Source organism: Arthrobacter sp. SLBN-122, from assembly GCF_006715165.1.
Taxonomy (GTDB): domain Bacteria; phylum Actinomycetota; class Actinomycetes; order Actinomycetales; family Micrococcaceae; genus Arthrobacter.
In genome coordinates, this window is sequence record NZ_VFMS01000001.1 from 3533947 (window position 1) to 3589769 (window position 55823).

Here is a 55823-nt window from a genome sequence, read left to right on the forward strand (position 1 = left end):
CCACCGTCACCGATGACGCGGAAGGGGAGGTCACTGCCACCACCGGCACGTCCGGCGTCAGCGAGCAGGCAATTTTCGACGGCGTCGCGGCCCTCACGGGCGACATCCAGCAGGTGCCCAGCAGCGTCAGCGCCATCAAAGTGAACGGCGAACGCGCCTATGCGCGCGTGCGGTCGGGTGAGGATGTGAAGCTGGCCTCACGCCCCGTCACCATCCACCGGTTCGAGGTGCACGCCATTTCGCGAAACCCCGAGGCGGATGTGGTTGACCTCGACGTCACGGTCGAATGCTCCTCCGGTACGTACATCCGCGCCCTGGCCAGGGACCTTGGCAATGCCCTCGGCGTGGGAGGCCACCTCACCGTCCTCCGCAGGACCCACGTGGGCCCCTATTCCCTCGATCAGGCGCGCACTCTTGAACAGCTGGCCGAAGAGTTCAACGTCCTTGAAATGTCGCAGGCTGCGCGCGCGCTGATGCCCAACCGCGAACTCAGCGCCGAGGAAGCCACTGAGATCTCCTTCGGGCGGCGCATTGCTGCCGGGGCCGCCGCCGGCGCTCCCGGTGCTGCCACCGCCGAACATCCCGCCGCTGCCTTCGCCCCCGACGGAAGCCTGGTGGCCCTTCTTGCCGACGCCGGCAGCTACGCCAAGCCGGTGCTCGTCTTCGCCCCCGCCTCCGGCGCTGCCGCAACCGCAGCGGAGGCCTAAAGCGTGGACGCGTATTTTTGGATCATCCTCGTCGTCGGCCTGGTGTCCACGCTGCTATGCCTGGGTGCGGGGGTCCTGAAGAAGGCGCCCAACGATGCCACCATCCTCTCCGTCGTTGCAGTGGAAGTGGCCTTGGTGGTGTACCTGGTGGGTTCCATCGTCAGGGTTATTGCCGGCGAACCCATTGCCGGCGAGGCATGGGAGTTCTGGGGATATATGGCCACCGCCATGCTCCTGCCGCCGGCAGCGATCTACTGGTCCATCCTGGAGCGCACACGGTGGAGCAATTTTGTCCTCGCCGCAGTCGGCGTCACGGCACTCGTCATGGCTGCCCGAATGAACCAGATCTGGTACTGAAGTGGAAGAAGCAGCAGGAATGAAAGACAAGCAGGCCCAGGCGGCCACCGGTGAGGCAGCCGTCCGCAATACCCGCAACACCGGCCCCGGCCGCCTCCTGATCGCCGTGTACGGGGTCTTCGCCATCTCGGCCACCGCCCGTGCCGGCTACCAGATCCTCACTAAGTTCTCCGAGGCTCCACTGGCCTACCTGCTCTCCGCCTTCGCCGCCCTGGTCTACGTGGTGGCCACAGTGTCACTGGCCAAGGCCGGCAGCACCTGGTTCAAGGTCTCCCTTGCCGCAGTGCTGGTTGAACTGTTGGGGGTCCTGGTGGTGGGGACCCTGAGCATCCTGGATTCCGTGCAGTTCCCGCACGAGACGGTGTGGTCCCTGTTTGGCCGCGGCTACGGTTTCATCCCGCTGCTGCTGCCCATCCTTGGCCTGGTGTGGCTCTACCGGCGCCGGCCTTCGGCGGCTGGACCGCGCGCACAGGCTTCCCGGTGAAGCCAAAGCAACCGCGGTGGCGCCGGGGCGTCCGAGTGTCAAGGGCAGCACAATGAATCCGGGTAATCTTGAAGAGTTCCGCGGCCGGCATGGTTCCGGAACGTCGATGCAGGCAGCTTAAGGCGAGGGTGATGGTTTACATCTGGAACGATCCGTCCGATGTCCCGGCGGATTTCGGCCCATCGGTTGTCACTTTCGGCAACTTTGACGGTGTCCACCGCGGCCACCAGCAGGTTCTGTCCCAGCTGATCCGTTCGGCCCGCCTCTCCCGCGCCAAGGCTGTTGCCGTGACGTTCGACCCCCACCCCGCGCTTATCCACCGGCCCGAGGCCGCCCCGGAGCTGATCATGGGCCTGGACGACAAGCTGGAGGCGCTGGGCGAACTGGGACTGGACGCCATCCTGGTGGTCAAGTACTCGCTGGACCTCGCCAGCCTCACCGCAGAGGAATTCGTGGAGCAGTACCTGGTGGACTGCCTGCACGCCAGCCACGTGGTCATCGGCCACGACGCCCGCTTTGGACGGGGCAACTCCGGCGACCTGGACACCATGAAGGCGCTGGGCGACAAGTTCGGCTTCGACGTCCAGGTCATCAGCGAGTTCGGTGCCGAGGGCTACCCCCTGCATGACGACGACGGCACGGACCGGCGCTGTTCCTCCACCTGGGTGCGCGAAGCCCTGCAGGAGGGCGACGTCGCCACCGCCGCCTCCGTCCTGGGCCGCCCGCACAGGATGCGCGGCGAGGTGGTCCACGGGGCTGCCCGCGGCCGGGCTCTCGGCTTCCCCACGGCCAACCTCTCTTCGAACGCCTCAGGGCTGATTCCCACAGACGGCATCTACGCCGGCTGGCTGGTGGACCAGGCCGGAACGCGGTGGCCGGCAGCGATCTCAGTAGGGTCCAATCCCACGTTCGACGGCGTGAGCCGCCAGGTTGAAGCGCACGTGATCGACAGGCCCAAGGAGGCCGTGGAGGACTTCGATCTGTATGGCCAGACAGTGATTGTTGAATTCGTGGCGCGGCTTCGCGGCATGGTGGCCTATCGTGGCCCTGAGGCCCTGGTGGAACAAATGCGGCTGGATGTGGCCCAGGCCCACCAACTCCTCGGCGGCCGCTGATTCCAGCATCCGCCGGAGCTTCAGCAACCGGGTGAGCACAACGAAAGGCAGCACGTGTCCGTCGAAAAGAACACCCGCAAGCTGGATAAGGGGATCGTCCGCGACTTCAGCTCGCGGATGAGCTACGCCTCCTACCTGCAGCTTCCCACGCTGCTCAGCGCCCAGCAGCCGGTCAGCCAGCCCGAACACCACGATGAGCTCCTGTTCATCATCCAGCACCAGACCACGGAGCTGTGGCTCAAACTGGTCCTGCACGAGCTGCGGAGCGCGGCCGCCTGGCTCCGGGAGGACGATCTCGGTTCGGCGCTCAAGGGCATTGCCCGGGTGAAGCACATCCAGAAGACCCTCACTGAGCAGTGGTCCGTCCTGGCTACCCTTACCCCCACCGAGTATTCGCAGTTCCGCGGGTTCCTCGGCAACTCGTCGGGGTTCCAGTCCGCCCAGTACCGAGCCGTCGAATTCGTTTTGGGCAACAAGAACCGCAAGATGCTTCCGGTCTTCGAATCCGACCCCGAAGCGCACGCCATGCTGGAGGAACTGCTTGCCGCACCCAGCATCTACGACGAATTCCTGGCCTACCTCGCCCGCAAGGGTTTCGACGTGCCCCGTTCGGTCCTGGACCGGGATGTAACCCGGGCGCACGAGTTCGCCCCGGAACTGGTCCCGCTCTTCAAGCACATCTATGAGAACGCGGCGGACAACTGGGCGGCCTACGAGGCGTGCGAGGAACTGGTGGACCTGGAGGACAACTTCCAGCTCTGGCGGTTCCGGCACCTGCGCACCGTCCAGCGGACCATCGGGATGAAGACAGGCACCGGGGGATCCAGCGGCGTCACCTTCCTGCAGAAGGCACTGGAACTGACGTTCTTCCCGGAACTATTCGCTGTCAGGACGGAGATCGGACAATGAGCATCCACCAGGAAAACCCCACCAGGGTGACCGCCGACGAACTCCGCGCGCGGGCCGAAGAGCTGGACCGCCGGGACCCCCTGGCCCGCTGCCGGGACCAGTTCATCGGCGCGGACACGCCCCTGTCCTACCTTGACGGCAACTCCCTGGGCAGGCCGCTGAAGCGCACGGCCGACGACGTCGCCTCGTTCATCCGCGACGAATGGGGCGGCCGCCTGATCCGCGGCTGGGACGAAAAGTGGCTCAGCATGCCGCAGGCCATCGGGGACCAGCTGGGCCGCGCCGTCCTCGGGGCAGCGCCGGGGCAGACCATCATTGCCGATTCCACCACAGTGGTCCTCTACAAGCTGATCCGCGCAGCCCTTGCCGCGGTGCAGGACCCCGACCGCAACGAGCTGGTGCTGGACACCGAAAACTTCCCCACCGACCGCTACCTGGTGGAGGGGATTGCCCTCGAGGAAGGCCTGACCCTCCGCTGGATCGAGCCCGACCCGGCGGCCGGGGTGACCCTTGAGCAGGTGCGCCAGGAAACCGGGCCGCGGACCGCCGTCGTCCTTCTCAGCCAGATCGCGTACCGCTCCGGCCACCTGGCCGACCTGCCCGCGATCACCGCGGCAGTGCACGACGCCGGTGCCCTGGTGGTGTGGGATCTTTGCCATTCGGCGGGGTCGGTGGAGATCGACCTGGACGGCGCGGAGGTGGACTTCGCTGCCGGCTGCACCTACAAGTACCTCAACGGCGGCCCCGGATCGCCTGCCTTCGCCTACGTCAATGCCCGGCACCTGCCCTCGCTGAACCAGCCCATCTGGGGATGGATGGGGCGCAAGGACGCCTTCGAAATGGCCGCCGGTTATGAACCGGCCGCCGGCATCCGCGGCTTCCTCAGCGGCACCCCCGCCATATTCGGCATGATCGCCATGCAGGGCACCCTGGACCTCATCGAAGAAGCCACCATGGCTGCCATCCGGGAGAAGTCCCTGGCGCTGACCGCGTTCGCGGTGGACGTCTTCGACGCCTGGCTGGCCCCGCTGGGTGCAGAACTGGCGTCCCCGCGGGACCCGGGGGAGCGCGGAGGCCACATCACGGTGGATCATCCCGATTTCACCAAGGCCACCGTGGAAGCACTCTGGGAAGGGGACGTAATCCCGGACTTCCGCTCTCCGCACGGCATACGGGTGGGATTGTCGCCCTTAAGCACCAGTTTCACGGAAGTCCTCCAAGGCATGGCGGCCATCAGGGACGGGCTCCAGGGCTGAGGAGCGCGCTGTTTCGACAAGGTTAGGCCGGGGCCGGTAAACTGGACGATGGATCCGGCTGCAGTCCGTGGCGGCTGGTTCCTGTTGCAGTCCACCTGCTCCGGTTCGCCGGATCAAGGCGTACCCGGCAGACCCGGCAGTGATTTTCTGACCTGGGCCCTCACGGCACATTTTCTAGGAGTTATTGTGGCACTTGACGCCGCTGTAAAGCAGTCCATCATCAAGGAATACGCAACCGCCGAAGGCGACACCGGTTCACCGGAGGTCCAGGTTGCTGTCCTGACCCAGCGGATCAAGGATCTGACTGAGCACATGAAGGAGCACAAGCACGACTACCACACCCAGCGCGGTCTGCTGGCCATGGTTGGTCGTCGCAAGCGTATGCTGAGCTACCTCAAGAAGACTGACATCGCCCGCTACCGTTCGCTCATCGAGCGCCTCGGCCTGCGCCGCTAGTCTGGCTTCGGGCGGCCCTTTCCTTCCGGAACGGGCCGCCTTCTTCAAATAAAAACTAAACAGGAGGATCAACCGCATCACGCATTCGCGGTCCTCGGTAGTGATCCCCGGGAGCGGCTTCGTTGACTGAAGCCGGCGGCCCGTGGGTCTCGATCGATGACCGGGTGCAGGGCCAGTAGACAGATGCTGGCCGGGTTGATGCGGCTGGACTTCCGTCAAACAGAAACGGAGGTGACTCTCTTGGAGGGTCCCGAAATCCAGTTCTCGGAAGCAGTCATTGACAATGGCCGTTTCGGCAAGCGCGTAATCCGCTTCGAAACCGGCCGCCTTGCCAAGCAGGCAGCCGGCGCAGCCATGGTGTACATCGACGATGACACCGCACTGCTGTCCGCCACCACTGCCGGCAAGCACCCGCGTGAAGGCTTTGACTTCTTCCCGCTGACGGTCGACGTCGAAGAGCGCATGTACGCTGCCGGCCGCATCCCGGGCTCGTTCTTCCGCCGTGAAGGCCGCCCGTCCACCGAAGCCATCCTGGCCTGCCGCCTGATGGACCGCCCGCTGCGTCCCGCCTTCATCAAGGGCCTGCGCAACGAGGTCCAGATCGTGGTCACCGTCCTGGCCATCAACCCCGACGAGCTGTACGACGTGGTGGCAATCAACGCCTCCTCGATGTCCACCCAGCTGTCCGGCCTTCCGTTCTCCGGCCCCATCGGCGGCGTCCGCGTTGCCCTGGTCAATGACGAAAACGGATCGCAGTGGGTTGCCTTCCCCAAGCACTCGCAGCTGGAAAACTCCGTGTTCAACATGGTTGTTGCCGGCCGCGTTGCAGGTGACGACGTCGCCATCATGATGGTTGAGGCCGAAGCAACCGACAACTCCTGGAACCTCATCAAGGAACAGGGCGCCACCGCCCCCACCGAAGAGGTTGTGGCCGAGGGCCTCGAGGCTGCCAAGCCGTTCATCAAGGCACTCTGCGACGCCCAGGCCGATCTGGCCGCACGCGCTGCAAAGCCCACTGTCGAGTTCCCGGTCTTCCTGGACTACGAGGACGACGCTTACGCCGCCGTCGAATCCGCCGCCGCCGAAAAGCTTGCCGCTGTCTTCCAAATCGCCGACAAGCAGGAACGCGACAACGCTTCCGACGCGCTCAAGGACGAGGTCCTCGCCAACCTGGCCGGCCAGTTCGAAGGCCGCGAGAAGGAACTGTCCGCAGCCTTCCGCTCGGTTACCAAGCACGTGGTGCGCCAGCGCATCCTCAAGGACCAGATCCGTATCGACGGCCGTGGCCTGACGGACATCCGCCAGCTCACCGCAGAGGTTGAGGTCCTGCCCCGCGTTCACGGTTCGGCCATCTTCGAGCGCGGCGAGACCCAGATCATGGGTGTCACCACGCTGAACATGCTCAAGATGGAACAGCAGATCGACTCGCTGTCGCCCGTCACCCGCAAGCGCTACATGCACAATTACAACTTCCCGCCGTACTCCACCGGTGAGACCGGCCGCGTGGGCTCGCCCAAGCGCCGCGAAATCGGCCACGGTGCCCTGGCAGAGCGCGCCCTGGTGCCCGTACTGCCGTCCCGCGAGGAATTCCCGTACGCCATCCGCCAGGTGTCTGAGGCTCTCAGCTCCAACGGTTCGACGTCGATGGGTTCCGTTTGCGCCTCCACCCTGTCCCTGCTGAACGCCGGTGTGCCCCTGAAGGCCGCCGTCGCCGGCATCGCCATGGGCCTGGTTTCCGACCAGGTTGACGGTCAGACCCGCTACGCGGCACTGACCGACATCCTCGGCGCCGAAGACGCCTTCGGTGACATGGACTTCAAGGTTGCCGGTACCGCTGAGTTCGTCACGGCCATCCAGCTGGACACCAAGCTCGACGGCATCCCCGCTTCAGTGCTGGCAGCAGCGCTGAAGCAGGCCCGCGAGGCCCGCCTGCACATCCTCGAGGTCCTCAACTCGGCCATCGACACCCCGGACGAGCTCTCCGAGTTCGCACCGCGCGTCATCGCCGTCAAGATCCCCGTGGACAAGATCGGCGAGGTCATCGGCCCCAAGGGCAAGATGATCAACCAGATCCAGGAGGACACCGGCGCGGACATCTCCATCGAGGACGACGGCACGGTCTACATTGGCGCCACGAACGGTCCGTCTGCAGACGCAGCACGCTCCGCCATCAACGCCATCGCCAACCCGCAGGTCCCCGAAATCGGCGAGCGTTACCTGGGTACGGTCGTCAAGACCACCACATTCGGTGCCTTCGTGTCGCTGACCCCGGGCAAGGACGGCCTCCTGCACATCTCCGAGCTCCGCAAGCTGGCCAATGGCAAGCGCGTGGACAACGTCGACGACGTTGTTTCGGTGGGCCAGAAGGTCCAGGTGGAAATCACCAAGATCGATGACCGTGGAAAGCTCTCGCTCGCTCCGGTGGTTGCCGAGGAAGAAGGCGCGGAGGCCGACACCGAACGCGCCCACACCACGGAGCCCGCTGAAGGCGCTGAGGTCTAACAGCCCGGGCTTCCCGGCATAAGCACGAATCGGCGGGACCGGTGGATGATCCACCGGTCCCGCCGCTGTTACGATGGCAGCCAGATCCGGCTGCCCGTCCTGAAAGGCATCAATGACTGTTGTACCCCTGCCGCTTGAGCAGAACCACGCCGGCGACACCCTGGTCCATGGCTCCGACGGCGGGTCCGAGGTCCGGCGTTCAGTGCTGCCAGGGGGAGTGCGGGTACTCACGGAGGCGATGCCCGGCCAGCGGTCGGCAACTATCGGGTTCTGGGTGGGCGTGGGGTCCCGGGACGAGGCGCCCGGCCAGCACGGCTCCACCCACTTCCTGGAGCACCTGCTGTTCAAGGGCACCAGGCGCCGGACGGCCCTGGAAATCGCCTCTGCCTTTGATGAGGTGGGGGGCGAATCAAACGCGGCAACAGCCAAGGAAAGCACCTGCTACTTTGCCCGCGTCCTGGACTCCGACCTCCCCATGGCCATCGACGTCATTGCGGACATGATCACCGGGGCCGTGCTGGATCCTGACGAGATGGAGCAGGAACGGGACGTCATCCTTGAGGAAATCGCGATGGACAGCGATGACCCCACGGATGTGGCGCATGAGCACTTCGTCGCCGCGGTCCTCGGCAGCCACCCCCTTGGGCGGCCGATTGGCGGCACCCCGGCCGCCATCAAGGCCGTGGCCCGCGATTCAGTGTGGGAGCACTACCGCCGGTACTACAAGCCTGAAGAACTGGTGATCACCGCTGCTGGCGGCCTGGACCACGATTTGGTGTGCGGACTGGTGGTGGATGCCCTGCAGACCGCCGGGTGGTCCCTGGAGGCCGACGCCGCGCCGGTGCAGCGGCGTTCCACCGAGCGTGCCCTGATCACGGGAACTGCCGGCCTGCACGTGGTCAAGCGCGCCGTGGAGCAGGCAAACATCATTATGGGATGCCCCACGATCGTTGCCACCGACGAACGGCGCTACGTCATGAGTGTCCTGAACGCGGTCCTCGGTGGCGGCATGTCCTCCCGGCTGTTCCAGGAGGTCCGCGAGAAGCGTGGACTGGTGTACTCCACCTACTCCTTTGCGTCGTCCTACGCCGACGCCGGCTATTTTGGAATGTACGCCGGCTGCACCCCGTCGAAGGTCCGGCAGGTGGTGGACCTGCTTGGTATCGAGCTCGACAAGCTCGCCGAACACGGAATTTCCGACGACGAACTCCGCAAGGCCGTGGGGCAACTCGGCGGCGGAATTGTCCTGGCACTGGAGGACACCGGCTCCCGGATGTCCCGGCTGGGCCGCGCCGAACTGGTGTCCGGTGAATACCAGGACATCGATGAAACCCTGCGGCTGATCAAAGCCGTCACCACCGAACAGGTCCAGGAACTTGCAGCCGAACTCGCTGCCGCGCCGCGGACCATCACTGTCGTAGGTCCGTTCGACGAGACGGAGACCTTCGGGCTTTAGCGTCCGGCGACGCAGGATGCGGCTGCCGTGGACAGCGCTGCGGTGGGCACTGCTCCCACGGGCCACTGGCGTCACGGCCCTGCAGAGCCCATCCTGAGGGAAGAATGATCTTCGGCAGGAGGTGGCGGAACGGTGAACGGGCCAACTGTGGAGCGCACACATCCAGCCTTATCTGACCTGCCGGGTCACTGGCGGGGCCGCACGCACGTGGCTTCCGGTCCCTGGGGACCGGAGCACAGCGTGGACGCGGAGGTGACCTACCACCAGGTGGCGGGAGGCCTCGGTGTAGTGCAGAGCTACCGGCACGTTGAGCCGGACGGGAGCCACTTCGAAGGCCACGGCATTTTCACGGTTGATCCGGTCCGCAACGATGTGCTCTGGTATTACGTCGACAGCACCGGTGCGCCGCCAGGCAGCGCCGCCCGCTGCACGTGGCGCAACGGCGTCCTGCGGGTTGAACGCCGCAGCGACGCCGGGTGGACACGCCATTCCATCAAAATCGAGGGAAACGTCCTGACCCACGTCACCGAGTTGCATGTGGTAGGCAAGGACGACGGCGGCGACGCCCCTGACGCTGCTACCAACGGCAAGGCTTCGCCCTACAAGCCGTTCATGCGCTCAGAGTTCCACCGGGTCTGACCGAAGCTGCGGCTTATGTCAGCGTCCAGGTCAAGCCGCGGACTTGATGATGCGAGTCCTGGGCGCACCGGCCAGCGCAGGGGCGTTGGCAGGGGAATGCCACACGTGTTCGCGCAGGTTCGAGAGCAATCGCTCCGCCTTGTCCAAATCCGCGAAGTCCAGCTCAACCACAATGTAGTGCGGGTCCCCGACTGGTTGGCCAATCCGATGGGAGAGCACCCCCGAAGCCGCCCTGTTGACCGGGTCGCGGTCAAAAGCGGTCTTCCAGGTTTGGAAGTCCGTGATGGTGTGTTCGATCTGCAGGGTGTACATCGGAGTCTCCTCACTCGTCCGGCGACGTGGGCGCTGCCCACGTCGCCAACATAGACGGCACGGTCCCTGGCCGGTATCCCAGAAATCTGGCGGCGGGCGCGTCGGGTCCAGTGGTGCCGGCGGGAGCATACTGGGGGAATGAAGAGGGCCTGGGCGATGGCCCGAAGCCTTGAACGCATCCGGGTTCTTGCTGGATCCATCCGGGACCACCAGGCTCTCCGAAAAACCGTGCTCACGGAAGTGGGCACCATGGTGCCCTTCGACGCATTTGTCTGGCCTCTTTGCGACCCCCGTACGACGGTAGGCATGGCACCTCGGGCCAGGATTCCCTGCCCGGAGGAACTGCCAGCACTCATCCGCCTCAAGTACCTTTCCCCTCCGGCGCGCTGGACCGGGTTGATGGCTTCTTCAGTCCCCGCACTGAGCCTCCAGCGCGCAACCCAGGGTGATCCTGCCCGCAGCCTGTTGTGGAGGGGAGTGCTGAATCGCTACGACGTTCGGGACGTGCTGTCAGTCGTCTTCGCCGACCAGCACGGGTGCTGGGCCTGGCTTGATCTCTGGCGGACGGGAGAGACAGGCGACTTCACGGAAGAAGAAACCACTTACCTGGCTGAGCTGGCAGCGGCACTGACACCGGGATTGCGTCGTTCCGTGGCCTGGCAGTTCCATGCAGGAACCATGCCGGAGGTTATGGTTGGGCTGGAACTGGCTTCCCAGAAAGGTGACTCGGCGCTGCCCGGTGCACCTTCTGGACAGGACCTGGTCCCTGGGCCGTATACCGGGAGGCAGGAATTGCCTGAGCAGGGTGTCCTGACCCTGAACGAAGATCTCGCCGTCGTTGGCCGGACTGAATCGGTCAACGAGTGGCTCCATCTGTTGCAGCCCGGTCCCATTCCGCATCACCACGTTCCGGCCGAGGTGCTGAATGTTGCTGCGCAGTTGCTCGCGAGGGAAGCCGGAGTGGACCGCCATGATGCGGAGAGCAGGGTACATATTGGTACTGGCGAATGGGTCCTGCTCCGAGCCAACAGGATTGCTCCTGCCGCAGAGGGTTCGACACCGCCGCTCGCCGTTACCATTCAGGGCTGTATGCCTTCCGACCGGGTGGAAGTCTTTGCACGTGCATTCAGCCTTACGCCGCGGCAGAGGCAGCTGTTGTGGTTGGCTGCCGCCGGTGCGGACACAGTAACCATGGCGGAGGCCCAGGGAGTGACGCCATACACGGTCCAGGACCAGTTCAAGCAGATTTTCCTGAACTGCGGAGTCCACAGCCGGGCGGCATTAATGGCCATGGCGCTCGGAACCGGCTCACGGGGGTAACAATGGCTGCTTGGAACGACGGACGGTGGACAGTGGACCACCAGTGTTGCCAGCGCAGGGTTCAGCAGGAATATTCATGTCAGCAGCATCTGCCAGTTCGTTTCTGGATCCGGCGGCAGGCGGAATGGCATGGCGTAGAAGTCGTCCCACAGCGGATCGGCCAGTGAGAGTTCGTCCGGGTCAATGAAGCGGTCATCGGGTGGCTCTCCACATGGCACCTCTGGTAAGTCCAGCCAGTCCGGGATCTCGGCTAGTGATTCCAGGATTCCTGGTGGCCAGTGGGTCGGGTTGGGGTCTGGGTGTTCGGGTTTGTAGTGGCGGCCTGTGGGTGAGGTCCAGCCGGGCGGTCCGTTGTGGGTTGCGCGGTCGGGGATCCATGGCCGGGCGTGCTTGAGCCGGTGATGTTTTGGGCAGAGTTGTGCCAGGTTGCTGGTGCCGGTGGTGCCGCCGTTTTCCCAGGCGGTGAGGTGGTCGCTCTCGTTGTCAGGGGTGCGGTTGCTGCAGCCAGGGAAGCTGCATTTGCCGTCCCGCATCCGGATCCACTGTTTGATGGTCTCCGTGAGCGGTAGCGCGTGCGGCCAATCTCCAAGGGCGCGCCGTCGCGGGGGTCGATCAGGACCCGGTAGAACGAGTCCGCCCCGTCCGCGACGAGTTTGCGTGCCATGGAGGCCGGGATGGGGCCGTGGCCGTCCAGCTCTGCGGGTTCGTCCGTGATGCCGAAGAGGGAGAACACCGGGACCATGACCAGCACGTCGGCCCGCGGGGCGGGGACCTTGCCTATCTCCATGAGGCCCGCCGCGCCGGCCGGGCTGCCTGCACCCAAAGCGATTTGGGGACTCGTGGTGTTCCCGGCGCCCGTAGCGCTGCTGGTCTCGGAGCCCGCGGCGGCGTCAGCGGCATTGGTGGTGTCTCTGTTAGCAAGCAGGCTTGCGCCGAGGAGCAGTGATGCTGCGATGTCGGGGCGGAGTTGGGTGATGGTGCGGGGTTCGTCGGGGCCTTGGAGGCCGCGGGCGGTGGCGGTGGTGCGGTTCCAGATCGCCGAAGCGGTGTGCCCGGGGAGGCGGAGCGAGATCCAGGCCATGCCGTCGCGGTCCGGGGTGTATTCCATCCGCCGGTCCGCCACACCCTTCGCGTGGCGTTTCTGCAGGCTTTCGGGGTGGTGGCGTTCGCGCCAGGCGCGCACCCTGGCGCGGAACCGGGACGGGACGAGCTCCCCGGGTGCGGCGCCGCGGGCCAGGTTGGGTGCGTGAGAGTCGAAGAAGTGCGCCACCAGCGCGGCGGCACCGGCCGGGGTGAGCCCTTCGGTTTCGTCGGCAATGATTTTGGCGTGCTGCCAGGACAGTGCCCCGGCGGACAAAGCCTCAAGGACCGGTGGCAGGGAGCAGACCCGCCGGGACTGTTCCACGAAGGCCCCGGCGGCCCCGGAGCTGATGGTCAGGATCCCCGCGATTTCCTCTACCGCTGACATCTCCGCATACTTGCGTTCATGCACCGGCGCGTCCGGAGCAAGCATTGCGTGCTGGAACCCGACGCACTCCACCGCATCGCGGGCTTCCACGGCGGCCAGCTGAGCCCTCAAACGGGACGAGACTTCCAGCCGGGCCAGCCGGAGCTCGTACCGCCGCTGCAGCACATTAACATCAGGACCAACACCCACCCCGGCAGCCAGGAAAGAGTCCTCAGCAGCAAGCGCATCAAGCGCAGCGACAGAGGTATGAACACCCTCCAAAGCCACACCAACACCGCTGCTGATTCTCATGGAAACATCATCCAACAGGGGTCTGACAATCCAAGTGGCCTCAGGCGATCAGAAGCCCGCGGCAGCCTCGAGAAGCTGTTCCGGCTACAACCCGGTTACTTACCCGCCGGCGAACGGAGGCAGCACGTCCACCACGTCGTCCGGACCGAGAACGGTCGAGCGGTCCCGCACCGCCACCTCATTGAGCAGGAAGCTGCTGCGGGACAGGATGCGCGGAAGCGGCGGCGTCCCGGCAGGGGGTACGGCACGCTCCACGGCCAGCACCGCCTCCAGTAGGTCCGCCACGGTAGCACCAGCCGGAAGTTCGAACTTTTCTTCCTCGAAGCCTGCGGCAGCGCGTGCGGCAGCAAAATAACGTACCAGCATTCCAGTCAGCCCCCGATAGCGCTCATGCTGCGGTCCGGCTGGACGAAGTCCGGAGCATCCAGTCCCACATGGTCCATGCCGTGGGCCTTTGGTTTGATCCACATGGCGTCCTGCCACCGCTGCGCCAGTTCCTGGTCGGTGGCGCCTGCCCGCAACAGACCCAGCAGGTCGAACTCCTCGCGCGAGAACAGGCAGCTCATGATCTTGCCCTCGGCAGTGATCCTGGTGCGCCGGCAGTCCGAGCAGAACGGCTCGGTGACGGAAGCGATAATTCCGACGGTTCCCAGCACCGGACCAGCCGGATTTGCCGAACCTGCCGCCCGTCGTCGTACTTCAAACCGCTCCGCAGGGGCTCCGTCACGCGCGCGGGGATCGCGGCTAAGGACAAAGTCGCGGGACAGCAGATCGCGGATCTCGGCGGCGGTGATCATGTTGCGCCGGGTCCAGCCGTGATCGGCATCCAACGGCATCTGTTCGATGAACCGCAGTTCGTAGCCGCGCCCCAATGCCCAGTCGAGCAGCTGCGGCGATTCGGCGTCGTTAATGCCGCGCATCAGGACAGCGTTCAGTTTGACAGGGCCCAGGCCGGCAGCCCAGGCGGCGTCCACACCGGCCAGGACCTGGCCCAGGAACGGACGCCGGGTCAGCTTGGTGAACGTTTCTTCATGCAGGGAATCCAGTGACACATTGATGCGGGTCAGGCCGGCTTCCTTGAGGGCAGCGGCCTTCTTGGCCAGGCCAACACCATTGGTGGTCATGGATATCGGCAGGTCCGGGTGGTTGGCACGCAGCGCCGCGATGATCTGCACCAGGTCGTGCCGAACAAGCGGTTCGCCGCCGGTCAGCCGCAGTTCGCGGACACCCAGCTGCTCCACGCCAACCTTGACAATCCGCACGATCTCCTCGGCAGACATGACAGCCTGCTTGGCGAGCCATTCCAGGCCCTCCGCCGGCATGCAGTAGGTGCAGCGGAGGTTGCATTTGTCCGTCAGGGACAGCCTCATGTCGGTGGCGCGGCGGCCATACCGATCCACCAGCCCGGTCGGTGCATCGGCCGGGCGGCGCGCAGGAACGCCGGGCAGCGCCGACGCTGCTTCCTCCCGCGGCTGGGGCATGCCTAGCTGGACACTCATGAAATCAGGCTACGCCACGTTGAGCCGCCCATCACACCTGTGACCAGACTCAGCTGGGCAAGATATATGGGCGCACCGCCGCCGGCGACCCTTCGCAAACCTATGCTGGAAGTTGTGAAGAGTTCCCAGCACAGGCACACGGCGGACGACGACGGCGCCGGCCTTGGGGAGCGTATGGAGAGTCCCGTCCCGCTGCAGGCAGTCCCACGCGCCAGGGGCGGTTGGGCTGCCGCTGCCGGGATAGCCGCGGCAGGCGCCGGTGTGGCAGCGGGGGAGTTGGCCGCGGGGGTTGTCAGCCCATCCCTGTCACCGTTTACAGCCGTTGGCGGCGCCGTCATCGACGCCGTCCCTCCGGGCGTTAAAGACTGGGCGATTTCCGTCTTCGGCACGGCCGACAAGGCAGCGCTCCTGGTGGGCATGGCGTTGGTCATCGCTGCCCTGGCCGCGCTGGCCGGAGTCCTCGAGTACCGGCGGCGGTTCACCGGTGCTGCCGTAATGGGAATTTTCGGACTCGCCGGAGCGGTCGCCGTCCTGACCCGTTCCCAGATGACCCCAACGTCACTCATCCCCCCGCTCCTGGCCGCGGGCGCCGCCGTCGTGCTGTTGCGCGTCTTGGTGCAAAGGCTGCGCGCGTGGGACGTGTCAGTGCCCGTCCACCCAAGTGCGAGCCAGCCTGCTGCCGCTGCCGGAACCACGGCCAGCCCCGTGGCCGCCCAATCCCGCCGCAGCTTCTTCCAGTTCCTGGGTGTCACTGCAGCTGCTTCCGCGGTGGGAGGAGTGCTGGCTGGAATCTGGCGCGGGGCTACCATGGCGGTCACCGAAGCCCGGGCACGCGTCACCCTTCCCGGAGCGGCATTCCCGGCCAAGCCCGTGCCGGCTGCTGCGGAGTCGGGTGTTGCAGGGATGATGCCGCTGGTGACCCCAAACCGGGACTTCTACCGGATCGACACCGCGCTGTCCGTCCCGGCAGTCAACCCGGATACCTGGGTCCTCAAAGTAACCGGAATGGTGGCCCGGGAAGTCCAACTCTCCTACGCCGACCTCATGGCAAAGCCGCTGACCGAACGGCACATCACCATCGCCTGCGTCTCCAACGGCGTGGGCGGTGACCTGATCGGGAATGCCCGCTGGCTGGGCTGGCCGGTCCGGGAACTGCTGGCCCTGGCCGGTCCCCGGCCGGACGCCGACATGGTCCTCTCCCGCAGCGCCGACGGCTGGACCGCCGGGACGCCGCTGGAGGTCCTCACCGATAACCGGGACGCCCTGCTGGCCGTGGGTATGAACGGCGAACCGCTGCCGCTGGAGCACGGCTTCCCGGTCCGCCTGGTGGTTCCGGGACTGTACGGTTATGTCTCGGCCACCAAATGGGTCACCGAACTCAAAGTCACCCGGTTCGCCGACGACGCCGGATACTGGACCCCGCGTGGCTGGTCGGAGCGCGGCCCCATCAAGACGTCGTCCCGCATCGACGTCCCCCGCAGAGGCCGCCCGGTCAATGCGGGAACGGTCGTTTTCGCCGGCGTCGCGTGGGCCCAGCACACCGGCATCCGGAAGGTGGAACTGCGGATCAACCGCGGACCGTGGCGGGAAGCGGATCTCGCCACGGGGATCTCCGCCGACACCTGGTACCAGTGGAAGCTGGCCGTGGACCTCACCCCGGGGCAATACGAGGTCCAGGTACGCGCCACCAACCTGGCTGGCCAACCCCAGGACGAAACCGCGCGCCCCCCTGCGCCCGACGGAGCCACGGGATTCCACACCGTTAGAGTGGACGTGAAATCCTGACGGCCCAGTCCCCCTGACGGCCCAGACCAAAGGCGTACCCATGACCAGCCACACCCAGCACGGCCCCGCCCACCACGCAGCGGAGCACGCCCGGTCTGTCGCTGAACACGCCGCCGCCGTCGTGGAAATCCTCCGGCCGCTCCAGTCAACGGAACGCATCCAAACCCTGCCACTCAGCCAGGCGCTGGGCCGCGGCCTGGTGGGTGACGTCGCCGCGCCGCTCAGCCTTCCTCCTTTCGCCAATTCCCAGATGGACGGATACGCCGTCCGCTCCAGTGACCTTTCCGACGGCGGCGGCGGCCTGCGCATCATGCCCCCTGTTCCCGCCGGGTCAAGCCCACAGGCCTTGGAGCCGGGAACTGCGGCGCCGATCATGACCGGTGCCATGATCCCGGCGGGGGCGGACGCCGTCGTACCGATAGAAAAGGCGGTGCCGGACCACTTCCTGGCATCCGGTGACGGGCAGACAGTAACGCTGCCGGCCACCGCACCGGGAACGTTCGTGCGCTCGACGGGCAGCGACATCGGTGCGGGGGAGCGTGCACTGGCCGCCGGGACCTGCCTGGGGCCGGCCCAGCTGGGGCTGCTCGCTGCCCTGGGCCTGCCGGAGGTGGCCGTGTACGAGGCCGTGACCGTCCTGCTGGTCACCACCGGGGACGAGGTGGTGGAACCGGGACGGCCACTCCCGCCGGGCAAAATCTTCGACTCCAACGGAACCCTCCTGGAAGCCGCCATGAATCAGGCGGGCCTGGCAGTCCGCCGCACCGGAATTTCCACCGACAACCCGGCAGCGCTCCAGGCGATGCTCAGAACCGAAAGCCAGGGGGCTGACCTGATCGTCACCACCGGCGGGGTCAGCAAGGGGGCCTACGAGGTGGTCCGGCAGGCAATGGCGGACCAGCCGGTGGACTTCCTGCACGTGGCCATGCAGCCGGGCGGGCCCCAAGGACTGGGAACGTTCGACGGCGTCCCCTTCCTCGGGTTTCCCGGCAATCCGGTCAGCTGCCTGGTGTCCTTCGAGATGTTCCTCCGCCCTGCACTGTCGGAGTTGCTGGGAGCCCCGGCCCGAAGGCTGCCGCTGCGCGCCCGCCTTGACCTTGGCGAGGCGGGCGGGAACCTCACCTCGCCCGGGCACAAGCACCAGGTCCGGCGCGGCAACCTGCAGCCGGACGGAACCGTAAAGCTGGAGGGCGGCGAGAGCTCGCACCTGATGCACGCCCTTGCCGGATCGAATGTCCTGGTCCACGTCCCTGCCGGTGTAACGGAACTCGCCGACGGCGACGAGGTGGAAGTATGGATGCTGTGAACGCAGAACATACCCCCGCACTGACGCACCTGCGCCAGGACGGCAGCGCCCAGATGGTGGATGTCTCCGCCAAAGCAGAGACCACCCGGGAGGCTACGGCCACCGCCACTGTCAGGACCACCGCCGAGGTGATGCAGCTCCTGGGCACCGGCGGGCTCCCCAAGGGTGACGCCCTGGCCGTGGCCCGCGTGGCAGGCATCATGGCAGCCAAGAAGACGCCGGACCTGATTCCGCTCTGCCATCCATTGCCCCTTTCAAAAGTCACCGTTGACTTCGCCCTCGGCACTGACGCCGTGACGATCAGCTCCACCGTGAAGACCAGGGGCGTCACCGGAGTGGAAATGGAGGCCCTGACCGCGGTGTCGGTGGCAGCCCTTAGTGTCTACGACATGATCAAGGCGGTGGACAAGCATGCCGTCCTGACGGATATCAAGGTGCTGGCCAAGAGCGGCGGCAAGAGCGGAGACTGGGCACTGTGACCAACCCCAACATCATGGACGTCTCCGAACCCCACCGTCACGGCGACGTGCAGGGGCGCAAGGCCGGCGTCGTGATCGCGTCCACGCGCGCCGCGGCCGGCATCTACGACGACGAAACGGGCCCCGTAATCACCGACTGGCTCACCGAACACGGCTTCGACGTCTTCCCGGCCATGGTGGTCCCCGACGGTGAGCCCGCGGGCGCTGCCATCAGGGCGCTCCTCACCCAGCGACCCGCCGTCGTCATCACCAGCGGCGGCACCGGCCTCAGCCCGGACGACCGCACGCCTGACGTCACCCTGCCCCTGCTGGACCGGGAGATCCCCGGAATCATGGAAGCGATCAGGCGGGCCGGTGCTGCCAAGACCCCGCTGGCCGCCCTGAGCAGGGGCTACGCCGGCGCCGCGGGCCGGACCTTCATTGTGAACCTGCCCGGGTCACCGAAGGGCGTCATGGACGGGCTCAGCGTCCTGGACCCGGTGATCGGGCACCTTTGCGACCAGCTGGAAGGCGGACATGGGCACTGAAGCAGCATTCGAAGTAGTGCGGGCGGTCCTGAGCGCGGATCCTATTTCCGTGAACCAGGCGATTGCCGCGGTGGAAAGCGACACTGCGGGCGCAGTGGTCAGCTTCAGCGGGGTTGTGCGCAACCACGACGGCGGCAAGGCCGTTGAGCGCCTCAGCTACAGTGCGCATCCCACGGCCCACCAGGTAATGGCCGACGTCGTCGCCCGGCTGGTTGCCGAGCAAAACGCCATGGGGGAGGAGGCTGCCGGGGAGACTTCCGGGGGCAAGGCCGGCCAGCCGGTCCGGATCTGGGCCGCACACCGGATCGGGACGCTGGAGATCGGGGACCCGGCGCTGGTGTGTGCGGTATCCGCTGCGCACCGGGGGCAGGCCTTTGCGGTCTGCTCCGAACTGGTGGACCGCATCAAGGAACAGGTGCCCATCTGGAAGGAACAGTTCTTCGCGGACGGCACCGTGGAATGGGTCGGCGCCGGCGGCTGATGCCTCCCTGGGCCAGGCGCCGCTCAATTCGTGCGCCTGCTGGATGCCTCAACTGCGAGGTAACGCACGCTGCCCGGTTCCTGCACCAACCTGTCCCGCCGGTAGGGTTAACGCCATGACCGAACAACACCCCGTTTCCAAGCTGGTGGCCGTCCTTGGCGCCAACGGACGCATGGGCGCCGAGGCCGTCAAGGCCATTGATGCTGCGCCCGACATGAAGCTCGTCGCAGCCCTGGGACGCGGTGACTCACTGGAGCAGCTGACCGCCTCCGGTGCCCAGTACCTGGTGGACCTGACAGTCCCCGAAAGCACCGAAGCGAACGTCCGCTTCGCCGTCGAGCATGGAATCCACGCGGTGGTGGGCACCACCGGCTGGGACGCCGGCCGCCTGTCCGCGCTGGAATCCCTCCTGGCCGGACATCCGGAAACAGGCGTACTCATTGCGCCGAACTTTGCCCTGGGCTCGGTGCTGGCCTCCGCCTTCGCCGCGAAGGCGTCCAAGTATTTCGAATCCGTGGAAATCATCGAACTCCACCATCCGGACAAGGTGGATGCCCCCTCCGGCACCGCCGTCCGCACCGCAGAACTCATTGCCGCTGAACGCAAGGCTGCGCAGGTGCCGCCCAGCCCCGATGCCACCACCACCGAACGTGCCGGCGCGCGCGGCTGCGAGGTGGACGGCGTCCGCGTCCACAGTGTCCGGCTCCGCGGCCTGGTGGCCCACCAGGAAGTCCTGCTGGGTGGTCCCGGCGAGCAGCTGACCCTCCGCCATGACTCCTTCGACCGCGCATCGTTCATGCCGGGCGTGCTCCTGGGCGTGCGCAACGTCGCCGCACACCCCGGCCTGACCGTAGGCCTGGACGGTTACCTTGACCTGGGGCTCTAGGCCGTGAACGCTTTCGCCGCAGGCTTCCGCAAGAACCGCACCAAGATCTGGGTGGGAGCGGTGACCCTGCTGCTGGTCTTCTACCTGGTGGTCTCCTTCCAGCGCTCCCTCCTGCTCCTGGCGGACAGCAACCTGACGGCCAAGGCCATCGGCGCCGCCTACCTGGTGCTGCCTATCGTCGGCGCGTGGGCCCTGATCCGCGAGCTGATGTTCGGCGCCCGCACGGAGCAGATGGCCAAGGTCCTGGAAGCCGAGGGCGGGCTGCCCGTGGATGATCTTCCCCGCACACCCGGCGGCAGGATCGTCCGCGCCGCTGCCGACGCTGAGTTCGAAAAGTACAGGGTGGAAGCCGAGGCTGCTCCTGACGACTGGCGCTCCTGGTTCCGGCTGAGCTGTGCCTATGACGCGGCAGGGGACCGCAAGCGCGCACGTTCCTCCATGCGAGACGCCGTGAAGCTCTTTACCGCGGCGTCCTAGTTGTCCTGACCCCGCGTTGCTGCCGCGGCGGACGGTCGGCCGCCGGCAGCCGGTGCGGCAGGTTCAGGCCAGGGCCTTGAAGCCGCCACGCCCTACCAGGCTTGCGCCGTGGCCCACCCATTCCAGCGGGCCCCGCCACCTCAGGCGCGCGAAAACGATGCCCACACCGATGGCAATGGCAGCGTGGGCAAAGTACATCCCGTCCTCGGTCCAGCCTGCCGGCAGGGGCTTGAGGTAGAAGCCGGAGACCACCCAGACATGGACGGTGTACAGGGTCAGCGTCATGGCACCGGGCCCCCGCAGCGGCAGCAGCAGGTCCAGGTCCACCCATTCGGCAAGGCGCTCCAGGAGCAGGCACGCACCGATGACGGCCGCCGCCACGGCCGAGGTATGCAGCAGGTCAAGCGGGGTGCCGGAATGCGGCGCGGCCGATGCCAGCCACCACCACGATCCCTCCTGGGGGAGTCCGGCAAGGTTCACCTGCAGTATGCTGCCCAGCGGGTATCCCGGTGAGTTGAGGACCTTCTCCAGCGCTTCCCGGCCGCCCCAATCCTCCATCGCCGTCACTCCCAGGGTCTTGGACACCACAGCCACCACTGTTCCGCTCACCAGCAGCAGCACGGGCACCACTGCCTTGGCCAGGGCCAGGCGGCCGATGGCGAGCCCCACCAGCAGGTAGGCCAGCCACTGCAGGACGGGGTAGTAGCCGGTGAGGAACAGGTCGGCGAGCAGCCCGGACGGTGTTCCGAGGTCCTCCCAGCGGGGGTTGTGGCCCAGCCTCAGGGGCGGCTCCGGGGCAAGGAGCCAGGGCCGCAGCAGGTAGGCCAGCACCGGTGACACCAGGATCCACCCGGCAGCCCACGCGCACAGGCGCTTCACGCCCAGTCCCAGGAAGGGAAGGACGCACAGGAACAGCACGGCGTAGTGGACCAGGATGATGGCCACATTCACTTCCAGGCCCCCCAAGGTCAGCCCGACGGCGGCAATCACCAGGGAGCGCAGTGCCACGCCGCGGCGGGCCGCCGAGAGTTCGGGGCCCTGCAACGGCTTGTCCTTCCCCGTGGACAGGGCAAGTCCCACGCCCGCCAGCACGGCGAACAGGGCGGCGGCGCGTCCGGAAAACGTGAGGCCGATCCAGGTGGGCGTGAGATCCGCATTCGATTCGAATGTCGGCAGCAGGTGGGTGGCCATCATCCCCAACAACGCCAGGCCGCGGGCCGCATCGACGCCCCGGAGGCGGCCCGGTTGGTGACGGCTTGCGGTCTTCCGGGGCCGGGTGGCCGGGGTGCGGGACGTCATGACCAGATCGTCTCACATGCGCCCGGAGCATTGCTGTCACAGCGAGGGCGCACTCCAGCGCACCCTTGTATTCGAATATATGTTCGAATACCATGGGTCCATGGAGATGCCACCATCAGAAGCCGTTGCCCCACAGGGATTCACCCTTCCACCGGTGTCCGCCGACGGGAACGCCGGAGGCGGGCTGTTGAAAGCCATGAGCCCGGGCGTGGTGGACTACCTGTTCCGCCAGCTTGTCTCCGGGCGCCCTGCCGAGGACGTCCAGTGGGAACGGGAAGGCGTCAGTCTGGCCGCCCAGCCGGAAGGGGCGGAGCTTGCGCGCCGGCTGGCGGAAACGGACATTGACGCCCTGACGCCCACCGAGCTGTTCCACTACGTACGGGCGGCGCAGCGGCTCGCCTCCTGGGCGGAGGACCTCCGGCAGGCCGCCGTCGGCCGCTATTGCCATGCCGCAACGGACGCGCGGCAGTCCGGCCGGAACCGTATTTGACGCTTGTCACGCCCGTGGCATTGTCCTAACCAGCCAGGGACAAGGTAACGTTTTTTCCATGGCTGACTCTTCCGCGCACATCCCTGCCCTCGGTACCCTCCTGACCGCCATGGTCACGCCGTTCACCAAGGACGGCGCAGTGGATTACGACCAGGCGGCAGCGCTGGCCAGCAAGCTGGTCGACGACGGCTGTGACGGCCTGGTGGTCACCGGCACCACCGGGGAAACCTCCACGCTGACGGACGACGAGAACCTCGGCATGTTCCGCGCCGTGAAGGACGCAGTGGGCGGCCGTGCGGCCATCATTGCCGGTACCGGTACCAACGACACCGCGCACTCAGTCCACCTTTCCCAGCAGGCTGCCGCCCTCGGCGTCGACGGCCTCCTCCTGGTGACCCCTTACTACAACAAGCCCAGCCAAGCCGGTGTCCGCGCCCACTTCGAGACCATCGCCTCTGCCGTGGACGTACCTGTCATGCTGTACGACATCCCCGGCCGGTCCTCCATCGCGATCGAACCCGACACCATGATCCGGCTGGCGCAGCACCCCAACATCGTGGCCGTCAAAGACGCCAAGGCCGACTTCATGGCAGCCACCCGTGTCATGGCGGAAACGGACCTCCTGTTCTACTCGGGCGACGACGGGCTGACCCTGCCCTGGATGGCGCTGGGCGCCGTCGGCCTGGTGGGTGTTACCACCCACGTGGCCACCCGCCGCTTCCGCGAACTCATCGACGCCGTCAACGCCAATGACCTGGGTACCGCGCGCAAGATCAACTTCGAGCTGCAGCCGGTGGTCCGCGCCACCATGACCCGGGTCCAGGGTGCCGTGGCGGCCAAACAGATTCTTAAATGGCAGGGAGTCCTGCCCAACTCGATTGTCCGTTTGCCCCTCGTGGAGCCGGACGAAACCGAGATCGAAACCATCCGCGGGGATTTGGCGGAAGCGGGGCTGGTCTTCTCCTGAGGCTAAGACCGGCACCCTTCCGCCTGGAAAGTAGTGCACTATGACCCAATCTGCCCTTACCGGCCTTGTCACCCCTCCGCGCCTGCCCCAGGGCACGCTCCGGATCGTTCCGCTTGGCGGGCTGGGTGAGATCGGCCGGAACATGGCCGTGTTCGAAATCGACGGCAAGCTGCTGATCGTGGACTGCGGCGTCCTCTTCCCAGAGGAAACCCAGCCCGGTGTTGACCTGATCCTGCCCGACTTCTCGTACATCGAGGACCGGCTGGACGACGTCGTGGCCGTCATCCTCACGCACGGCCACGAGGACCACATCGGCGCCGTGCCGTATCTGCTGCGCCTGCGCAACGACATCCCCCTGGTGGGATCCCAGCTGACCCTCGCCCTGATCGAGGCGAAGCTGCAGGAGCACCGCATCCGGCCCTACACGCTTACCGTGGAAGAGGGCCAGGTGGAGAAGTTCGGGCCCTTCGAATGCGAGTTCGTGGCCGTGAACCACTCCATCCCGGACGCCCTGGCCGTGTTCATCCGCACCGCGGGCGGCACGGTCCTGCACACCGGCGACTTCAAGATGGACCAGTTGCCGCTGGACGGACGCATCACCGACCTCCGGCACTTCGCCAAGCTGGGCGAAGAAGGCGTGGACCTCTTCATGTCCGACTCCACCAACGCCGACGTCCCCGGTTTCACCACCGCGGAGAAGGAAATCGGCCCCACGCTGGAGCGGTTGTTCGGCCAGGCCACCAAACGCATCATCGTGGCCTCCTTCTCCTCCCACGTCCACCGCGTGCAGCAGGTCCTGGACGCCGCGGCCAAGCACAACCGCAAGGTGGCCTTCGTGGGCCGCTCCATGGTCCGCAACATGGCCATTGCCGAGAAGCTGGGATACCTGGACGTCCCCGCCGGGCTGATCGTGGACATCAAGAACATCGACAACCTCCCGGACAACCGCGTGGTACTCATGTCCACCGGATCGCAGGGCGAGCCCATGGCCGCCCTGTCCCGGATGGCCAATGGCGACCACCGGGTGGTGGTGGGCGACGGCGACACCGTCATCCTGGCCTCCAGCCTCATCCCGGGCAACGAAAACGCCGTGTTCCGGATCATCAACGGCCTCCTGAAGCTTGGCGCCGACGTGATCCACAAGGGCAACGCCAAGGTCCACGTCTCCGGCCACGCCGCCGCCGGAGAACTGCTGTACTGCTACAACATCCTTGAGCCGCTCAATGCCATGCCGGTGCACGGCGAAACCCGGCACCTGATTGCCAACGGCAAGATCGCCATTGAGTCCGGCGTCCCGGATGCCAGCGTCATCCTTGCGGACAACGGCACCGTCATTGACCTTCGCGACCACCAGGCAGACATTGTTGGCCAGGTGGAGGTTGGCTTCGTCTACGTGGACGGCTCCAGCGTCGGTGAGATCACCGACGCCGACCTCAAGGACCGCCGCATCCTGGGAGATGAGGGCTTCATCTCCATCATCACGGTCGTCCACCGCGCCACCGGCAAGGTGGTGTCCGGCCCGGAGATCCACGCCCGCGGCGTTGCCGAGGACGATTCGGTGTTCGATGACATCATCCCCAAGATCAACGCTGCACTGGAGGAAGCGGTCCAGAACCACGCCGACCACACCAGCCACCAGCTCCAGCAGGTAGTGCGCCGCGTCGTGGGCACCTGGGTCAACCGCAAGCTGCGCCGCAAGCCCATGATCATTCCCGTGGTGCTCGAGGCCTGATACCAGGCGGCACCGCGTCAGAGGATCCCCGGAAGGGCCCGGTTCTTCATAAACCGGGCCCTTCCGCGCATCAGGATGGTCCTTCGGAGCGTCCGTCCGGGGTCCCTCCCCGCCGTGCGGCGGGTAGGCCGGCGGCCCCGATATCCCCGGAATCACAGCCTGCTTCCGGTACCGTGGCAGTATGGCCACACGTACTACTTCCGCGCCCAAAGGTACCGGCAGGGGGAGCTCCGCCAGCAAAGCCGGCAGCTCCACAGGCCGCGGAACCGGCTCCACCGCCAGCAAGACGGGGCGCGGCGGCTCAACCAGCACCGCACGCACCCGCCAGCTTCCCGCCGTCGAACACCACGAGCCCTGGCTGTTGCGCGTCGTCGGCGGAGCGTGGCTGGGAGTGGGCCACCTGGTGGGCGGGGGAGTGCGCCGCATCGGCCACGACGTCAGCGACATCCCCGCGGAGGAACGCCGCGACGGTGCTGCCCTGTTCAACCTGGCGCTGGGCGTCTTCATCGCCACCTTCGCCTGGTGGGGCCTGACGGGCTGGTTCCCTGACGCCGTCTACGCCGTGGTCAACGGCACCTTCGGCTGGATCTCCCTCCTGCTCCCGCTCATGCTTTTCGTGTGCGCCTTCCGGCTGTTCCGCCAGCCCTCAGACGGCCGGGGCAACAACCGGGTGGGCATCGGCTTCCTGATCATGACGTTCGCCGGGTGCGGGCTGGCGCACATCCTTGGCGGCCAGCCCACGGTTGCCGACGGCTTCGACGGCCTCCGCAAAGCCGGCGGCATGCTCGGCTTCCTGGCTGCTACGCCGCTGGCCGCCATCCACCCCGCCGTGCCCGTGGTCCTCTACGCCCTGCTGGCCTTTGTGTCATTGCTGATCATCACCGCCACCCCGTTCACGGCCATCCCGCGCCGGATCCGCGGAGCCTACGAACACCTCATGGGCATCGACCTGATGGACCAGGAACATCCCGGGGACGCCCACGACCGCAGCTACCTGGAACGGTCGGCGCCCGCCGCGCCCAAGAAGAAGAAGCGCAAGCTGTTCGGCAAGGGCCAGGAGTCCGACGCCGGCCTTGAGGGCTACGTGGGCGATGAGGCCTTCGAGCACGCCGTCATTGACGACGACGAGCGCGAACCCGCCCGGCCGGCGCCCGGGGTGCGGCGCCCCACCCAGGCGGAGATCGCCGTCGAAAAGATAAAGGCGGCACAGGGGCTGGGTACCGCCGCCCAGGCGCCCCCGGCGGAAAACGCCACCGAGGCTATCCCGCTGGTCATCCCCGGTGCCGCGGCTTCGGGCAAGGCAGGCGCCGCGCCCGCTGCGCCCACCGTGCCGTCGAATCCCGTGGCCCCCGCCCCGCCGCCCGTTCCCATTCCGCAGCGCACCGAACAACTGTCCCTGGCCGGAGACGTCACCTACACGCTCCCAGCCTCGGACTACCTCACCCCGGGCTCCATCCCGAAGGAACGCACGGAAGCCAATGACGCCGTCGTCGCTGCCCTCACGGACACCCTGCAGCAGTTCAATGTCGATGCCACCGTCACTGGCTTCAGCCGCGGCCCTACCGTGACCCGGTACGAGATCGAACTGGCCCCGGGAACCAAAGTGGAGCGGGTCACCGCGCTGTCCAAGAACATCTCCTACGCCGTCGCGTCCAGCGATGTGCGTATCCTCAGCCCGATCCCGGGCAAGTCCGCCATCGGTATCGAAATCCCCAACACGGACCGCGAGACGGTCTCCCTGGGCGATGTCCTGCGGAGCCAGAACGCCCGGCGCACGGACCACCCGATGGTCATGGGCGTGGGCAAGGACGTTGAGGGCGGCTACGTGGTGGCCAACCTGGCCAAGATGCCCCACTTGCTGGTGGCCGGTGCCACCGGTGCCGGTAAGTCCTCCTTCGTAAACTCGATGATCACCTCCATCCTGATGCGCGCCACGCCCGATGAGGTGCGCATGGTGATGGTGGACCCCAAGCGGGTGGAACTGACTGCCTACGAAGGCGTCCCGCACCTCATCACGCCCATCATCACCAACCCCAAAAAGGCCGCGGAAGCCCTGCAGTGGGTAGTGCGTGAAATGGATGCGCGCTATGACGACCTCGCCAACTACGGGTTCAAGCACATCGACGACTTCAACAAGGCGGTGCGGGCCGGCAAGGTCCAGCCGCCCGTGGACTCCAAGCGCGTTATCCGCCCCTACCCCTACCTGCTGGTGATCGTCGACGAGCTTGCCGACCTGATGATGGTGGCGCCGCGCGACGTCGAAGACTCGATCGTCCGCATCACCCAGCTCGCGCGTGCCGCCGGCATCCACCTGGTGCTGGCTACCCAGCGTCCGTCAGTGGACGTCGTCACCGGCCTGATCAAGGCCAACGTGCCCTCGCGCATGGCGTTCGCCACGTCCTCCGTCACCGACTCCCGCGTGGTCCTGGACCAGCCGGGCGCGGAAAAGCTGATTGGCCAGGGTGACGCGCTCTTCCTGCCCATGGGTGCCTCCAAGGCCATGCGCGTCCAGGGCGCCTGGGTTACTGAGTCGGAAATCCATAAAGTGGTGGAGCACGTCAAGGGGCAGCTCCAGGCAAGCTACCGCGACGACGTGGCCGCCGAGGCGCCGAAGAAGCAGATCGATGACGACATCGGGGACGACCTCGAGGTGCTGCTGCAGGCTACCGAACTGGTGGTCACCACGCAGTTCGGCTCCACGTCCATGCTGCAGCGCAAGCTGCGCGTGGGCTTCGCCAAGGCCGGGCGGCTCATGGACCTGCTCGAATCCCGCGGCGTAGTGGGCCCCTCCGAGGGCTCCAAGGCGCGCGATGTGCTGGTGAAGCCGGACGACCTCGCCACCGTCCTGGCCGCCATGAAGGGCCAGGAAGCGCCCGCGGCCGCAGACTCCCAAACCGCAGCGCTCAGCGACAACGCCAACGCCAACATCGCCCAGGGCGGCTACGCCGAAGACCTCGTGGCCGCGGACCTGGACAAGAGGAACCAGAACGTCGAATATTACGACGGCGCAGATTCCGCTCCGGGCGGGTACGGCGATGATGACGACGGATCCGAGGACGCCTGGTCCCTCACCGGGCGCTAGGCCGGTAGCCTAGGAACGTGACTAGCACCGATGCGACCGCCGCCGGCCAGGGCCGTGCCGGGGTCTGGAACCTTCCCAACATCCTGACCATGATCCGCATCGCGCTGGTCCCGTTTTTCGTCTGGTTCCTCGTGGCGGACGCGCCCGGGCTGCACAGTACCTCCGGACCGTGGCGCTGGGCAGCAGTGGCGGCGTTCGCCGTGGCCATCTACACGGACAAGCTCGACGGCGACATCGCCAGGAGCCGGAACCTTGTCACTGACTTCGGGAAGATCGCCGACCCCATCGCGGACAAGCTCCTGACCGGTTCCGCGCTGGTGATGCTCTCCCTGCTGGGCGAGCTGCCCTGGTGGGCAACCCTGGTGATCCTGGTCCGGGAGTGGGGCATCACCGCACTGCGCTTCTTCGTGATCCGCTATGGGGTCATTCCCGCCTCCCGCGGCGGCAAGCTCAAGACCGTCGTGCAGACGGCGGCGATCTTCCTCTACCTCCTGCCGTTCGGGGCCTTTGCGCCGTGGATGTCCTGGGTGGCGTTCGCCGTCATGATGGCCGCCGTGGCCATCACGCTGTGGACCGGCGTCGAATATGTTGTCGAAGCACTGCGCCTTCGGGCGAAGGGCAAGCGGCAGACAGGGACCGCCCCCGGGCAGGAAACAGCGACGGGGCAGGACCAGGCATGAGTAACCTCCACCTTTTGGCCGGGCAGGCTGTCCGGCAGGCGCTCGAGTCCGGGCGGACGGTCGCCACAGCAGAATCGTTGACGGCCGGGATGGTGTCCGCTGTCCTTGCTGACACGCCTGGCGCCTCCGGCATGCTGCAGGGCGGGGTCATTGCCTACCAGAACTCCGTGAAGGAATCGGTATTGCGCGTCCCGGCCGACCTCCTGGCCAGTGCCGGCTCAGTGGACCCGGACGTTGCCTGTGCCATGGCAGCCGGGGCGCGTGCAGTGCTGGCCGCCGACGTCGGAATTTCCACAACCGGGGTGGCAGGTCCGGACGCCCACGACGGCAAGCCCGTGGGGCGGGTGTACGTTGGGGTTGCCACGGCGGCCGGAACCGCAGCTTTCGAATACTCCTTTACCGGCAGCAGGCCCGACATCAGGGGCGCGGCCTGCGCCGCCGCCCTGGAACGGCTCCTTGAAGCACTGTCCGGCTGACACTTGGCCGACGCCAAGTTACCGGGCGTAAAGTTGGCGGGAACAAAAGCCGGTACCGATTAGTTATTACATTGTGTCGCTTCCGGATAGCGGAGGCGCCTAGGATGAAATGACCACGACGGTTCGCCCACGGCGGACCTGACCTATGAGGGAGCAAGGCGATACAGATGGTAAAGCAGCCCGTATCCGTAAACGGCGTTGTCCGCTGGAAGGATGTGGGCCTCGCCGAACAGGCTAAGAGCGAACAGAAGGAGCGCAAGATGGTAGTACTTCGTCACGAAATCGGTGATGTGCTGCGCGATGTCCGCCAGCGTCAGGGACGCACGCTCCGTGAAGTTTCGCACAGCGCCCGCGTCTCCCTGGGATACCTCAGCGAAGTGGAGCGCGGCCAGAAGGAAGCATCGTCAGAGCTCCTGTCCTCGATCTGCTCGGCACTGGATGTTCCGTTGTCAAGCATGCTCCGTGAGGTCAGCGACCGTGTGGCAGTAGCCGAAGGCGTCGCAGTTCCGGACACCGTTCCGCAGGAATTCTCCCAGCGTTACGGCCGTGACCTGGAACGCGACCTCAACACTGAACTGAACGACGAACTCTCCACAGGCCTTCTCTCCGGCGCCCGGTAAAGGCAGCCCCCACCGCAGGTGGGCCCTGGAATGCAGAAGCCCCCGGCCACGCCGGGGGCTTCCTGCATGTCACCTGAGGTCGATTTGCCCGTTGCCGCACCTGCCGGCTATTCCTCCTCTGCCGTGGATCCGCCCGTACCTTCCCTGGGAAACCCGTCACGCTCATAGGTGGAGTTCAACTTGGCCATGTAGCGGGCCAGTTCCTGCAGGTCCTCCACCGGCCACTCACGCAGCCGCTCCTGGAAAACCTGGCGCCGCGCGTCCTGGACCTGGTGCATCTTCTCTTCGCCCTTTGGCGTCAACCGGATGGACTGTGCACGGCGGTCCTGGGGATCCGCTTCCTTGGACACCAGCCCCAGGCTTTCCAGGAAGGCAATCTGCCGGCTGACCGACGGTTTGCCCACCCCGATGTTCATGGCGAGCTCGGTCAGGCGGATGGGGCCTTCCCTCCGGATCACCGTCAACAGCCCGTAGGCCGCAGGCTCCATGTCGGGGTGGACTTGGCGCGAGAGCTGGTTGGAGATGGCCCTGGCCCGCCGCCAAAAGAGGCTGATCTGGTGTTCGACGTTCTGCAGCGCGGTATCGGCGGCATCATCGCCGGCGTCCTGCTGCGGCGGGAGGTCAGGGGAGTTGCTCATGGCAACAATTCTAGGGTCCGCAATCATGAGAGGATTTACCGATGCGAATCAGCGAGTACTGGCGTCTGATGGATGACGAGTTCGGCGCGGGATACTCCCGCGTGCTGAGCAGTACCCTGGTCCTTGCCAGTGTGGGCAGCCGCACCGCCGACCAGGCCCTGGCTTCAGGCGTCGACCCCCGCAAGGTGTGGCTGGCAGTCTGCGACGTCCAGGACGTGCCGGCTGAACGGCGGCTGGGCCGGGACATCGCTCCGCGCCGCGATTAGGGCGCCTGACACGCCGCAGAGCCGGCACTCTTCGAATACCTGTTCGGATAACGCTATGCTTTTTCCATTGGGCTTATCCACATAGCCGTTGTCCTCAGGCCGGAATGTCAGTGGGTCCGATTAGCGTCAGAGATGACCAATACAACGGCCGCGAAGGCCACCATCGAGAAAGCATTAGAGGTGTCAACCATGGCGGCAGCCCCGGATCGTGCAAAAGCGCTGGAAGCAGCGCTTGCCCAGATTGACAAGCAGTTCGGCAAGGGCTCGGTCATGCGCCTGGGCGACGAAGTCCGCGCCCCGATCGAAGTCATCCCCACCGGCTCCATCGCTTTGGACGTCGCCCTGGGCATTGGCGGGCTCCCGCGCGGCCGTGTCATCGAAATCTATGGTCCGGAATCCTCCGGTAAGACCACCGTTGCCCTGCACGCCGTGGCAAGTGCCCAGCGCGCGGGCGGGATCGCAGCGTTCATCGACGCCGAGCACGCCCTGGACCCGGATTACGCCGCCAAGCTGGGTGTTGACACCGACGCCCTCCTGGTTTCGCAGCCGGATACCGGTGAGCAGGCGCTCGAGATCATGGACATGCTGGTGGGCTCCGGTTCGCTGGACATCGTCGTCATCGACTCCGTCGCCGCCTTGGTGCCGCGCGCGGAAATCGAAGGCGACATGGGCGACAGCCACGTGGGCCTCCAGGCACGGCTCATGAGTCAGGCGCTTCGTAAGATCACCGGCCGCCTGAGCCAGACCAAGACCACCGCGATCTTCATCAACCAGCTCCGCGAGAAGATCGGCGTCTTCTTCGGTTCCCCTGAAACCACCACCGGTGGTAAGGCCCTGAAGTTCTATGCGTCGGTCCGCATCGACGTCCGGCGGATCCAGACCCTGAAGGAGGGCGCGGATTCGGTCGGCAACCGGACCAAGGCCAAGATCGTCAAGAACAAGATGGCTCCGCCCTTCAAGGTCGCTGAGTTCGACATCATCTATGGCCAGGGCATCTCCCGCGAAGGCGGCATCATCGACATGGGCGTGGAGCACGGCATCATCAAGAAGTCCGGCTCCTGGTTCACGTACGACGGCGACCAGTTGGGCCAGGGCATGGAGAACTCGCGCCGCTTCCTGCGCGACAACCCCGAGCTTGCGGCGGAGCTGGAGCGACTGATCAAGGAGAAGCTCGGTGTCGGCGTAAAGCCCGCCGAGGACGAATCCAAGGACGCGCCAAAGCTGAAAGCCGTCGACGGGTTCTAACCCTTGACAGGACCACGTTCACGACGCGACCGTACCGGCGGCCCTTCTTCAGGGCCGCCGGACGGCTTTAACGTTCCAGAGGATCCGCAGGCTGTTGACGACGAACCAGACCCCTTCACGGTGGCGCAGGCCATTGTGTACCGGCAACTCACCGCAGCCCCCAAGAGCAGGCTCCAGCTTGCCCGGAAGCTGGCCGAGCGGAATATCCCGGAACACGTCGCCGAGGCGGTGCTGGACAAGTTCCAGGAGGTCCGCCTGATCAACGACGCCGAGTTCGCGGACATGTGGGTCAGGAGCCGGTCCCAGTCCCGCAAGCTTGCCAAGGGCGCCCTCCGGCGTGAACTCGCCGAGAAAGGCATTGAGCCGGAAACAGCGGCTGCTGCCCTGGAGCAGCTGACCGACGCCGACGAGGAATCCGCTGCACGCACGCTGGTGGAGCGTAAACTCCGGCCCGGGACGGACTTATCCGACCGGGGGGAACGTGACAAGGCTGTCCGACGGCTGGCCTCCATGCTGGCAAGGAAGGGGTATCAGCCCTCCCAGGCGTTCAGGATCGTCAATGACGTCCTGGATTCCCGGCACGATCCCGACGGCGGCATGCTCTAAAGCCGTTACCCTTAACTGGTGAGTTTGACCATTCCTTCCCCCCATTCCGGCGCAGCCCCCTCCGTTGAGCCCGATGCTGTCCCGCTGTCCGGTTCGGTTCCAGCCGGCGGAGCGCAGCCGCGTACTTACCAGGTCCGCACTTTCGGTTGCCAGATGAACGTGCACGACTCGGAGCGGATGGCCGGCATGCTCGAGGACGCGGGCTATGTTCCGGCAGACGGCGAACATGCTGACGTCGTGGTGTTCAATACGTGCGCTGTCCGGGAAAACGCCGACAACAAGCTCTACGGCAACCTCGGCATCCTGGCCCCCGTCAAGGCAGCCAACCCGGGCATGCAGATCGCCGTGGGCGGTTGCCTGGCCCAGAAGGACCGCGAAACCATCCTCAAGAAGGCACCGTGGGTGGACGCAGTCTTCGGTACCCACAACGTCGGTGCCCTGCCCGCGCTCCTGGACCGGGCACGGCACAACAATGAGGCCCAGCTGGAAATCCTGGAGTCCCTGGACGTCTTCCCGTCCACGCTGCCTACAAAACGCGACTCCGTCTACTCCGGCTGGGTGTCCATCTCGGTCGGTTGCAACAACACCTGCACGTTCTGCATTGTGCCCGCCCTCCGCGGCAAGGAGAAAGACCGCCGGCCCGGCGACATCCTCGCCGAGATCCAGGCGCTCGTGGACGACGGCGCCATCGAAGTGACCCTCCTTGGCCAGAACGTCAACTCCTACGGGGTCGAATTCGGGGACCGGCAGGCCTTCTCCAAGCTCCTTCGCGCATGCGGCGACATCCAGGGCCTTGAACGCGTCCGCTTCACCAGCCCGCACCCCGCCGCCTTTACCGACGACGTCATCGACGCGATGGCCGAGACGCCAAACGTGATGCCACAGCTTCACATGCCGCTGCAATCCGGTTCGGACCGCATCCTCAAGGCCATGAAGCGTTCCTACCGGTCCACCAAGTTCCTGGGCATCCTGGACAAGGTCCGCGACAGGATTCCGCACGCCGCCATCTCCACCGACATCATCGTGGGGTTCCCCGGCGAAACCGAAGAGGACTTCCAGGCCACGCTGGACGTGGTGGAAAAGTCCCGCTTTGCCACCGCTTTCACCTTCCAATATTCAAAGCGCCCCGGCACGCCCGCCGCCGATCTGCCTGACCAGCTGCCAAAGGCTGTTGTCCAGGAGCGGTTCGAACGCCTCACCGCCCTCCAGGACCGGATCGCTGCCGAGGAAAACCGGAAGCAGCTCGGCCGCAGGCTTGAGGTCATGGTCACCGCACAGTCCGGACGGAAATCCGGGGAAACCCATCGGTTGTCCGGCCGCTCGCAGGACCAGCGGCTGGTGCACTTCTCGGTTCCGGACGGCGCTCCGGCCCCCAGGCCCGGGGACCTGGTTACCGTCACCATCACCGAGGCCGCGGCCTTCCACCTGGTGGCCGATCCCACCCTGGAGGACTACAACCTGCGCCGCTCGCGGGCAGGGGACGCCTGGGACAGGTCCCAGGCCGATTCCTGTGGTGCGCCTGCCCCGGGCGCCGCCGGCACTGAACCCAAGGCTGTCTCCCTGGGCATGCCCTCGCTGCCGCTGCGCACCCGCTGAAGGTGGCCGCCCCGCCCGTCATCGCCGTCGTCGGTCCCACCGGCTCCGGTAAATCCGACCTCGCCGTCAACCTCGCCCTGGAACTGGGCGGCGAGGTCATCAACGCTGATGCCATGCAGTTCTACCGCGGCATGGACATCGGCACCGCCAAGATCACGATGGCTGAGCGCAGGGGCGTGCCGCACCACCTCCTGGACATCCTGGACGTGACAGAGGAGGCCAGCGTCTCCGACTTCCAGCAGCAGGCCCGGGAAGTCATCGAGGACATCCATGCCCGCGGCAAACGGGCAATACTCGCCGGCGGCTCCGGGCTGTACGCGCGGGCTGCCCTGGATGTCCTTGAATTCCCGGGGACGGACCCAACACTGCGTGCCCGGCTGGAGCGGGACCACGCGCAACTGGGCACTCAGGCGCTCCTGGACAGGTTGAGGGCCGTGGATCCTGATTCCGCTGACAGGGTCTCGGACGCCCGGCGGATTATCCGCGCCCTGGAAGTCCACGAACTCACCGGACGGCCCTTCAGCTCTTTCATGCCCCGGCGGGAGTACTACCAGCCGGCGGTCCAGGTGGGCCTGCGCGTGGACCGGGAAGTCCTGCGGGAGCGCCTGGCGGAACGGGTGCACCGGATGGTGGTGGCCGGCCTGCCGGAGGAAGTCCGCCTGCTCGATGGCCGGGGCCTGCGGCGGGGCAAAACCGCCTCCCGTGCACTTGGCTATTCACAGTTCCTGCGGGTGGTCGACGGCACGTCCACCGTTGCAGACGCCGCGGAGGAAACCATCGTGGCCACCCGGCAGTTCGCCCGCCGTCAGCTGACCTGGTTCCGCGCCGATCCCCGCATCACCTGGCTGGACTGGCAGGATCCGGGACTCGTTGGCACGGCGGCGGAGTTGTGCCGGTAGCTGCAGTTTCAGCGCCGGCGGCATGCGCCGCTACGCTTGGGACCATGAATGCAACCCCCGCCGAAACCACCGGGCCTGTCCTGCACACGCTGAGCGGGCTCCGCTTTTCCAAGGGGCACGGGACCGGCAACGATTTCGTCCTGGTGGCCGACCCCGAGGGCGTCCACGCCATCGGTGCGGACCAGGCCGCCGCGCTCTGCGACCGGCACCGGGGGATCGGCGCCGACGGCCTGATCCGTGCCGTCCCTTCCCGTTTCCTGCCCGAAGGCCGGGAACTGCTCACCGAAACACCGGACGCGGAATGGTTCATGGATTACCGCAACGCCGACGGTTCGCTGTCCGAAATGTGCGGCAACGGGGTCAGGGTGTTCGTCCACTTCCTCCGGTCCGAGGGCCTGATCGATCTGCCCGACGGCGGATCGCTCACCATCGGCACCCGCGGCGGGGTGAAGACCGTGGTCCGGACAGGGAACGGTTACGCCGTGGACATGGGCCCCTGGGAGTTCATCTTCCCCGGGGAGGCAAGCGCCAAGGCCATGGATTCCCTGGTCACCGCCGACGGGCTGGAAGTTCCCCGGCCGGCCCTCTCCGTGAGCATGGGCAACCCGCACACGGTGGTGGCCCTCGCAGAACTGGACGAACTCCAAGGTACCCGGCTCTTCACCGCACCCAAGGTCGATCCGGTACCGCCAAACGGGACCAACGTGGAGTTCGTGGTCCCCGCGGAGCCGCTGGTCCACGACGGGGTGGGCTCTGTAACCATGCGGGTGCACGAACGGGGTGTGGGGGAGACCCAGTCCTGCGGAACCGGCGCCTGTGCCGCCGCCGTGGCCATCCGGCACTGGGCCGGCCCCGAAGCGCCCGACGCCTGGCGGGTCCACGTTCCGGGCGGAGTGGTGGGCGTGAAGTTCTTTGCCGGCCCCGCCGGCCACGAGCACGTGGAGCTCAGCGGCCCTGCCGTTATTGTGGCGAGCGGGACGCTTTCGTAACCTTCAGGATCCGGAAGGACTTTGACGTTGACTCACGGCTCACGCTGAAGGAAGCATCGAGTTCGGCGGCCAGCCAGCGCTGAAGGGAATCCGAGCCCAGGTTCTTCTGCACCACCAGCCAGGCCGTCCCGCCGTCCGCCAGGCGTGGAAGCCACAGCTTGAGCAGCGCGTGCAGTTCGTCCTTGCCGATCCGAATCGGCGGGTTGGACCATATGGTGTCGAACCGGAGGCCGGGGTCTACCTCCTGGGGAGTGCTGGCCTCGACGTTGGACAGTCCCAGTGCAGCCGCGTTTTCGTTGGTCAGGGTGACGCAGCGTTCGTTGACGTCCACTGCGTAGACCTTTGACCCTGGCGCCAGCAAGGCCATGGTGAGCGCGATGGGACCCCAGCCGCATCCGATATCCAGCAGGTTGCCCTGGGGGTGCGGCGCCGGAACTTCGGCCAGGAGCACCGCTGTACCCTTGTCGATCCCGTCCGGGCTGAAGATGCCCGTGGAAGTCTGGAGTCTCCGCGTTTCACCGGCCAACTCCACCCTAAGGGGCTTCCGGGTGAAGGGGCCGGCGGGGGACGTGCTGAAATAGTGTGCAGACTCCATAACTGGCCAGAGTAGTTCCCCTTGCAGCGTAATGGGAAACCGTGCAAAATCCGCTCTGCTAGGCTGGATGGCATGTTCCTGATCTTCGAGTAGCCGGCACGGGCCACGCCCGTCCCGCAGCCTGTCCTCCAGCGACAGCCCGTCCCGCAGCGATGCAGGCCCCCAGCCTTCCGCTTGTGCACCGGCCAGACCCAACTGTCTGTCCCGGCCGCCGGACGATACTCGAAGTCAGCCTCCCGCTGCACTTCCCGCTATTTTCCGGCCCTTTTTGCCTTGCCGCCGTCCTGACGCGGCATCCCCGGCCCCGGCATCGCAGCCGGCCGCCACAAAAACAGGAGAATTGCATGACCGCAGGCCGTCAGCCCAGCGCGAATACGTTCCAACTTCCAACCAATCAGCACTATTCTGGAATTGCCGAATCTTCAAAGGAGACCATGACCAGCCAGCCCAACACCGGTTCCGATCCAGCCGCCCAGGACATGAGTCCGCAGGAGATCCAGGCTGTTATCGACCGGATCCTCGCCAAGGACGTCCCGGCCAAGAATGTCAGCACGCCCGCCGGTGAGGGCAGCGGCAATGGAAAAGCGGTGCTCGGCAAGGCACAGGCTATTTCCCGCCTTGACGAAGAGCACTCAACCTACGACGGCGACCAGCAGGACCTCGAGGAACGGCGCGCCCTGCGCCGCAGGGCAGGCCTGTCCACCGAACTCGAAGACGTCACCGAAGTCGAGTACCGCCAGCTCCGCCTGGAGCGGGTGGTCCTGGCCGGGCTTTGGTCCGAGGGGACCCTTGCGGACGCCGAAAACTCACTGCGTGAGCTGGCGGCCCTCGCCGAGACCGCCGGTTCGGAGGTCCTGGACGGGCTGGTGCAGCGCCGCGACAAGCCGGACCCCGGAACGTTCCTGGGTTCAGGCAAGGCACTCGAACTCAAGGACATTGTCATGTCCACGGGTGCGGACACCGTGGTGGTGGACGCTGAACTGGCGCCTTCGCAGCGCCGTGGCCTTGAGGACATCGTCAAGGTCAAGGTCATCGACCGTACGGCCCTGATCCTTGACATCTTCGCCCAGCACGCCAAGAGCCGCGAAGGCAAGGCCCAGGTGGAGCTGGCGCAGCTGGAGTACCTGCTTCCCCGCCTGCGTGGCTGGGGCGAGTCGATGTCCCGACAGGCCGGTGGCCAGGTGGGCGGCGCGGCCGCCGGCATGGGCTCACGTGGCCCCGGTGAGACCAAGATCGAACTGGACCGGCGCCGGATCCGTACCCGCATGGCGAAGCTGCGGCGTGAAATCGCCGCAATGAAGCCGGCGCGCGAGACCAAACGGGCCAACCGCCGTCGTAATGAAGTGCCCTCCGTGGCAATTGCGGGGTACACCAACGCCGGCAAGTCCTCCCTCCTTAACCGGCTTACGGACGCCGGAGTCCTGGTGGAGAACGCGCTGTTCGCCACCCTGGATCCCACCGTCCGCAAGGCGGAAACCGCTGACGGCCTGGGGTACACCCTGGCCGACACGGTCGGATTCGTCCGTTCGCTGCCCACCCAGCTGGTGGAGGCCTTCCGCTCCACCCTCGAGGAGGTGGCGGACTCGGACCTGATCCTGCACGTGGTGGACGTTTCGCATCCCGACCCGGAAGGACAGATCGCTGCCGTCCGGAAGGTCTTCAGCGAAGTTGATGCCCGCAAGGTGCCGGAGATCATCGTGCTGAACAAGGCCGATGCGGCCGACCCCTTCGTGGTGGAGCGTTTGAAGCAGCGCGAGCCACGCCATGTAGTGGTCTCCGCCCGCACCGGAGAGGGCATTCCGGAACTGCTGAAGGCCATCAGCGAATCGATTCCCCGGCCTTCGGTCAAGATGGACGTGCTCATCCCTTATGACCGCGGAGACCTGATCAGCAAGCTCCACGAGTCCGACGCCGAAATCCTCAACGTGGACCACGTTGAGGCAGGGACCAGGGCTGAGGTGAAGGTCCGCGAGGGCCTGGCGTCCGAACTGGAACCATTCGTCGTCAATGAGTGATCCCGCGGCCGGCGACGCCGCGCAGACGGACGGCGAGCAGTTCGTTATCGAACTGCTCGACCGTGCCGTCGCCGGCATGGGCGGACAAAGCCGCACCGGACAACACGAAATGGCCAGGCAGGTGGCCCGGGCCATCGAAACCGGCAACCACCTGCTGGTCCAGGCCGGCACTGGCACCGGCAAGTCGCTGGCCTACCTGGTGCCGCTGATCGCGCACGCCCTGGAGAGTAACAAGCCGGCGTTGGTGTCCACGGCAACGCTGGCACTGCAAACCCAGATTGTCGGAAGGGACCTGCCGCGGCTGCTGAAGAACATCACTCCGGCCCTGGAAAGACCGGTCAAAGTTGCCCTGGTGAAGGGGCGGTCCAACTACGTCTGCCGCCACAAACTCGAAGGCGGGTTCCCCTCAGAGGAGCCTGCCGAAGGGCAGCTCTTTTCCCTGGGCGAAGACACCAGCGTCCCGCACTTCGCCGCGTCCGTGGGCGGCCCCTCCTCCCAGCTTGGGAAGGAAGTGGTTCGGCTCCGCGAATGGGCGGAGAAAACGGCCACCGGTGACCGGGACGAACTTCTCCCCGGCGTGACAGACCGTGCCTGGCGACAGGTGTCCGTCACCTCCATGGAATGCCTGGGCGCCCAAAGATGCCCCATGGCCGCCGAGTGCTTCAGCGAGCTGGCGCGGCAGGACGCAGCCGAGGCAGACGTGGTGGTGACCAACCATGCCATGCTTGCCGTCAGCGCCTTCGAAGGGCTTGCAGTCCTGCCCGAGTATGACGTCGTGGTGGTGGACGAAGCCCACGAACTCCAGGACCGGGTTACCGGAGCCGTGTCCGGGCAGCTGTCTGTGGCCATGGTCCACGCTGCCGCGTCCGGCGCCCGCAAACATACCGCCATTACCGTCGATGCCTTGAACGCCGCAGCCGACAATCTTGAGCTGGCCCTTGCCGGCGCGCCGAACGGCCTGCTCCCCAACGGCCTGAATGATGAACAGCTGGACTGCATCGACCAGCTTCGGGAGGCGTGCCGCGCCGCATTGTCGGATTCCAAAGGGGACAGCAACACCACTGCCGATGGCGGCCGGCAGCTGGCGCGGTCCCGGCTCATGCTCATCCTGGAACTGTGCGAGCGTCTGATCGCTGCCAGGGAAAACCGGGAAGTCGTCTGGTTTTCCCGTGCCGGCACCTTCGACCCAGGCCAGGGATACACGCAGCCTGACGACAACGCGCCGGTGCTGATCAACATCGCACCGCTTTCCGTTGCTGGAAGGTTGCGGGAAGGGCTCTTCGCCGGGCACACCGTCGTCTTGACGTCCGCGACGCTGGCGATTGGTTCCGCTTTCGAGCCAGCTGCCGGTGGACTGGGCCTCATCGGGGAGGGCGCACCCAGCTGGACGGGCGTGGACGTGGGCTCTCCCTTCGATTACCCCAAGCAGGGCATCCTCTATGTGGCCGGCCACCTGCCAAAACCCGCCCGCGGCGTTTCCCCCGAGGCGCTGGAGGAACTGGAGGCGCTTATCAAAGCGTCGGGCGGCGGTGCTCTGTGCCTGTTTTCATCGCGCCGGGCGGCCGAAGAGGCCGCCGACGCCCTCCGGCCCAAGCTCGACGTGACTGTCCTCTGCCAGGGCGAATCCACCATGACTGCCCTGGTCAAGCAGTTCGCCGACGAACCGGACACCTGCCTTTTCGGGACGATGTCCCTGTGGCAGGGGGTTGATGTTCCGGGAGGCTCCTGCCGCCTTGTAGTGATCGACCGCATACCGTTCCCGAGGCCGGACGATCCGCTGATGACGGCGCGTTCACGTGCCGTGGCGCAGGCCGGCGGGAACGGCTTCATGTCGGTGTCGGCCACGCACGCCGCCATCCGGCTGGCCCAGGGCGCCGGCCGGCTGATCCGGTCCACCGGAGACAAAGGTGTGGTGGCCGTTCTGGATTCCCGGCTGGCCACTGAACGCTATGCCGGCTTCCTGCGGGGAGCGCTCCCGCCGTTCTGGGCCACCACGGACCGCAGCAAGGCGCTGGCCGCGTTGACCAGGCTTGGAGCGGACGCGGCCAGATAGTTGACGCCCAGGGACAACTCCCCAGTAAACGTCCGGACCGCTGGCCAAAGATGAAGGTGGCCGGTGGATCCTTGGCTAAAGGAAACGGCTAAAGGGAACGCAGGACCGAGACCACTTTGCCCATGATGGTGGCGTGGTCTCCCAGGATGGGTTCGTACTGGGTGTTCTGGGGGAGCAGCCAGGTGTGGCCGTCGCGCTGGCGGAACGTCTTGACGGTTGCCTCGTCATCGAGCAGGGCCGCAACGATGTCCCCGTTGGCAGCGTCCGCCTGGCGCCTCACCACCACCCAGTCACCGTCACAGATGGCCGCGTCCACCATGGAATCGCCCGCCACCCTGAGCATGAACAGTTCACCCTGGCCAACGAGCTGGCGGGGGAGCGGCATGACGTCCTCGACGAGTTGCTCGGCAAGGATGGGGCCGCCGGCAGCAATCCGGCCAACCAGCGGAACCATGGCCGTATCAAGAGCGGTGGGCAGTTCCGTCACCGTGGCTCCGCTGCCCTGGGCCTGAGGTGCAGGAGATGTGCCTGCTGCCTTGCCGCCGCCGCCGTCCAGCGTGAGGGGCATCAGGACTTCCATGGCGCGCGGCCGCTTGGGGTCGCGCCGCAGGTAACCCAGCTTTTCCAGTTGCGAGAGCTGGTGGGTCACGCTGGAGAGGCTCGCGAGGCCCACGGTGTCGCCGATTTCGCGCATGGAGGGCGGGTACCCGTTTTCATTGACTGAGCGCTGGATTGTTTCGAGGATCTTCTTCTGCCGCGGCGTCAAACCCTTTGCCGTCTTCTTCGATTGCGGGGCGGTCCTGCCCCCGGCGGCTGCTGCTGCCATATTCGCCAATGCCTTTCGCTTGCCGCCGGATCTTCCAGGAGCACTGTTGCCCAGCACCCCCTGAAGGACTGCCACTGTCATTGTCAGACCCTGCTGTTCAACTTCAGTGGTGGTTGTTCTGTGATTTCAAAGCTAGGCCAGCCACATGGGTTTTTCAAACATTTGTTCTAGCGAGTCTCGACATTATTCGTTGATAGGTGCTAAAACTAAACAAGCAAAGTTCGAACATGTGTTCTAACCAGTGCATGCCCTATTCGAAGACGTAGCCGGAAGAAGTTAAGTGGCGCGGAATGAATCGAGGGGCGGTTGGCTGGGCGGACACCCGGGCAGCACGGCAGGTCCAGGAGGGCTCAGTTCATGTCAGCTATATCTCTTCACCAGGTTTCACTCCCGCAGGCGGTTTCCCTGCAGGGGCGGAAGACTTCAAAGCGCTCGATTTCGTCAAGCAGCGCCCGCCCCTCAGCAGCACCTTTGCGGCTCACACGACGGGGGCAGGTCGTCCTGATCGGAGTTCCGCTTGTGCTACTCGCCGTCCTCCTGATGTCCCTGGCCGGACTCTTCAACTCGCCGGCCAAGGCTTCCGATTCCGCTGCGGACCTGGCCGTGACGCCCACGGTTACGGTAACGGTGCAGGGCGGGCAGTCGCTGTGGTCCATTGCCGGGGCCGTTGCTCCAGACCGGGATGCCCGGGACGTGGTGGCAGATATCGTCCAGCTCAACAACCTTTCCGCCGGCGCCGTCCTGCCTGGTCAGCAACTGTTCGTCCCTACGCGCTAAGGGGATGCGGGCGTCAGTCCTGGTAGAAACCCGGGCAATTGCCCGCCACGCCCTTGGCGAACAGCACCCGTCACATTTTCCGGTGGTTGTCCCGGCAACTAAACTGTTCAGGTGAACGACCAGCTAGAACGTCTGAACCGGCTTCCCCTCCGCAGCAATCTTCGTGGGCTGACCCCTTACGGGGCACCCCAACTGGACGTCCCCATCCTGCTGAATGTCAATGAGAACACTCATGGTGTTCCGGCGGACGTGCGTGCCGCCATCAGCGCCGCCGTCACGGAGGCTGCTGCAGGGCTCAACCGCTATCCTGACCGCGAGTTCACCGAACTGCGGAAAGCATTGGCGGAATACCTGGGGCACGGGCTTGACGAAACCAACCTTTGGGCAGCCAATGGCTCCAACGAGGTGCTGCAGCAGATCCTGCAGGCTTTTGGCGGGCCGGGACGCACCGCCCTCGGCTTCCCGCCCACGTACTCCATGTACCCTCTGCTGGCCAGCGGAACGGACACCGAGTACATCACGGGTCAACGTGCGGAAGGCTATGACCTTAGCGCAGAGTCCGCCGCCCGGCAGGTCAAGGAACTGCAGCCGAACATCGTCTTCCTCTGCTCGCCCAACAATCCCACCGGAACCGGCTTGGGACTGGACGTCGTGGAGGCTGTCTACGAGGCTGGCGAGGCAAGCCAGGCCATTGTGATCGTGGATGAGGCCTACCACGAGTTCGCCCACGACGGGACTCCCAGCGCCCTGACCCTGTTGCCCGGACGGGAGCGGCTCATCGTTTCCCGGACCATGAGCAAGGCCTTCGCACTGGCCGGCGCCCGGCTTGGCTACATGGCGGCCGCCCCGGAGGTCACCGACGCGCTGCGGCTGGTGCGCCTGCCGTACCACCTGTCCGCGATCACCCAGGCAACGGCCCTGGCCGCCCTCCAACACCGTGAAGCGCTGATGGCTGATGTCCAGGATATCAAGGAGCAGCGCGACCGGATCGTGACGGAACTGACCCGGATGGGCCTCGCCCCGGCCGCGTCGGACTCCAACTACGTGTTTTTCGGGGGCCTGGAAAACCCGCACCAGGTCTGGCAGGAGCTCTTGGATGCGGGCGTCCTCATCCGCGACGTGGGAATCCCCGGCCACCTTCGGGTCACGGCAGGCACTGAGGCGGAAACCACAGCCTTCCTTACGTCCCTGGAGCGCATCCTTGCGGGCCAGGCCGCGCTTCCCGCCTAGACTTGATACAGCGGCGCTGGACGCCTTGAACCTCTTCCTCTCGCACAAAGGATCCTCACCATGAGTCCCACCGGATCGAATACGGCTGCGGCCCGGACCGCCCGCATGGAGCGTGCCACCAGCGAGTCCTCCGTACTCGTGGAGATCAACCTCGACGGCACCGGCGTATCGGACATCGATACTTCCGTGCCGTTCTACGACCACATGCTCACGGCCCTGTGCAAGCACTCCCTGATCGACATGACGGTCAAGGCCACGGGCGACACCCACATCGACGTCCACCACACAGTGGAGGACGTGGCCATTACCTTCGGTGAGGTGCTGCGGACCGCCCTGGGCAACAAGGCCGGGATCCGCCGGTTCGGCGAAGCCACCGTGCCGCTGGACGAAGCGCTTGCCAACGCTGTGGTGGACGTCTCCGGCCGCCCATACCTGGTGCACGGCGGCGAGCCGGCCGGCCAGGAGTACCACCTGATTGGCGGCCACTTCACCGGTTCCCTGACCCGCCACGTTTTCGAGGCCATCACGCTGCACGCCGGCATCTGCCTGCACATGAACGTGCTCGCCGGCCGCGACCCGCACCACATCGTCGAGGCACAGTTCAAGGCCTTCGCACGCGCCCTCCGCGCCGCCGTCGAACCCGATCCCCGGGTCGAGGGCATTCCCTCCACCAAGGGGGCGCTGTGAGCGGCCAGGTCCTGAAGGACGGCGCCATCACCGACCCGTCAGCTTCGCGCAAACTGCCTTCACCGGAGGGCAAGCCCACCGTCACCGTGCTCGACTACGGCTCCGGGAACGTCCGGTCCGCCGTGCGCGCACTGGAACGTGCCGGAGCGGAAGTGATCCTCAGCGCCAAGCCTGAAGATGTACTGAACGCTGACGGCCTGGTGGTCCCGGGTGTGGGTGCGTTCGAAACCGTCATGCGCGAACTCAAGGCCGTTGACGGTATCCGGCTCATCGGCAGGCGGGTGGCAGGCGGCCGTCCCGTGCTCGGCATCTGCGTGGGCCTCCAGGTCCTCTTCGAAGCCGGAGTGGAACACGGCACCGAAGCCGAGGGCATCGGCGAGTGGCCCGGCAAGGTCGAGGCCCTCCCGGCCGAGGTGGTACCGCACATGGGCTGGAACACCGTTAAGGTCCCGGATGGCTCCAAACTCTTCGCTGGCGTCGAAAACGAACGGTTCTACTTCGTGCATTCATATGGCGTGCAGGAATGGAACTTCGACGTCATCCAGCCCCGGATGGCGCCGCCCCTGGTGACCTGGTCTGAGCACGGCGGCCCGTTCATCGCGGCGGTCGAGAATGGCCCCCTCTGCGCCACCCAGTTCCACCCGGAGAAGTCCGGCGACGCCGGCGCGCGGCTCCTGCGCAACTGGGTGGAAGGCCTGCGCAAGCCTGTCGGCGGCCAACCCGCTGCAGCGCCGGCAGACGCTGGCAGCGACGCCTAGATGTGGTCCGTACTCCTGATGGGCCTCGCCGGCATCCTCATCGGTGGCGGCATCTCATTCCGGCAGCAGCACAAGGCGCTCTGGACCCAGGTTGCGTTCTACGTCCTGGCGGGCATGTCACTGCTCGCCGCCTATCTGCTGACGCTGCCGGCCGGCTGACCACCAGCCGGTCGGCGGCGCGATGGCGGCCTGCACGCCCTGCCCCACCAGCGTCGCAGTCCCGGCGCCCTGCTTTGCCCGAACCGAAGAACCAACACCGAGGATGAGTATGACCACCGCACATGACCTGCCGGTACTTGAACTTCTGCCAGCCGTCGACGTCGTCAACGGCCAGGCCGTCCGGCTGGTCCAGGGCGAGGCCGGCAGCGAAACCAGCTACGGAACGCCCCTTGAAGCTGCACTGAACTGGCAGCAGCAGGGCGCCGAGTGGGTGCACCTGGTGGACCTGGATGCCGCTTTCGGCCGCGGCTCCAACGCTGACCTGCTCCGTGAGGTTGTGGGCCGGCTGGACATCAAGGTGGAGCTCTCCGGCGGCCTCCGGGATGACCAGACCCTGGAAGCCGCCCTTGACCTGGGCGTGGCCCGGGTCAACCTGGGGACGGCTGCGCTGGAGAATCCGGAGTGGACCCGGCGGGCCATCGAGCGGTTTGGCGACAAGATCGCCGTCGGCCTTGATGTCCGCGGAACAACTCTGGCCGGCCGGGGCTGGACCAAGGAAGGCGGGGATCTCTGGGACGTGCTGGGCCGTCTCGAGGAGGCCGGCTGTGCCCGGTACGTCGTGACCGACGTGACCAAGGACGGCACGCTGCAGGGACCCAACGTCGAGCTCCTGCGCCAGATGGTGGAAAAGACCGGCAAGCCCGTGGTGGCCTCCGGCGGCATCTCCAGCCTGGATGACTTGAAGGTCCTCCGGTCCCTGGTCCCCCTGGGCGTCGAAGGCGCCATCGTGGGCAAGGCCCTGTATGCCGGCGCCTTCACCCTGCCCGAAGCCCTCGACGTCGCCGGCCGTCGCTAAGCCCGGCGGCCTCTCCACCCATGCCTAACCTCGAAGAGCCGGGGCGCCCGGCCCCCCGCCCCCTGCCTGGCCACATCGCGGCAGCGTTGGCCGGCGCCGGCGGCGCCACGGATTCCGCCGGCCAGCAGTGGGCAGGACGCAGCCTTGCCGGTGACGACGCGAAGATCCACAACTTCGAGGACGACGACGGCACGGCCGACGCCGGTTACCTCGCCGCAGTGGCAGCGCTCCGGCAGGGGACAGGAGATGAAGCGGGCGTCGTCGCCGCCCTGGCAACGGCACGGGTTTTCATTCCGATTGTGGCGCAACTGGCCGAAGAAGCTGAATCAGCCCACGGGCTGCACGCGGACAAGCAGGCAGACATGGCGCTGGTGACGCTGAAGGCGGCCGATGGCAGGACCGCCCTCCCCGCATTCACCTCGGCGGCGGCGCTGGCCGCCTGGCATCCCGGGGCCCGGCCCGTTGCCGTGTACGCCGCGCGGGCGGCCCTCTCGGCAGTCGCGGAAGGCGCCGAGCTCCTGGTCCTGGACCCGGGAGCAGACGTGACGTTCGTGGTGCGGCGCCCCGGCGTCTGGGCACTGGCACAGCAGCACGACTGGATCCCTTCGTACGACGACCCCGAACTGGCCGATGAGATGGCCCGCGCCGCCTCCGGTTTCGCCGCCATCCGCAGCATCGGGCTGTTGCCGGGCAGGGGAGTAGCGTCCCGTGCAGCAGACGGCGCCGTGCTCCCGGGCGGCGGCGCCGGGCCGGAACTCCAGGTGGTGCTGTACCTCGAGGACGGCCTGGACGCCGCCGGTGTCCAGGAACTGGTGGCCGGTCTGCAGTCGGAGTGGTCGCGGAATGTATTGTTTGGGGAGCGCGTCGACTCCCTGGAAATCAAACTGAGGCGCGCTCCCGACTAGCCGGCAGCCGGATGGGTGATCCCCGCCAGCGCTGCGGCATACCTGAAGGACCGCTTCGTGAATTTCGCTCTCTACCGGGAGTTGCTCGCCATCCGGCCGATCCGCCGGCTGCTGCTGGTGGGCATGATTGCCCGCATCCCGCACTCGGCTGCCGGGGTGCTCCTGACCCTGCATATCGTCCTCACCCTCGGCCAGGGCTACGCCGCCGCGGGTGCCGCCGCAGCCGTCATGACCATCGGCATTGCCCTGGGCGCTCCATGGCGTGGCAGGCGCGTTGACACCGTGGGACTCCGGACCGCACTCATCCCGTCCGTGATCTCGGAGACGGTGATCTGGTGCGTCGTGCCGCACGTGTCCTACCAGTGGCTCCTCCCGCTGGTCTTCGTGGGCGGCCTGCTCACCCTCCCCATCTTCAGTGTGGTCCGGCAGTCCCTCGGTGTCCTGGCGGAAGGCGACCAGCGGCGCACCGCCTTCGCCCTGGACGCCATCACCACGGAAATGGTCTTCATGATCGGCCCTGCCGCCGGCGCTGTGGTGGCCACCAGCGGATTCACCATTGCCGGGTTGACTGTGGTGGGCGTGGCCACGTCCCTCGCCGGGCTGTTCCTCATGTGGTTCAACCCGCCCACCCGCAGCCCGGGACAAACCATGGAATGCGCCGAGGATGAGCAGCACGCAGCGGAAGTTGCCGTCGTCGCCACCGCGCCGGCCCACGTCCAGGAAGCGGCCGCGGAACTGGCGCCGGCCGGAGCGGCCACCAGTGCTGCACAGGGACTGCGCGGAAGACTGGCAGGCGGCTTCGCCTGGTTCACCGCAACGGTCGCGGCACTCTTTGCCGTTGCTGCCGGCGCCGGAATGGTGTTGAGCGGCACCGACGTCGGCATTGTCGCGGCGCTGCAAACCGGCGGACACCAGAGCGAAATCGGCATCGTCTTCGTCTTCTGGTGCGCCGCGTCAGTGGTGGGCGGCCTCATCTACGGCGCCATGCACCGGCCCATCCCGCCTGTCATCCTGCTGCTGGGCATGGCGGCGCTGACCCTGCCCATGGCTTTTGCCCACGATACCTGGACCCTGGCGTTCGTCTCCGTCCTGCCGGGCCTGCTCTGCGCTCCCGTACTCTCCGCGGCCTCCGAAAAAGTCGCGGACCTGGTGTCCGAGGAGCGGCGGGGGGAGGCCATGGGCTGGTACGGCTCGGCCCTCACCGCCGGCGTTGCCCTCGGTTCACCGCTGGCCGGTATCTTCATCGACGTCATGGGGCCGTCCGGGGGCTTCGTTTCCGTCGGCACCGCCGGCGTCGTGCTGTGCCTGGTAGGCCTGGTCCTCCAGCAGCGCCGCCGGAAAGCCGCCGCCTGATACCCGTCCCCTCATCGATTGCTCCGCAGTTGTCGTTCTGGCTCCGCTAAACGACAGGTACGGAGCAATCGATGGAGTTAAAGCGCGACGGCGGGACGACCTTGAAAGGCCGTCCCGCCGTCGGACGCTGCTTGGGTGGGTTCTTCCTTAGTTCACTGCCCCGGTGTACTTTTCGCCCGGGCCCTTGCCCGGGGCGTCCGGAATCAGCGACTCCTCGCGGAAGGCCAGCTGAAGGGACCGCAGTCCGTCGCGCAAGGGACCGGCGTGCTGTGAGCCGATTTCGGGGGCGGCGGCGGTGACCAGGCCGGCCAGTGCGGTGATCAGTTTCCGGGCCTCGTCAAGGTCCTTCAGCTCGGCGGCGTTCTCCTCTGCGGCCAGGCCAAGCTTGACGGCGGCGGCGCTCATCAGGTGCACCGCGGCCGTGGTGATGACCTCGATGGCGGGGACTTCGGAGATGTCGCGGATCTGTTGTGAAACGTCTGCGCCTGCGTCTCCGGGCTCGAAGACGTACGAATTACTGTCTGGGGTGCTCATACTGGTAAGCTTGACACAGACCGACTGGATGTCGTTATTTCAGAGATTGTCCCAAACGATCAGGTTCCCAACAGCGCTTTGCGGCGTTGACGGGAATTTTTTCTGTAGAATGGCTTCCAGTTTGCAAGCGGAGTTCTCTCCCACCCGCGTCAGCCGCTGTCCCAGGCGTTCCCTTCGGAACCTGCAGGGGGCGCAAGGTTGCCGGGTACCTGGTTGGGCACGGACCGGCATTCGCCGGGACTGTGCACGTGCAGCCCTTTCAGGGTTGCTGAGCCAACCTATTTGAGGCCTTCGATTGCTCCGGCAATTGGGGGCCTTCTCTATTTGCCGGGACTCAACAACAAACACAGGAGCTTTAACATTAGCGAGCCAAGAATCAATGAGCGTATCCGCGTCCCCGAGGTGCGGCTGGTCGGCCCTGCAGGTGAACAGGTAGGAATCGTCCGTATTGAGGATGCCCTGCGACTGGCTGCCGAGTCCGACCTTGATCTCGTTGAAGTTGCACCTCAGGCGAAGCCTCCGGTGTGCAAGCTGATGGACTTCGGCAAGTACAAGTACGAGGCCGCGGTCAAGGCACGTGAAGCCCGGAAGAACCAGACGAACACTGTTCTGAAGGAAATCCGCTTCCGCTTGAAGATCGACACCCACGACTACGAGACCAAGCGCGGCCATGCCCTGCGCTTCCTCGGTGCCGGGGACAAGGTCAAGGCCATGATCCAGTTCCGCGGCCGTGAGCAGCAGCGTCCGGAGATGGGCATCCGCCTGCTCCAGCGCTTTGCCGACGACGTCGCCGAAGTTGGCGTAGTGGAGTCCAGCCCCCGCATTGATGGCCGCAACATGGTCATGGTGGTGGGTCCGCTGAAGAACAAGGCTGAGGCCAAGGCCGAGGCGCGCCGTGCAACGCAGCGTGCTGAAGCGAAGGCGCAGAATGAAGCCAAGGCTTCGGGACGTGTCGATACGTCCGGCGAGGACCAGGCCCCCTTGACGCAGTCACTGGCTGACCTGCTGCCGGAGGGTTTCACCGTCTCCACCGAACCGGATGCAGTCGTTGAGGACAATGCTCCCGCCGAGGCGCCCGCGGCTCCTGAGCAGGAAGCTCCGAAGCAGGAAGCCCCCAAGGCTGCTGCACCGAAGCAGGAAGCTCCGAAGCAGGAAGCCCCCAAGGCTGCTGCACCGAAGCAGGAAGCTCCGAAGCAGGAAGCCCCCAAGGCTGCTGCACCGAAGCAGGAAGCCCCGAAGCAGGAGGCCCCCAAGGCTGCTGCACCTAAGGCTGCTGCACCCAAGGCTGCTGCACCTAAGGCTGCTCCGGCGCCCCGGCCTGCAGCTGCCGCCAAGCCGGAAGCCGCCGCGCCTGCGGCGCCCAAGCCGGCCGCTGTGCCTGCACCGCCTAAGCCGGTGGCCAGGCCTGCTGCGCCGAAGCCTGCTGCACGCCCTGCCCCCAAGGCAGCGCCGAAGCCGGCCGGCAAGAAGACCAACTAGTTCACAGCTGCCGGGGTATGCACCCGGCAGTCAGCAACCAGCATGCTGCCCGCAGGGGCGGCTGCGCGATAGAACTGCGGCCCCCGGGCCCGCAGAAACGTAAGGAGATCGGTTCCCATGCCGAAGATGAAGACCCACAGTGGTGCTAAGAAGCGCTTCAAGCTGACCGGCAGCGGCAAGCTGCGCCGCCAGCAGGCCAACCGCCGCCACTACCTGGAGCACAAGTCCTCCCGCCTGACCCGCCGCCTTGCCGGCGACAAGATCGTCTTCAAGGGCGACGCCAAGGTCATCCGGAAGATGCTCGGCATCTAATTTCCAAGTTCTATGAGGGGCTGCCACCTGGTGGCCCGTCACCTGCCAAACAGCATTCTCAGGCCGCCGGAATTCCGGCAGTAGATGCTTGGGATCAGATTTTCGAAGGAGTACGCACGTGGCACGTGTGAAGAGGGCGGTCAACGCCCACAAGAAGCGCCGGGTTGTTCTTGAACGCGCAAAGGGTTACCGCGGACAGCGTTCGCGCCTGTACCGCAAGGCCAAAGAGCAGCTGCTGCACTCGTTTGTGTACAGCTACGGTGACCGCAAGAAGAAGAAGGGCGACTTCCGCCGCCTGTGGATCCAGCGTATCAACGCTGCTTCCCGCGCCAATGGCCTCACCTACAACCGGCTCATCCAGGGCCTGAAGGCCGCCGAGGTCGAGGTTGACCGCCGTATGCTGGCCGAGCTTGCCGTCTCTGACGCCAACGCTTTCGCCGCACTGGTCCAGGTGGCCAAGGACTCCCTGCCGGCAGACACTTCCGCCAAGAAGGCAGCAGCCTAGGCAAGCCGCTACCGCTCCTCGCCTGAGGGGCCCGTTCAGGAACAGGTGGCAGCAGCTACTACAGTTCTTATATGAACGAAACCGGGCGCCCGCAAGATTTTCCACTGTCCAACCCCCGAGCCGATCGGGTGAAGGACGTGGCAAAGCTTGCAGGGCGCCCGGCCCGGTTAAAGCGTGGCCAGTTCCTGGCTGAGGGGCCCCAGGCCGTGCGCGAAGCACTCAAACTCCACCAGCAGCGGATCGCGGCGGGAGCACCCGGAATAGTTACCGAGGTCTTCGCCAGCGAAAGCTGCCTTGACCGTTTTCCGGAATTCGAGGAGCTTGCCAACGGCACCAATGCCCGGCTGGCCACGGAAGAAGTCCTGGCAGCCATGGCGGACACCGTCAACCCCCAGGGGATCGTTGCCGTCTGCAGGTTTGTGGACGTGCCCCTTGGAGAGGTGCTCGACGCCGGGCCCCGCCTGATTGCCGTGCTGTGCCAGGTGAGGGACCCGGGGAACGCAGGAACTGTCCTGCGCGCGGCTGATTCCGCCGGTGCCGATGCAGTGGTTTTCACCACCTCCAGCGTGGACATCTACAACCCCAAGGCTGTCCGCTCCACTGCAGGGTCGCTCTTCCACCTTCCCGTCGTACTTGCTGCCGATCCCGCTGAACTGGCCCAGGCCTGCAAGGCGCGCGGCATCGGCATCCTCGCGGCTGACGGTTACGGGCAGCTGGACCTTGATGTCCTGCAGGACGAGAACGCCCGGCGCAGGCTCAGCGGTACCGGCCCGGACTCCGTCTACGATCTCGCCGCGCCTACCGCCTGGTTTTTCGGCAACGAGGCGCAGGGATTGTCCGCTGAGGAGCTGGAACTGGCGGACCACCGGGTGGCTGTTCCGGTGTACGGTGCCGCCGAAAGCCTCAATCTGGGGACCGCGGCCACGGTATGCCTCTACGCCAGCGCCCGCTCCCAGCGCCGGGTACAGGCTCCGATGGAGCCAGCAACATAAGCAGGCACGACGGCGGGCGGAGCCTTCGTCAGCAGCCCCGCCCCTCACGGACGCTTCCGGGCAGGGAATCCGGCGCCAAAGACCGGGGCCCAAAGACCGGGGCCCATAGACCGGGCACAAAGAAAAGGCCCCGGAAATCCGGGGCCCATCGGGTAATTGTAGACAGAGCGGTTATGGTGCGCGGCTGGTCCGTCCGCGTCCGGTGACTGCTCCGTAAATGCCGGCGACAACCAGGCCACCGACGATAGCGAGAATCCAGGTGCCGAGGTCGAAGAAGGCAAGATCGCCCTTGTTGAACAGCAGGCTGCCAATCCAGCCGCCAACAATGGCGCCAACAACACCGAGGATGAGGCTGGTGACCCAGCCGCCGCCGACCCGTCCGGGCATAACGGCCTTAACGATGGCCCCGACTATGAGGCCCAAAATAATCCAAGCAAGAAAACCCATGTCTCCTCCTTATTGTGACCGGGATTAATAGTCCCGATGAGGCTCAAGCTAACATATGCCCCCCGCAAAGTCAGTAGCTCCAGGGGCGGCGTTGCGGCATCGTTAGGACCCGGCGGACTGCCCAGTTCATCCGAATTGCGGCGAGCCGGGAAGGGGTCAGGCGGCCAGCGGCCTTTTGCGCTCGAGCAGGCCGCTGAGGAGGGCGACGCCGAAACCAAGGATGGCGAGCACGGCGCCCACCAGGGCCGGGGCAACGAAGCCCCAGCCGAGGGCGATGACAACGCCGCCGAGGAAGGCGCCCAGGGCGTTGGCCACGTTCAGCGCGGCATGATTGAGGGAGGAGGCCAGCGACGGGGCATCGGGTGAGGCGTCCAGCAGCCGGGTCTGCAGGGCAGGAATGAGCATCGAGCCGGAAGCTCCCACCACAAAGACCATGACCATGGCGCTCCAGGGCCAGTGCGCAGCGACCGCGTAGACCGCCAGGGCCACGGCAACGGCCGGGAGGACCCGGTACAGGGTGCCCATGACGGACTTGTCGGCCAGCCGCCCGCCAGCGATGTTCCCGGCCACCATGCCCAGCCCGTAGAGCGCCACTACCAGGGGGATCAGGGCGGACGGGATGCCCGCCACGGCCGTCATGGTGTGGGCGATATAGGTGTAGGTGGCGAAAAAGCCGCCGAAACCCACAATGCCCACCAGGAGAGCCAGCCACACCTGGAGCCGTTTGAGGGCCCCGAGTTCGCGCCGGATGCTCGCGTCCGGGTGCGCGTGCTGGAAGGGGACGAATTTCCACACCAAGGCCAGTGCCAGCAGTCCGATGGCACCGACCAGGACAAACAGCAGGCGCCACCCGAAAGTCTGGCCCAACCACGTGGCGGCCGGTACCCCCACGACGTTGGAGACGCTGAGTCCGGCCATGACCATCGAGATGGCCCATCCCCGTTTGGTCGCCGGAACAAGGGATGCGGCAATGACGGCTGCCACCCCGAAAAAGGCGCCGTGCGGCAGGCCGGCGGCAAAGCGGGACACCAGCATTGAACCGTAGTCGGGCGCAATGAATGACGAAAGATTGGCCACTGTAAAGAACAGCAACAGCCCCAGCGCGAGATTCTTGCGGGGGAGTTTGGCGCCGACGGCGGCCAGCAGGGGAGCACCCACCACCACGCCCAGCGCATAGGCGGAGATGAGGTGCCCGGCTTCAGGAGTGCTGATCCCCAGGCCCTCTTCCACTTCCTTCAGCAGGCCCATCATGGTGAACTCGGTGACCCCGATGCCCACGCCGCCCATGGCCAGGGCAAAGATGGCCATTCCGATGTTGGTGCGGGTAGCCGTGGACTGGGAAAGAACGCTGCTCATATGCCTGCTTCTCGAAACGTGGATCGTATAAAGGGGCGGATGCCACGGCGGTGGGGCAGGACGGTCCGGACAGTGTGGCAAACCCATGCTGGGCAGGACCTATTCCCGCGGGATCAGATTCCCCGGCGGGACTGCTGTTCCCGGACACTCAATTGTGGCCCATAGAATGAGCCGGTGACTGGACTGATTCAGGTTGTGGGCGGAGCTGTAGTGGACCGGCTGGCCAATCCGGCGGTGCTGCTGGTGGCCCGGCGAAGCGCGCCGGAGCACCTGGCGGGACTATGGGAGTTCCCGGGCGGCAAGGTGGAACCCGGTGAGGAACCCGAGGCGGCGCTGGTACGGGAGCTGGCTGAGGAACTAGGGATCGGCGTGCACCTGGGACCGGAGCTGCCGGCGGACACCCCGGGTGGCTGGCCGCTGAATGAAAGGGCCAGCATGAGGGTCTGGTTCGCGGAGGTGACGCGCGGGGAACCGATGCCCCTGGAGGACCACGATGAACTGCGCTGGGTTGACCTGGGGGACCGGGAGGCGGTCCTGGCCCTGCCGTGGATCCCGGCCGATTATCCGATCGTCCACGCACTGCTGGATTCTGTTGCCCAAGGTTCTGATCCCATGGATTCTGACGCGCTGCTTGCGGAAGCTCCGGGCAGGACCAAGGCCTGACACATCAGGACAGACTGGTGTGGTGGGCCGGTTAGAAAAGCGATTCCTGCACAGCATCCCGGGATGCAGCCGAAACTGGCGCCGGAGGATGATCAGCCGGGGCGCCGGGAACCGCAGTGGGAATGATCCCGGCCGGATATTCCGCTTCCTCCACCCTGGGGTCCTCCAAGTTCCGGTGGCTGAAACCGGCGGAATGTGAAAAGCCGTGCCGGGCCTTGAAATACCTGACCTTGCCGGCCAGCCAGGTGCGGTACTCCTTGGAGGCGTAGGAACCTGTCCCGTACAGCCGCCGGTACCGGCCGGCGAGTTCGGGGTGGTGGGTGGCGATCCATTTCATGAACCATTCCCTGGTGCCCGGTTTCAAGTACAGCGCGCCAGCACTGACTCCGGTTGCCCCGGCTGCAGCCAGCGAACCGAACAGCGCATCCAGGGCCTCATCACTGTCTGACAACCACGGCAGGATGGGCATGGCCATGACACCGCAGGGAAGTCCAGCCTCACGCAGGCGGGAGACTAGTTTGAGCCGTGCCCTGGGTCCGGGCGTGCCGGGCTCGATGGCCTCCGACAAGGCTTCGTCCGTCATGGCCAGGGAGATGCCCAGCCCCACGGGTACCTGCGTGGCAGCCCTCTTGAGCAGCGGAATGTCCCTGGCCAGCAGGGTTCCCTTGGTGAGGATGGACAGGGGAGTGCCGGACTCCGCCAGTGCGGCAATAATGCCGGGCATGAGCCGGTACCGGCCCTCGGCCCGCTGGTAGGGATCGGTATTGGTGCCCAGCGCCACCTGATGGCGTCCCCAGGAAGGCTTGTTCAGTTCCTTGCGGAGGACCTCCGCGACGTTCACCTTGACCACCACCTGGCTGTCAAAGTCCATGCCGGCGTCGAAATCCAGGTAGGTGTGCGTCTTCCGCGCAAAGCAGTAAACGCAGGCGTGGCTGCAGCCGCGGTAGGGATTCACTGTCCATTCGAACGGCATCTTTGACCCCGCCGGGACCCTGTTGAGCGCCGACTTTGCCGTGACCTCATG

General features: G+C 66.1%; 60 protein-coding genes and 1 pseudogene (2 of these 61 only partly in view). 48 read left to right on the forward strand and 13 right to left on the reverse strand.

What is annotated here, in order from left to right:
• The 10 genes from truB to FBY36_RS16300 all read left to right on the forward strand — a co-directional run.
• Positions 1–707 carry the 3' portion of a tRNA pseudouridine(55) synthase TruB gene (gene truB / locus FBY36_RS16255; protein WP_142121049.1) on the forward strand. It extends 226 nt beyond the left edge of the window, so 707 of the gene's 933 nt are visible here — the last part of the coding sequence; the start codon falls outside the window, past its left edge; the stop codon is at positions 705–707.
• Positions 708–710: 3 nt separating this feature from the next.
• Positions 711–1064 carry a hypothetical protein gene (locus FBY36_RS16260; protein ID WP_142121052.1) on the forward strand — a complete coding sequence of 118 codons (354 nt, stop codon included), beginning with the start codon at positions 711–713 and terminating at the stop codon, positions 1062–1064.
• A 19-nt stretch (positions 1065–1083) separates the two neighbouring features.
• On the forward strand, positions 1084–1548 hold the full coding sequence (locus tag FBY36_RS16265) for a hypothetical protein (RefSeq protein WP_142121054.1): 465 nt from the start codon (positions 1084–1086) through the stop codon (positions 1546–1548).
• Positions 1549–1679: 131 nt separating this feature from the next.
• The gene (locus FBY36_RS16270; protein WP_142121056.1) at positions 1680–2663 is read left to right on the forward strand and encodes a bifunctional riboflavin kinase/FAD synthetase; all 984 of its coding nucleotides are present in this window, start codon (positions 1680–1682) and stop codon (positions 2661–2663) included.
• A gap of 54 nt (positions 2664–2717) precedes the next feature.
• Entirely contained in the window at positions 2718–3572 is an 855-nt protein-coding gene (kynA, locus tag FBY36_RS16275) for a tryptophan 2,3-dioxygenase (RefSeq protein ID WP_142121058.1), read from the forward strand.
• Positions 3569–4828 carry a kynureninase gene (locus tag FBY36_RS16280; RefSeq protein WP_142121061.1) on the forward strand — a complete coding sequence of 420 codons (1260 nt, stop codon included), beginning with the start codon at positions 3569–3571 and terminating at the stop codon, positions 4826–4828. Before kynA ends, FBY36_RS16280 begins: the two co-directional genes overlap by 4 nt.
• Positions 4829–5014: 186 nt before the next feature.
• Positions 5015–5284: a 30S ribosomal protein S15 gene (gene rpsO, locus FBY36_RS16285; protein WP_043452786.1), complete on the forward strand. Its 270-nt coding sequence runs from the start codon at positions 5015–5017 to the stop codon at positions 5282–5284.
• A gap of 240 nt (positions 5285–5524) precedes the next feature.
• Positions 5525–7786 carry a polyribonucleotide nucleotidyltransferase gene (locus tag FBY36_RS16290; protein WP_142122680.1) on the forward strand — a complete coding sequence of 754 codons (2262 nt, stop codon included), beginning with the start codon at positions 5525–5527 and terminating at the stop codon, positions 7784–7786.
• 112 nt (positions 7787–7898) lie between these two features.
• Positions 7899–9242, forward strand: a complete 1344-nt coding sequence (locus FBY36_RS16295) for a M16 family metallopeptidase (protein ID WP_142121063.1) — start codon at positions 7899–7901, stop codon at positions 9240–9242.
• A 147-nt stretch (positions 9243–9389) separates the two neighbouring features.
• On the forward strand, positions 9390–9881 hold the full coding sequence (locus FBY36_RS16300) for a DUF1579 family protein (protein WP_142122681.1): 492 nt from the start codon (positions 9390–9392) through the stop codon (positions 9879–9881).
• A 30-nt stretch (positions 9882–9911) separates the two neighbouring features.
• On the opposite strand, the gene FBY36_RS16305 is transcribed toward FBY36_RS16300, so the two are convergent.
• The gene (locus FBY36_RS16305) at positions 9912–10193 is read right to left on the reverse strand and encodes a hypothetical protein (protein WP_142121066.1); all 282 of its coding nucleotides are present in this window, start codon (positions 10191–10193) and stop codon (positions 9912–9914) included.
• A 138-nt stretch (positions 10194–10331) separates the two neighbouring features.
• Here FBY36_RS16305 and FBY36_RS16310 point away from each other — a divergent pair, with 138 nt between their 5' ends.
• A complete protein-coding gene (locus FBY36_RS16310; RefSeq protein ID WP_142121068.1) occupies positions 10332–11513 on the forward strand; it encodes a helix-turn-helix transcriptional regulator in 1182 nt (393 codons plus the stop codon).
• A 74-nt stretch (positions 11514–11587) separates the two neighbouring features.
• On the opposite strand, the gene FBY36_RS21080 is transcribed toward FBY36_RS16310, so the two are convergent.
• Positions 11588–11731, reverse strand: a complete 144-nt coding sequence (locus FBY36_RS21080; RefSeq protein ID WP_327436705.1) for a hypothetical protein — start codon at positions 11729–11731, stop codon at positions 11588–11590.
• Positions 11732–11950: 219 nt separating this feature from the next.
• Positions 11951–12046, reverse strand: a pseudogene (locus FBY36_RS21085) (HNH endonuclease signature motif containing protein); the annotation flags it as partial.
• A 149-nt stretch (positions 12047–12195) separates the two neighbouring features.
• Here FBY36_RS21085 and FBY36_RS21155 point away from each other — a divergent pair.
• Together FBY36_RS21155 and FBY36_RS21160 are read left to right on the forward strand one after the other, a co-directional pair.
• Entirely contained in the window at positions 12196–12459 is a 264-nt protein-coding gene (locus FBY36_RS21155; RefSeq protein WP_442858248.1) for a hypothetical protein, read from the forward strand.
• Between the two features lie 300 nt (positions 12460–12759).
• Positions 12760–12978 (forward strand): hypothetical protein, encoded by a 219-nt coding sequence (locus tag FBY36_RS21160; protein WP_442858249.1) that lies wholly within the window; start codon positions 12760–12762, stop codon positions 12976–12978.
• A gap of 393 nt (positions 12979–13371) precedes the next feature.
• Here the strand turns inward: FBY36_RS21160 and FBY36_RS16320 are convergent, their stop codons facing one another.
• Together FBY36_RS16320 and moaA are read right to left on the reverse strand one after the other, a co-directional pair.
• Entirely contained in the window at positions 13372–13638 is a 267-nt protein-coding gene (locus FBY36_RS16320) for a MoaD/ThiS family protein (RefSeq protein ID WP_142121071.1), read from the reverse strand.
• Positions 13639–13643: 5 nt separating this feature from the next.
• Positions 13644–14771 carry a GTP 3',8-cyclase MoaA gene (gene moaA / locus FBY36_RS16325; protein ID WP_200830519.1) on the reverse strand — a complete coding sequence of 376 codons (1128 nt, stop codon included), beginning with the start codon at positions 14769–14771 and terminating at the stop codon, positions 13644–13646.
• A 174-nt stretch (positions 14772–14945) separates the two neighbouring features.
• Between moaA and FBY36_RS16330 the strand changes: the two genes are divergently transcribed.
• From FBY36_RS16330 to FBY36_RS16360, 7 genes are all read left to right on the forward strand, one after another.
• Positions 14946–16556, forward strand: a complete 1611-nt coding sequence (locus tag FBY36_RS16330; RefSeq protein WP_142122683.1) for a molybdopterin-dependent oxidoreductase — start codon at positions 14946–14948, stop codon at positions 16554–16556.
• A gap of 40 nt (positions 16557–16596) precedes the next feature.
• Positions 16597–17862, forward strand: coding sequence for a molybdopterin molybdotransferase MoeA (locus FBY36_RS16335; protein WP_142121074.1), 1266 nt, complete (start codon positions 16597–16599; stop codon positions 17860–17862).
• A complete protein-coding gene (gene moaC / locus FBY36_RS16340; RefSeq protein WP_142121076.1) occupies positions 17850–18341 on the forward strand; it encodes a cyclic pyranopterin monophosphate synthase MoaC in 492 nt (163 codons plus the stop codon). Before FBY36_RS16335 ends, moaC begins: the two co-directional genes overlap by 13 nt.
• A gap of 14 nt (positions 18342–18355) precedes the next feature.
• Positions 18356–18868 (forward strand): MogA/MoaB family molybdenum cofactor biosynthesis protein, encoded by a 513-nt coding sequence (locus FBY36_RS16345; RefSeq protein ID WP_142122684.1) that lies wholly within the window; start codon positions 18356–18358, stop codon positions 18866–18868.
• The gene (locus FBY36_RS16350; protein WP_142121078.1) at positions 18858–19349 is read left to right on the forward strand and encodes a molybdenum cofactor biosynthesis protein MoaE; all 492 of its coding nucleotides are present in this window, start codon (positions 18858–18860) and stop codon (positions 19347–19349) included. Before FBY36_RS16345 ends, FBY36_RS16350 begins: the two co-directional genes overlap by 11 nt.
• 115 nt (positions 19350–19464) lie before the next feature.
• Entirely contained in the window at positions 19465–20235 is a 771-nt protein-coding gene (dapB, locus tag FBY36_RS16355; protein ID WP_142121081.1) for a 4-hydroxy-tetrahydrodipicolinate reductase, read from the forward strand.
• A gap of 3 nt (positions 20236–20238) precedes the next feature.
• Positions 20239–20712, forward strand: a complete 474-nt coding sequence (locus tag FBY36_RS16360) for a hypothetical protein (protein ID WP_142121084.1) — start codon at positions 20239–20241, stop codon at positions 20710–20712.
• A gap of 63 nt (positions 20713–20775) precedes the next feature.
• Here FBY36_RS16360 and FBY36_RS16365 read toward each other — a convergent pair whose 3' ends face one another.
• Complete coding sequence (locus FBY36_RS16365) at positions 20776–22011, reverse strand: heparan-alpha-glucosaminide N-acetyltransferase domain-containing protein (protein WP_142121086.1); 1236 nt, start codon at positions 22009–22011, stop codon at positions 20776–20778.
• A 100-nt stretch (positions 22012–22111) separates the two neighbouring features.
• On the opposite strand from FBY36_RS16365, the gene FBY36_RS16370 reads away from it, so the two are divergent.
• The 7 genes from FBY36_RS16370 to FBY36_RS16400 all read left to right on the forward strand — a co-directional run bounded on the left by FBY36_RS16370 (position 22112) and on the right by FBY36_RS16400 (position 30058).
• Complete coding sequence (locus FBY36_RS16370; protein WP_235008873.1) at positions 22112–22501, forward strand: hypothetical protein; 390 nt, start codon at positions 22112–22114, stop codon at positions 22499–22501.
• Between the two features lie 58 nt (positions 22502–22559).
• Entirely contained in the window at positions 22560–23468 is a 909-nt protein-coding gene (gene dapA / locus FBY36_RS16375) for a 4-hydroxy-tetrahydrodipicolinate synthase (RefSeq protein WP_142121088.1), read from the forward strand.
• A 40-nt stretch (positions 23469–23508) separates the two neighbouring features.
• A complete protein-coding gene (locus FBY36_RS16380; protein WP_142121090.1) occupies positions 23509–25200 on the forward strand; it encodes a ribonuclease J in 1692 nt (563 codons plus the stop codon).
• A gap of 181 nt (positions 25201–25381) precedes the next feature.
• The gene (locus tag FBY36_RS16385; protein ID WP_142121093.1) at positions 25382–28282 is read left to right on the forward strand and encodes an FtsK/SpoIIIE family DNA translocase; all 2901 of its coding nucleotides are present in this window, start codon (positions 25382–25384) and stop codon (positions 28280–28282) included.
• 17 nt (positions 28283–28299) lie between these two features.
• A complete protein-coding gene (gene pgsA, locus FBY36_RS16390; RefSeq protein ID WP_142121095.1) occupies positions 28300–28962 on the forward strand; it encodes a CDP-diacylglycerol--glycerol-3-phosphate 3-phosphatidyltransferase in 663 nt (220 codons plus the stop codon).
• Positions 28959–29438 (forward strand): CinA family protein, encoded by a 480-nt coding sequence (locus FBY36_RS16395; RefSeq protein ID WP_142121097.1) that lies wholly within the window; start codon positions 28959–28961, stop codon positions 29436–29438. The genes pgsA and FBY36_RS16395 overlap by 4 nt, the downstream gene beginning before the upstream one ends.
• 167 nt (positions 29439–29605) lie before the next feature.
• A complete protein-coding gene (locus FBY36_RS16400; RefSeq protein ID WP_018771597.1) occupies positions 29606–30058 on the forward strand; it encodes a helix-turn-helix domain-containing protein in 453 nt (150 codons plus the stop codon).
• A gap of 107 nt (positions 30059–30165) precedes the next feature.
• Here the strand turns inward: FBY36_RS16400 and FBY36_RS16405 are convergent, their stop codons facing one another.
• A complete protein-coding gene (locus FBY36_RS16405; RefSeq protein WP_142030839.1) occupies positions 30166–30696 on the reverse strand; it encodes a MarR family winged helix-turn-helix transcriptional regulator in 531 nt (176 codons plus the stop codon).
• Positions 30697–30737: 41 nt separating this feature from the next.
• On the opposite strand from FBY36_RS16405, the gene FBY36_RS16410 reads away from it, so the two are divergent.
• From FBY36_RS16410 to dapF, 6 genes are all read left to right on the forward strand, one after another.
• Positions 30738–30962, forward strand: coding sequence for a DUF3046 domain-containing protein (locus tag FBY36_RS16410; protein ID WP_142121100.1), 225 nt, complete (start codon positions 30738–30740; stop codon positions 30960–30962).
• A 189-nt stretch (positions 30963–31151) separates the two neighbouring features.
• On the forward strand, positions 31152–32207 hold the full coding sequence (gene recA, locus FBY36_RS16415) for a recombinase RecA (protein ID WP_142122686.1): 1056 nt from the start codon (positions 31152–31154) through the stop codon (positions 32205–32207).
• Between the two features lie 120 nt (positions 32208–32327).
• Positions 32328–32813 carry a regulatory protein RecX gene (locus tag FBY36_RS16420; RefSeq protein WP_142122687.1) on the forward strand — a complete coding sequence of 162 codons (486 nt, stop codon included), beginning with the start codon at positions 32328–32330 and terminating at the stop codon, positions 32811–32813.
• Between the two features lie 18 nt (positions 32814–32831).
• Complete coding sequence (miaB, locus tag FBY36_RS16425) at positions 32832–34409, forward strand: tRNA (N6-isopentenyl adenosine(37)-C2)-methylthiotransferase MiaB (protein WP_142121104.1); 1578 nt, start codon at positions 32832–32834, stop codon at positions 34407–34409.
• A 2-nt stretch (positions 34410–34411) separates the two neighbouring features.
• On the forward strand, positions 34412–35308 hold the full coding sequence (miaA, locus tag FBY36_RS16430; protein ID WP_142121107.1) for a tRNA (adenosine(37)-N6)-dimethylallyltransferase MiaA: 897 nt from the start codon (positions 34412–34414) through the stop codon (positions 35306–35308).
• Between the two features lie 44 nt (positions 35309–35352).
• Positions 35353–36297 (forward strand): diaminopimelate epimerase, encoded by a 945-nt coding sequence (gene dapF, locus FBY36_RS16435; RefSeq protein ID WP_142121108.1) that lies wholly within the window; start codon positions 35353–35355, stop codon positions 36295–36297.
• Here the strand turns inward: dapF and FBY36_RS16440 are convergent.
• Positions 36269–36892: a class I SAM-dependent methyltransferase gene (locus FBY36_RS16440; protein ID WP_142121111.1), complete on the reverse strand. Its 624-nt coding sequence runs from the start codon at positions 36890–36892 to the stop codon at positions 36269–36271. The two genes, dapF and FBY36_RS16440, sit on opposite strands and share 29 nt — an antisense overlap.
• Positions 36893–37326: 434 nt before the next feature.
• Between FBY36_RS16440 and hflX the strand changes: the two genes are divergently transcribed.
• Together hflX and FBY36_RS16450 are read left to right on the forward strand one after the other, a co-directional pair.
• Positions 37327–38907, forward strand: coding sequence for a GTPase HflX (hflX, locus tag FBY36_RS16445; RefSeq protein WP_142121113.1), 1581 nt, complete (start codon positions 37327–37329; stop codon positions 38905–38907).
• On the forward strand, positions 38900–40960 hold the full coding sequence (locus tag FBY36_RS16450; protein ID WP_142121115.1) for an ATP-dependent DNA helicase: 2061 nt from the start codon (positions 38900–38902) through the stop codon (positions 40958–40960). Before hflX ends, FBY36_RS16450 begins: the two co-directional genes overlap by 8 nt.
• Before the next feature lie 88 nt (positions 40961–41048).
• On the opposite strand, the gene lexA is transcribed toward FBY36_RS16450, so the two are convergent.
• Positions 41049–41786 carry a transcriptional repressor LexA gene (gene lexA / locus FBY36_RS16455; RefSeq protein ID WP_142121117.1) on the reverse strand — a complete coding sequence of 246 codons (738 nt, stop codon included), beginning with the start codon at positions 41784–41786 and terminating at the stop codon, positions 41049–41051.
• 435 nt (positions 41787–42221) lie between these two features.
• On the opposite strand from lexA, the gene FBY36_RS16460 reads away from it, so the two are divergent.
• From FBY36_RS16460 to FBY36_RS16490, 8 genes are all read left to right on the forward strand, one after another.
• A complete protein-coding gene (locus FBY36_RS16460; RefSeq protein ID WP_142122688.1) occupies positions 42222–42563 on the forward strand; it encodes a LysM peptidoglycan-binding domain-containing protein in 342 nt (113 codons plus the stop codon).
• Positions 42564–42674: 111 nt separating this feature from the next.
• A complete protein-coding gene (locus FBY36_RS16465; RefSeq protein WP_142121119.1) occupies positions 42675–43793 on the forward strand; it encodes a histidinol-phosphate transaminase in 1119 nt (372 codons plus the stop codon).
• A gap of 60 nt (positions 43794–43853) precedes the next feature.
• A complete protein-coding gene (gene hisB / locus FBY36_RS16470; protein ID WP_018771583.1) occupies positions 43854–44480 on the forward strand; it encodes an imidazoleglycerol-phosphate dehydratase HisB in 627 nt (208 codons plus the stop codon).
• Entirely contained in the window at positions 44477–45238 is a 762-nt protein-coding gene (hisH, locus tag FBY36_RS16475; RefSeq protein WP_142121121.1) for an imidazole glycerol phosphate synthase subunit HisH, read from the forward strand. The genes hisB and hisH overlap by 4 nt, the downstream gene beginning before the upstream one ends.
• Positions 45239–45397 carry a hypothetical protein gene (locus FBY36_RS20725; protein WP_200830520.1) on the forward strand — a complete coding sequence of 53 codons (159 nt, stop codon included), beginning with the start codon at positions 45239–45241 and terminating at the stop codon, positions 45395–45397.
• A gap of 109 nt (positions 45398–45506) precedes the next feature.
• Positions 45507–46253 (forward strand): bifunctional 1-(5-phosphoribosyl)-5-((5-phosphoribosylamino)methylideneamino)imidazole-4-carboxamide isomerase/phosphoribosylanthranilate isomerase PriA, encoded by a 747-nt coding sequence (gene priA, locus FBY36_RS16480; protein WP_142030852.1) that lies wholly within the window; start codon positions 45507–45509, stop codon positions 46251–46253.
• Positions 46254–46273: 20 nt separating this feature from the next.
• A complete protein-coding gene (locus FBY36_RS16485) occupies positions 46274–47158 on the forward strand; it encodes an SseB family protein (protein WP_142121123.1) in 885 nt (294 codons plus the stop codon).
• Positions 47159–47215: 57 nt separating this feature from the next.
• Positions 47216–48511 carry an MFS transporter gene (locus tag FBY36_RS16490; protein WP_142121125.1) on the forward strand — a complete coding sequence of 432 codons (1296 nt, stop codon included), beginning with the start codon at positions 47216–47218 and terminating at the stop codon, positions 48509–48511.
• Between the two features lie 147 nt (positions 48512–48658).
• On the opposite strand, the gene FBY36_RS16495 is transcribed toward FBY36_RS16490, so the two are convergent.
• The gene (locus FBY36_RS16495) at positions 48659–49045 is read right to left on the reverse strand and encodes a DUF1844 domain-containing protein (RefSeq protein ID WP_142121128.1); all 387 of its coding nucleotides are present in this window, start codon (positions 49043–49045) and stop codon (positions 48659–48661) included.
• Positions 49046–49447: 402 nt separating this feature from the next.
• Between FBY36_RS16495 and infC the strand changes: the two genes are divergently transcribed.
• The 4 genes from infC (at position 49448) to FBY36_RS16515 (ending at position 52333) form a co-directional block, all read left to right on the forward strand.
• A complete protein-coding gene (gene infC, locus FBY36_RS16500; RefSeq protein WP_235008875.1) occupies positions 49448–50524 on the forward strand; it encodes a translation initiation factor IF-3 in 1077 nt (358 codons plus the stop codon).
• Positions 50525–50641: 117 nt separating this feature from the next.
• Entirely contained in the window at positions 50642–50836 is a 195-nt protein-coding gene (gene rpmI, locus FBY36_RS16505) for a 50S ribosomal protein L35 (protein WP_009358635.1), read from the forward strand.
• Positions 50837–50954: 118 nt separating this feature from the next.
• Positions 50955–51341 (forward strand): 50S ribosomal protein L20, encoded by a 387-nt coding sequence (gene rplT, locus FBY36_RS16510; protein ID WP_142121133.1) that lies wholly within the window; start codon positions 50955–50957, stop codon positions 51339–51341.
• A 71-nt stretch (positions 51342–51412) separates the two neighbouring features.
• Complete coding sequence (locus FBY36_RS16515) at positions 51413–52333, forward strand: TrmH family RNA methyltransferase (RefSeq protein ID WP_142121136.1); 921 nt, start codon at positions 51413–51415, stop codon at positions 52331–52333.
• Between the two features lie 171 nt (positions 52334–52504).
• Here FBY36_RS16515 and FBY36_RS16520 read toward each other — a convergent pair whose 3' ends face one another.
• Positions 52505–52780 (reverse strand): GlsB/YeaQ/YmgE family stress response membrane protein, encoded by a 276-nt coding sequence (locus FBY36_RS16520; RefSeq protein WP_142030858.1) that lies wholly within the window; start codon positions 52778–52780, stop codon positions 52505–52507.
• A 156-nt stretch (positions 52781–52936) separates the two neighbouring features.
• Positions 52937–54136: an MFS transporter gene (locus FBY36_RS16525; protein WP_142121137.1), complete on the reverse strand. Its 1200-nt coding sequence runs from the start codon at positions 54134–54136 to the stop codon at positions 52937–52939.
• Positions 54137–54310: 174 nt separating this feature from the next.
• Here FBY36_RS16525 and FBY36_RS16530 point away from each other — a divergent pair, with 174 nt between their 5' ends.
• On the forward strand, positions 54311–54799 hold the full coding sequence (locus FBY36_RS16530; protein WP_142121139.1) for a (deoxy)nucleoside triphosphate pyrophosphohydrolase: 489 nt from the start codon (positions 54311–54313) through the stop codon (positions 54797–54799).
• Between the two features lie 31 nt (positions 54800–54830).
• Here FBY36_RS16530 and FBY36_RS16535 read toward each other — a convergent pair whose 3' ends face one another.
• Positions 54831–55823, reverse strand: the 3' portion of a protein-coding gene (locus tag FBY36_RS16535; protein WP_142121141.1) for an Rv2578c family radical SAM protein. It continues 129 nt past the right edge of the window; the window shows 993 of its 1122 coding nt (coding positions 130–1122); its start codon lies off the right edge, out of view; its stop codon occupies positions 54831–54833.

Coding starts and splice junctions, on each gene's coding strand:
- FBY36_RS16385 (WP_142121093.1), top strand. CDS start 25,382: ATGGCCACACGTACTACTTCCGCGCCCAAAGGTACCGGCAGGGGGAGC.
- FBY36_RS16295 (WP_142121063.1), top strand. CDS start 7,899: ATGACTGTTGTACCCCTGCCGCTTGAGCAGAACCACGCCGGCGACACC.
- FBY36_RS16365 (WP_142121086.1), bottom strand. CDS start 22,011: ATGACGTCCCGCACCCCGGCCACCCGGCCCCGGAAGACCGCAAGCCGT.
- FBY36_RS16345 (WP_142122684.1), top strand. CDS start 18,356: ATGGACGTCTCCGAACCCCACCGTCACGGCGACGTGCAGGGGCGCAAG.
- FBY36_RS16370 (WP_235008873.1), top strand. CDS start 22,112: ATGGAGATGCCACCATCAGAAGCCGTTGCCCCACAGGGATTCACCCTT.
- recA (WP_142122686.1), top strand. CDS start 31,152: ATGGCGGCAGCCCCGGATCGTGCAAAAGCGCTGGAAGCAGCGCTTGCC.
- FBY36_RS16380 (WP_142121090.1), top strand. CDS start 23,509: ATGACCCAATCTGCCCTTACCGGCCTTGTCACCCCTCCGCGCCTGCCC.
- moaC (WP_142121076.1), top strand. CDS start 17,850: ATGGATGCTGTGAACGCAGAACATACCCCCGCACTGACGCACCTGCGC.
- FBY36_RS16405 (WP_142030839.1), bottom strand. CDS start 30,696: ATGAGCAACTCCCCTGACCTCCCGCCGCAGCAGGACGCCGGCGATGAT.
- FBY36_RS16410 (WP_142121100.1), top strand. CDS start 30,738: ATGCGAATCAGCGAGTACTGGCGTCTGATGGATGACGAGTTCGGCGCG.
- FBY36_RS16440 (WP_142121111.1), bottom strand. CDS start 36,892: ATGGAGTCTGCACACTATTTCAGCACGTCCCCCGCCGGCCCCTTCACC.
- FBY36_RS16450 (WP_142121115.1), top strand. CDS start 38,900: ATGAGTGATCCCGCGGCCGGCGACGCCGCGCAGACGGACGGCGAGCAG.
- dapB (WP_142121081.1), top strand. CDS start 19,465: ATGACCGAACAACACCCCGTTTCCAAGCTGGTGGCCGTCCTTGGCGCC.
- dapF (WP_142121108.1), top strand. CDS start 35,353: ATGAATGCAACCCCCGCCGAAACCACCGGGCCTGTCCTGCACACGCTG.
- FBY36_RS16305 (WP_142121066.1), bottom strand. CDS start 10,193: ATGTACACCCTGCAGATCGAACACACCATCACGGACTTCCAAACCTGG.
- lexA (WP_142121117.1), bottom strand. CDS start 41,786: ATGGCAGCAGCAGCCGCCGGGGGCAGGACCGCCCCGCAATCGAAGAAG.
- FBY36_RS16525 (WP_142121137.1), bottom strand. CDS start 54,136: ATGAGCAGCGTTCTTTCCCAGTCCACGGCTACCCGCACCAACATCGGA.
- FBY36_RS16395 (WP_142121097.1), top strand. CDS start 28,959: ATGAGTAACCTCCACCTTTTGGCCGGGCAGGCTGTCCGGCAGGCGCTC.
- FBY36_RS16350 (WP_142121078.1), top strand. CDS start 18,858: ATGGGCACTGAAGCAGCATTCGAAGTAGTGCGGGCGGTCCTGAGCGCG.
- FBY36_RS16280 (WP_142121061.1), top strand. CDS start 3,569: ATGAGCATCCACCAGGAAAACCCCACCAGGGTGACCGCCGACGAACTC.
- FBY36_RS16330 (WP_142122683.1), top strand. CDS start 14,946: ATGGAGAGTCCCGTCCCGCTGCAGGCAGTCCCACGCGCCAGGGGCGGT.
- FBY36_RS16320 (WP_142121071.1), bottom strand. CDS start 13,638: ATGCTGGTACGTTATTTTGCTGCCGCACGCGCTGCCGCAGGCTTCGAG.
- FBY36_RS16310 (WP_142121068.1), top strand. CDS start 10,332: ATGAAGAGGGCCTGGGCGATGGCCCGAAGCCTTGAACGCATCCGGGTT.
- FBY36_RS16265 (WP_142121054.1), top strand. CDS start 1,084: ATGAAAGACAAGCAGGCCCAGGCGGCCACCGGTGAGGCAGCCGTCCGC.
- FBY36_RS20725 (WP_200830520.1), top strand. CDS start 45,239: ATGTGGTCCGTACTCCTGATGGGCCTCGCCGGCATCCTCATCGGTGGC.
- rpmI (WP_009358635.1), top strand. CDS start 50,642: ATGCCGAAGATGAAGACCCACAGTGGTGCTAAGAAGCGCTTCAAGCTG.
- FBY36_RS16400 (WP_018771597.1), top strand. CDS start 29,606: ATGGTAAAGCAGCCCGTATCCGTAAACGGCGTTGTCCGCTGGAAGGAT.
- moaA (WP_200830519.1), bottom strand. CDS start 14,771: ATGAGTGTCCAGCTAGGCATGCCCCAGCCGCGGGAGGAAGCAGCGTCG.
- FBY36_RS16515 (WP_142121136.1), top strand. CDS start 51,413: ATGAACGAAACCGGGCGCCCGCAAGATTTTCCACTGTCCAACCCCCGA.
- FBY36_RS16485 (WP_142121123.1), top strand. CDS start 46,274: ATGCCTAACCTCGAAGAGCCGGGGCGCCCGGCCCCCCGCCCCCTGCCT.
- priA (WP_142030852.1), top strand. CDS start 45,507: ATGACCACCGCACATGACCTGCCGGTACTTGAACTTCTGCCAGCCGTC.
- hflX (WP_142121113.1), top strand. CDS start 37,327: ATGACCAGCCAGCCCAACACCGGTTCCGATCCAGCCGCCCAGGACATG.
- FBY36_RS16335 (WP_142121074.1), top strand. CDS start 16,597: ATGACCAGCCACACCCAGCACGGCCCCGCCCACCACGCAGCGGAGCAC.
- FBY36_RS16495 (WP_142121128.1), bottom strand. CDS start 49,045: ATGAGCACCCCAGACAGTAATTCGTACGTCTTCGAGCCCGGAGACGCA.
- hisB (WP_018771583.1), top strand. CDS start 43,854: ATGAGTCCCACCGGATCGAATACGGCTGCGGCCCGGACCGCCCGCATG.
- FBY36_RS16270 (WP_142121056.1), top strand. CDS start 1,680: ATGGTTTACATCTGGAACGATCCGTCCGATGTCCCGGCGGATTTCGGC.
- dapA (WP_142121088.1), top strand. CDS start 22,560: ATGGCTGACTCTTCCGCGCACATCCCTGCCCTCGGTACCCTCCTGACC.
- FBY36_RS16520 (WP_142030858.1), bottom strand. CDS start 52,780: ATGGGTTTTCTTGCTTGGATTATTTTGGGCCTCATAGTCGGGGCCATC.